Raw genomic sequence first — 42,267 nt, 5'->3', positions numbered from 1 at the left:
AAAGACCCGTTTGGGTTGTATGGTTAAGTGACTAAGCGTACACGGTGGATGCCTTGGCAGTTGGAGGCGATGAAGGACGTATTAACTTGCGATAAGCTTAGTCAAGCTAGTAAAAAGCGCTTGAGACTAAGATTTCCGAATGGGGAAACCCACCTGCTTGCAGGTATCGTTAACTGAATACATAGGTTAACGAGGCGAACGCGGAGAACTGAAACATCTAAGTACCCGTAGGAAAAGAAATCAACCGAGATTCCGAAAGTAGCGGCGAGCGAAATCGGAACAGCCCTTAAGCTTATTATGTGTTAATGGAAGGCTGCTGGAAAGCGCCACGATACAGGGTGATAGTCCCGTACATGAAAAGACATTTTAAGTGAAATCGAGTAGGTCGGAGCACGTGAAACTTTGACTGAATATAGGTGGACCATCATCTAAGGCTAAATACTCCCAACTGACCGATAGTGAACCAGTACCGTGAGGGAAAGGCGAAAAGAACCCCTGTGAGGGGAGTGAAATAGAACCTGAAACCGTGTACGTACAAGCAGTAGGAGCCCACTTGTTGGGTGACTGCGTACCTTTTGTATAATGGGTCAGCGACTTATATTTTGTAGCGAGGTTAACCGAATAGGGTAGCCGTAGGGAAACCGAGTCTTAACTGGGCGAATAGTTGCAAGGTATAGACCCGAAACCCGGTGATCTAGCCATGGGCAGGTTGAAGGTTGAGTAACATCAACTGGAGGACCGAACCCACTAACGTTGAAAAGTTAGGGGATGACCTGTGGCTAGGAGTGAAAGGCTAATCAAACCGGGAGATAGCTGGTTCTCCCCGAAATCTATTTAGGTAGAGCCTCGGACGAATACTTACGGGGGTAGAGCACTGTTAAGGCTAGGGGGTCATCCCGACTTACCAACCCTTTGCAAACTCCGAATACCGTAAAGTAATATCCGGGAGACACACGGCGGGTGCTAACGTCCGTCGTGAAGAGGGAAACAACCCAGACCGCCAGCTAAGGTCCCAAAGTCATAGTTAAGTGGGAAACGATGTGGAAAGGCCCAGACAGCCAGGAGGTTGGCTTAGAAGCAGCCATCCTTTAAAGAAAGCGTAATAGCTCACTGGTCGAGTCGGTCTGCGCGGAAGATGTAACGGGGCTAAACTATGCACCGAAGCTGCGGATTCAGAATTTATTCTGAGTGGTAGGGGAGCGTTCTGTAAGCCGTTGAAGGTGTACCGGGAGGTATGCTGGAGGTATCAGAAGTGCGAATGCTGACATGAGTAACGATAATGGGAGTGAAAAACTCCCACGCCGGAAGACCAAGGGTTCCTATCCCATGTTAATCAGGGTAGGGTAAGTCGACCCCTAAGGCGAGGCCGAAAGGCGTAGTCGATGGGAAACAGATTAATATTTCTGTACTCGATATAATTGCGATGGGGGGACGGAGCAGGCTAAGCAAGCATAGCGTTGGTAGTCTATGTGAAAGTGAGTAGGGCGTTTGTTTAGGTAAATCCGGACAAACACTAAACCTGAGACACGAGACGAGTCACTACGGTGATGAAGTTGCTGATGCCATACTTCCAGGAAAAGCCTCTAAGCTTCAGATTATATGGAATCGTACCCCAAACCGACACAGGTGGTCAGGTAGAGAATACTAAGGCGCTTGAGAGAACTCGGGTGAAGGAACTAGGCAAAATCGTACCGTAACTTCGGGAGAAGGTACGCTCCTATCTGTGATGAGACTTGCTCTCTAAGCGGACGGGAGCCGCAGTGACCAGGTGGCTGGGACTGTTTATTAAAAACACAGCACTGTGCAAAATCGCAAGATGACGTATACGGTGTGACACCTGCCCGGTGCCGGAAGGTTAATTGATGGGGTTATCCTTAGGGAGAAGCTCTTGATCGAAGCCCCGGTAAACGGCGGCCGTAACTATAACGGTCCTAAGGTAGCGAAATTCCTTGTCGGGTAAGTTCCGACCTGCACGAATGGTGTAACCATGGCCACGCTGTCTCCACCCGAGACTCAGTGAAATTGAAATCGCAGTGAAGATGCTGTGTACCCGCGGCTAGACGGAAAGACCCCGTGAACCTTTACTACAGCTTGGCACTGAACATTGAACCTACATGTGTAGGATAGGTGGGAGACTTTGAAGCAGCGACGCTAGTTGTTGTGGAGTCAACCTTGAAATACCACCCTTGTAGTTTTGATGTTCTAACGTTGGCCCCTGAATCGGGGTTACGGACAGTGCCTGGTGGGTAGTTTGACTGGGGCGGTCTCCTCCTAAAGAGTAACGGAGGAGCACGAAGGTTGGCTAAGTACGGTCGGACATCGTACGGTTAGTGTAATGGTAGAAGCCAGCTTAACTGCGAGACAGACACGTCGAGCAGGTACGAAAGTAGGTCATAGTGATCCGGTGGTTCTGAATGGAAGGGCCATCGCTCAACGGATAAAAGGTACTCCGGGGATAACAGGCTGATACCGCCCAAGAGTTCATATCGACGGCGGTGTTTGGCACCTCGATGTCGGCTCATCACATCCTGGGGCTGAAGTCGGTCCCAAGGGTATGGCTGTTCGCCATTTAAAGTGGTACGCGAGCTGGGTTTAGAACGTCGTGAGACAGTTCGGTCCCTATCTGCCGTGGGCGTTTGAGAATTGAGAGGGGTTGCTCCTAGTACGAGAGGACCGGAGTGAACGAACCGCTGGTGTTCGGGTTGTCATGCCAATGGCATTGCCCGGTAGCTACGTTCGGAACTGATAAGCGCTGAAAGCATCTAAGCGCGAAGCAGGCCTCGAGATGAGTTCTCACTAGACTTTTAAAGTCTCTGAAGGGCCGTTGAAGACTACAACGTTGATAGGCAAGATGTGGAAGTGGTGTGAGCCATTAAGCTAACTTGTACTAATTACCCGTGAGGCTTAACCATACAACGCCAAACGCGTTTTATGCGACAGTTTAGACAGAAGTTAATATAACTAAAGTAGATATTACTTGAAGAAAGACTTAAAAAATATTATCAGATATTTTCCAAATTCAGTTAGTGCGTAGCGATACGGATTAACGCCAAAATTTGCTTGGTGACAATAGCGTTTTGGACCCACCTGATCCCATGCCGAACTCAGTAGTGAAACGAAACAGCGCCGATGATAGTGTAGCATTTGCTATGTGAAAGTAGGACATTACCAGGCTTCAAATTGTAGAGACCCGTTACAGCAATGTGACGGGTTTTTTGCTGTCTGGGATTTGATAAATAGCCAAGAGCCCATGCCGAGCTCAGTAGTGAAACAAAACAGCTCGAGGGCGAGCCCCGGCCAACGATAGTGTAGCATTTGCTATGTGAAAGTAGGACATTACCAGGCTTCAAATTAAAGAAACCCGTTACAGCAATGTGACGGGTTTTTTGCTGTCTGGGATTTAGTAAATAGCCAAAAGCTCATGTCGAACTCAGTAGTGAAACCAAAGCTTCGACCGATGATAGTGTAGCATTTCACTGTGGCTCTCCATCGCTGTGGGCACTACGACATTACACAAGCTTCACATTGTAGAAAGCCCGAATCTAACGATTCGGGCTTTTTTACGTCTGCAGAAAAGTGAAATGTGCGCAATTAACACACTCACATCAACACATATCACGTAGGGCGGGCGAGCATAGCGACTCCCGACGCTAGAATCACAACAAAAACCCTCAATACCCCATTCGGCCAATAAAGTAGCATTTGCTACGTGACTTTCTACTGCTGTGGGCACTATGACATTACACAAGCTTCACATTGTAGAAAGCCCGGATCTAACGGTTCGGGCTTTTTTACGTCTGCAGAAAAGTGAAATGCGCACAATTAACACACACTACATCAACACATATCACGTAGGTCGGGCGAGCGCAGCGACTCCCGACGCTAAAATCATGAAAAATCTCCGCTCAGCAATGAGTGCGCAGCATTTTCACTATGACTCTCCACCGCTGTGGGCACTATGACATTACACAAGCTTCAAATTGTAGAGAGCCAGCATCTAAAAATTCGGGCTCTTTACGTCTGCAGAAAGTAAAATGTAAGCGAATAACGAATAATCTATACCATAACATCATCAAGTACTTACATTAAATACCTTCATGATCTAACTAAACCCGAAAGGTTCGCGTTTTGAAAAGTGTAGTAAAGTTAAACGTAAGTGAATAGCGTACTACTCACTCAACTATCTTATTCATATTTAATCTTTTTTACTTTCTATAAAAGCTAATTACTTTCATTTCCTTAGATAACAAATTTAATTTTGCTTTGTTACTGTCTTTGATTTAGGATCAAATCAGTTTAAAACCAAGAACTAACAGCCTGTGTATAGATTATTAATTAGCGCCATATCCATTTTATTTTGTTTTTCTGCGTCGGCAGTTGAAGTAACTGATCTATATCAAGATATTTTAAAAGTGGATGACAAAACACGAGACACTCGATTAGCTGCGAGTCGTAAAGCTTTGCTCAATGTTTTAGTGAAAGTAAGCGGTGATGAAACCGCGGATCAAAATAAATTAGCACAGCAACGCACTAAAGATATTTCTGATTATATGCTTAAGTTTGAATATGACGAGAGAGCAAATGGACAATTGAAACTTGTTGTTAAATTTGAAGCTCGAAAGATCAATGCGTTAATCAAAGAGTTAAACTTACCTTTATGGGGAGTACAACGCCCATTAGTCGCAATATGGTTAGGTATTGAAGACAATTGGCGCAGAGAATTAGTAACACAAGAAAGTTACCCGCAATTAGAGCAGTTAATTTATGACAAAGCAGGACGCCGTGGATTACCCGTGGTTGTACCTTTGCTTGATTTACAAGATAGACGCTTAGTAGGTATTCCTGAGGTATGGGGTAACTTTTCAGAACCAGTAGAAGAGGCCTCTAGACGATACAGTGCTGAGCGAAGTATTACAGCAAGAATGTATAAAGAAGCGGATAGCGAAAATTGGATTTTAGATTGGCGTTTTACTAATGATGATCAGTTTGATTCAAATAGATTAACGGGTGATAAGCAACAAATTGTTAGTCAAATGATTGATACTTTAGCGCAGGGTTTAGCTAGTGAGTATGCTATCGATCCTAATGCTTATTATGAGCAAGCGGCGGCTACCTTAACTTTAAAAGGCACGCAAAGTTTTGTTGATGTTGAATTAGCAAAACAAAGATTATTGAACTTAAGCGTTGTTACGCAAGTTAAAATTGTTCGTAAAACACCAGAATTTGTAGAATTTAAACTAAACCACACTGGTAATCTAAGTGATCTTAAAAAAGGGCTAGGGTTAGACTCCTCATTTAAAGATTATGAGGATCCACGCGCTTTTTATCATGTTGTTGATAAAAATAGCTTAGAGTATCAATGGATAACGCCATAATGCTAACTTCTGAGCCGATGCAAATGGCATTACCGGTTACCTTGCCGGATGACGAAACATTTGCATCGTACTTTGGTGGGGAAGATTCGTTAGAGGTTAACCATTTAAAAGATAGCTTTTCGAAGTTAGCTAAAAAGTTTCAGTATACTTATTTATGTGGGTTAGGTGATTCGGGTAAGTCTCACCTTTTGTATGCAACCTGCATTAAAGCACAAGAGCGTGGCCTATCTAATATGCTGCTGTCTATGCGCGAAGTAATTGACTTTGGACCTATGGTATTAGACGGTTTAGAAGCACTTGATGTTCTATGTATTGATGACGTGCATTTAGTTGCAGGCAATGATGCATGGGAAAAAGCACTATTTAACTTTTTTAACCGGTTTAACGAACCCGGAAAAATGTTAGTAGTAACTGCCGATTTACTTCCTAGCATGCTTAATATCTCGCTGCCTGACTTAGAGTCTCGCTTAACGTGGGGAACAACCTTTCAAATTCGTTCTATGAGTGATGATGATAAAGCACAAGCACTTGTTAAGCGCGCTCATATGCGCGGCCTTGAATTAAGTGATGAGTGTGCACGCTTTTTACTAACCCGTTTAAGCCGTGATATGCGTGCTTTATTAGATGTACTCGACAAATTAGATCATGCATCTATGGCAGCACAGCGAAAATTAACTATTCCTTTTATAAAATCAACGTTAAAGCTGTAGTAGGTCTAGAATCTAGACCCTTCTTTCAGTTATCATAAGCTATTATCAGAGCGTGTTTACCTTTCCTGATTGGAATTTGTTTAACTTAAGAGTGCTTTAATCGTGTCGTGAGGGCTTTAGCGTAGTATTTATATGCGAAACCCGAACAACAAAGAACGTAGCCTCCGAGATAAACACTTCAAACTGCATGTGTTTGGTCTTTATTTAGCGTTATTGCATCACTTATGTAGGAAACTACAGTCCAATGCTTAACCTTATTTAATAACCAACCACGCTGTTGTAAAGCAATCTTGAAAGGCCAACACGCTCTTAAGCAATCACCTTCTGTGAAAGATCAGGTATCGAATGAACTTAGAAAACATATTAGCGCAAGCACTTGAGGCGGTAGCCAGTGCCAGTGAAATAGCGCAGTTAGAAGATATCAGGGTTAATTACCTTGGTAAAAAAGGCGAAATCACTAGCTTACTTAAAACGTTAGGTAAAATAGCACCTGAAGAACGTAAAGAAGCAGGCCAAGTTATAAACCAAGCTAAACAAGATGTACAAGCTGCTATCAACGAAAAGCGTGAATTGCTAGCAAGTAAAGCACTTGAAGAAAAACTAGCTGCTGAAACTATAGATGTAACTCTACCAGGGCGTGTTATGCCTACTGGCGGTTTACACCCAGTTACGCGCACTATTGAGCGCATAGAAAGCTTTTTTGGTGAGTTAGGTTTTGAAGTTAAATCTGGTCCAGAAATCGAAGACGATTTTCATAACTTTGATGCGCTAAATATTCCAGAGCACCATCCAGCACGTGCTGATCATGATACCTTTTATTTCAATCCTAAATTAGTACTACGTACACAAACAAGTGGCGTGCAAATTCGTACTATGGAAACTGAGCAGCCACCACTGCGCATTATTTCACCTGGACGCGTATACCGTAACGATTACGACCAAACACATACACCTATGTTCCATCAGGTTGAAGGTTTAATGGTTGATACCGATGTTAGCTTTACTGAGCTAAAAGGTATTTTGCATGATTTTTTACGTAACTTTTTTGAAGAAGATATGGAAATTCGTTTCCGTCCTTCATTCTTCCCGTTTACAGAACCTTCGGCTGAAGTAGATGTTATGGGTAAAGACGGTAAGTGGTTAGAAGTACTAGGCTGTGGCATGGTACATCCAAATGTACTTAAGTCTGTGGGCATTGACCCAGAAAAATACACCGGCTTTGCTTTTGGTATGGGTGTAGAGCGTTTAACTATGCTGCGCTATGGCGTAAACGATTTGCGTGCATTTTTCGAAAATGACTTAAAATTCCTGAACCAGTTCCGTTAAGAGTGAAACAATAAAATGAAATTTAGTGAAAAGTGGTTAAGAGAGTGGGTTAATCCTGCTATTGATACGCAAGCTCTTTCGGAACAGCTTTCAATGGCTGGTCTAGAAGTTGATGGCGTTGAGCCTGCTGCTGCCAAATTTAATGGCGTAGTTGTAGGTGAAGTTGTTGAATGTGGGCAACACCCTGATGCAGATAAACTGCGTGTTACCAAAATTAACGTAGGTGGCGATGAGCTACTTGATATCGTGTGTGGTGCACCAAATTGTCGTTTAGGTATTAAAGTTGCTGTTGCAACTGTGGGCGCTGTACTGCCTGGTGACTTTAAAATTAAAAAAGCCAAACTACGCGGCCAACCTTCAAACGGAATGCTATGTGCTTTTGTTGAGCTAGGTATTAGCGAAGAAGGCGACGGCATTATGGAATTGCCAAGCGATGCACCAGTAGGCACTGATTTACGTGATTACCTAGGTCTTGATGATAATATTATAGATGTTGATTTAACACCAAACCGTGGTGACTGCTTAGGTATAAAAGGTCTAGCACGCGAAGTAGGTGTTTTAAATAGTATTGACGTAAACGTATTAGATATTCCAGCTGTTACTCCAACAATTGATGACAAAGTATCAATTGAGCTAGTTAATGAAGATGCATGTCCTCGTTACCTTGGTCGTGTAATAAAGGGCATTAACCTTGATGCAGAAACACCGCTTTGGATGGTTGAAAAGCTACGTCGCAGTGGCGTACGTTCAATCGATCCGGTTGTTGATGTGACTAACTATGTATTACTTGAACTTGGTCACCCAATGCACGCGTTTGATTTAAATGCGATTGAAGGTGGTATTAAAGTACGTGGTGCAAACGCAGGCGAAGAACTTGTTTTATTAGACGGTAACACCGCTAAATTAAACGACACAACACTTGTGATAGCCGATCATAACAAAGCACTTGCAATTGCAGGTGTTTTTGGTGGTGAGCAATCAGGTGTTACAGATAAAACATCTGATATATTACTTGAAAGCGCATTTTTTAATCCTGTAGCAATTGCAGGGCAAGCACGTAGCTACGGTTTACACACTGATGCTTCACACCGTTATGAACGCGGTGTTGATTTTGCTCTACAACATGATGCAATGGAACGTGCAACAGCACTTCTTCTTGAGATTGTAGGTGGTCAAGCAGGCCCTGTAGTTGAAGCTGTTGCGGCTGACAAACTACCAAAAGTGACTGAAGTACGTCTTCGTCGTGCACGTTTAGACCGTGTTATTGGTCATCATATTGAAGATGCTAAAGTAACAGATATTCTTACGCGTTTAGGTCTTGATGTTAAAGTAGAAAATGAAAGCTGGAGTGCGGACGTACCAAGCTACCGTTTTGATATTCGCATCGAAGAAGATTTAATTGAAGAAGTAGCACGTGTTTACGGTTACAACAGCATTCCAAATGTTGCACCAACTGCAAAACTTAAAATGACGACACATAACGAAGCAACTATTGCACTTAGCAAGTTCCGTAATACGTTAGTGACTCGTGGTTACCAAGAAGCAATTACATACAGCTTTGTAGACCCTAAAGCACAAGCTATTTTACACCCAGAGTGTAAAGCAATGGTATTACCGCACCCTATTTCAATTGAAATGTCAGCGATGCGTGTAAGTTTAATGCCGGGTTTATTAGCGTCTGTAGCGTATAACCAAAATCGCCAACAGCCTCGCATTCGTTTATTCGAACATGGTCTTAAATTTATAAGCGACGAAAGTGCAGAAAATGGTGTTTACCAAGTACCGGTTATTGGCGGCGTTATTACGGGTCTTGTAAATGGTGAACATTGGGTTGAAGAAAAACGTAACGTTGATTTTTACGACCTAAAAGGTGATGTTGAAGCCTTACTTGCAATTACTAATGACGTTACTCGCTTTGAAATTAAAGCCGAGCAGTCAGATGGACTTCACCCTGGTCAATCAGCTGTAATATATGTTGATGGCAAAAAGGTTGGTTTTTTTGGTGCTTTACATCCTCAAGCTCAAAAGTCGTTAGATATCAACAACGCAACTTTTGTTTTTGAAATTGAAATGTCAGCAATAGAAAAAAGAAATTTACCGCAAGCAGAAGGGGTGTCTAAATTCCCTTCAAATCGCCGCGACATCGCGATTTTAGTGGCAGACAGCGTTAAATCTGGCGACATTTTAAGCGTGATCGAAAAAGTTGGCGGAAATCAATTGGTTGACCTAAACTTATTCGATGTGTATAAGGGCAAAGGTATTGAGCCAAATTATAAGAGTTTGGCGATTGCTCTAACACTGCAAGCGGTTGATAGAACACTCGAAGAGAAAGATATCAATCTAGTAGTTGATAACGTGGTGGCCGAATTGGCCGAACAGTTTAATGCATCGTTGAGGGACTAGATATGGCGCTTACTAAAGCCGACATAGCTGAACACCTATTTGAAAAGCTCGGGATCAATAAAAAAGATGCCAAAGATTTAGTTGAAGCGTTTTTTGAAGAAATCCGCTCAGCGCTAGAAAAAGGCGAGCAGGTTAAGCTCTCTGGATTTGGTAACTTTGATCTTCGAGACAAAAAAGAAAGACCAGGCCGCAACCCGAAAACAGGCGAAGATATTCCTATTTCGGCACGTCGCGTGGTGACTTTTCGACCAGGTCAAAAGCTTAAAACCCGCGTAGAAGTGGGCACAAGCAAAGCAAAATAAAAAAAGGCAGCGTAAGCTGCCTTTTTATTTGCCTGAATAACCTAGTTATTAAATTATACCAACCTGCATAAATCTTTGATCAATTTAACGAATTAAATTGCACTATAACGTCGTTAAAAATGTTTTATTTAGAACAACTAGATACAAAAATTTTTGCCTAGTTCTAGCGTAATTTCCTTAACGTTAAATAGACCCCATATATAAGCAGATTGGTATTAGGTTATTTTTGCGATTATAAATTAAAACTCTCGAGGAGATACAAAATCACCTGCCATTATTTGCTGAAATGTTTGCTCTGCAAGTACATCTAGGCTGTCTAAGCTTTTACCACTCGTTATTAATTGCTGCTCAATTTCAAACACGTCAATATTTTCAATCCCCGACATTTGCGCTACTTTAGAAAATATATATGCATGCTTAAATTTATCATGTTTATAAAAAAGACTAATAAGTGATGTATACACTTCAGGATTCGGTACGTTGTCTTTTTTATTGAGCTCTAAAGTTTTATAAAGCAAATCAATGGTTTTTTCATCGTCGAACTTAATATAGTACGATGCTAAAAAAAATTGCATTTCGGCACTTTGCGTTACACTTTTGTCATTTTCTATCGCCAATAATTTAGTCAGTGCGTTTTGGTTATTATTTCGTGACCATTGGTAGTAGAGCAAACCTGGATGGTTCGTATTTTGGGTATCTTGATATAAGCGAGTCATTTCTTTAATGCTCGTTAATTGACCGTCAATACGTGACGTTTTTTTAGCTTTTAACTTAATATGTTCAATTTTGGCAGCCACAGTTATACATTGGTTATAGGATTCAAAGTCCTTGAGTAATTGGTATTTATTTTCATCAGTAGGGTCTTTGTATTCTATGTAACGTTTGATAATTACATCAGAACGTTCATCCTTGCAGTGGCTGTCTTTGTTTAAGTCGCTACAAAAGCCAGGTGTTTCTTTGCACACTTGTGCGAGTGTCAAGGGCTCTTCACACCCTGTCAACGTTAGCAAACCTAATAGTACACTTGCTTTTTTAAGCATCCCTTAACCCCAAATGAATATCTACCTTGTTATTCTAACGCAATCATTTAACGCCTAACAGTAGAGAATAACTTCAGATTAAATTAGAATAGCCCTGCCTGAAGTGCATTACTCTCAAAATATAGTGCATTTTTAAAGGCTATCCGTTCAAAATGATAAACTTAGGTAAATAAAATGACCTCATCTCACGAGTTAGAATACACAAATAGTTGGCAAGAGCGCCAAGATTACGCAGAAAGCATGCAACCAATCATTGGTAAACTTTACCGTAATCGTGGTATCGAAATCGCTGTATATGGCCGTCCTCTCGTAAATGCCAGTACTATCGATATTATCAAATCTCACAAAACCGTTGCTCAGTTTGAAGGCACTAAGTTACGTTTGCGTGAAAGCTTCCCATTTTTAGAAGCTATCAGCAAAATGGAATTAAACTCTGCACGTATTGATATTGGTAAGCTTGCATATAGTTATTTGTTCACTGAAGCTGCAAAAGGCCGCTCAGTAGAAGAATTTGTAAAAGATGAACTTGCAGAAATAGCTGACTTACCAGCGAAGGAACCACGCGATGTTGTATTGTATGGTTTTGGTCGTATTGGTCGTTTACTAGCGCGTTTATTAATTGAAAAATCAGGTCCATATTCAGATTTACGTTTGCGCGCTATTGTTGTGCGTGGCGGTAAAGAGGGTGATCTTGAAAAGCGTGCAAGCTTACTGCGTCGTGATTCAATTCACGGTCCGTTCAATGGCTCAATCACTATTGATAAAGAACGTAACGCAATTAAAGCCAACGGTAGCTACATTCAGGTTATTTACGCTAACTCTCCTAGCGAAATTGATTACACTCAATATGGTATCGACAATGCATTAATTGTTGATAACACCGGTATTTGGAAAGACGAAGCGGGCCTTGGCCAGCATCTAGAGTGTAAGGGCGCTGCAAAAGTATTATTAACAGCTCCTGCAAAAGGTAATATCAAAAACATCGTATATGGTGTTAATAACAAAGATATTTTACCTGAAGATAAAATTGTTTGTGCAGCAAGCTGTACAACCAATGCAATTACACCAACGCTTAAAGCACTAAACGATAAGTTTGGTATTAATAATGGCCATGTTGAAACTGTACACTCGTACACGAACGATCAAAACCTTATTGATAACTACCACAAAGCAGAGCGCCGTGGCCGTGCCGCAGCACTTAACATGGTAATTACTGAGACAGGGGCTGCAAAAGCGGTTTCAAAAGCATTACCAGAGCTTGAAGGCAAATTAACAGGTAACGCAATCCGCGTACCTACACCTAATGTGTCGCTAGCTATTTTGAACCTTAACTTAGCAACAAGCACATCAGTTGAAGAGCTAAACGCATTTTTACGCGATACTGCACTTCATTCAGACTTACGTGACCAAATTGATTACACAGCATCAACGGAAATTGTTTCTACCGATTTAGTAGGTAGCCGTTACGCAGGTGTTGTTGATTCACAAGCAACGATTGTTGAAGATAACCGTATTGTTTTATATGTATGGTACGACAATGAGTTTGGTTACAGCTGCCAAGTAGTTCGTTGTATGCGCGATATGGCCGAAGTGTCATTCCCAAGCTTACCTCGCTAATTTATTTGCAGTGACTTAAAAGCCAGCATGTTGCTGGCTTTTTTGGTCGTGTATTATTTTTAAAGCGTATGCCTTGTGATAGGCTTTAATTAAGAAAATGCACATTCGTTTTACTATTTACAAAATAATGTCAGTTCTGTGAATTAATAAGCAGATAAACTTATTCAACCTAAAGGTTTTTTCATGAAAATCAGCAGCAATTTCGACAGTGGTAATATCAAAGTTATTGAAGCCACCGATCCTTTAAATATTCAATTAGAAATTAATAAAGATCACCAGTCTGAATTTTATCAGTGGTTTCACTTTCGTCTTGAAACAACGCCTTACCAATTGCATAAGTTAAATATTAATGAGCTTGATAAATCAGCTTACCCAGATGGTTGGGAAGGGTATCAAGCCGTTGCATCATATGACCGCCAAACATGGTTTCGTGTACCATCAAGCTATGAAAATGGCACATTAAGCTTTGAAATTGAACCAGAGTGCGGCAGCGTGTATTTTGCTTACTTTGCGCCATACAGTTACGACCGCCATTTAGATTTATTGTCTTGGGCACAAAGCCAAGGCGCTTGCCAATTAATAACGCTTGGTGAAACACTTGATGGCCGCGATATGAGTGTGCTCAAAATTGGTGAGCCAAGTGAAGATAAGAAAAACATCTGGATCACAGCACGTCAACATCCAGGTGAAACAATGGCGCAGTGGTATGTTGAAGGTCTACTGCACAAACTTCTTGATGACGAAGACCCACATGCAGCTGCGCTTCTATCAAAAGCAGTGTTTTACGTTGTGCCAAATATGAATCCAGATGGCAGCGCACGCGGACATCTCCGTACTAATGCTAAAGGCGTTAACTTAAACCGTGAATGGCAGACACCAAGCATGGAAAATAGCCCTGAGGTTTACCTAGTACTAAATAAAATGCGCGAAGCTGGCTTAGATATGCACTTAGATATACACGGCGATGAAGCTATTCCGTATAACTTTGTGGCAGGCAGTGAAGGTATTCCAAGTTATGATGCTCGTCTTAAAGGCCTTGAAGATAGCTTTAAAGCTGCGCTTTTAACTATTACACCAGAGTTTCAAGATGAGCATGGCTATCCAAAAGATGAGCCCGGCAAAGCTAACCTTACGGTAGGTTCATCAGCTACTGCTGAAGAATTCAAAGCATTAACGTACACAATTGAAATGCCATTTAAAGACAACAACGATTTACCTGATCCAGACTATGGCTGGTCAGACCGTCGTTCGTATCAATTTGGTCAAGATACGTTAGCGGCAATTGTTAATGTTGTTGATAATTTAAGATAAAACATTTATTTGAAGGGTATCAATAGTTTTGATGCCCTTTTTGCTTTTAGTAAAACCCCTTTTACAAAAAATAATAATCATATAGCAACTTCATTCCAAAACGTTTTTAACGTTTCTTCGCCGCGTATCATCACCGTATCGGTACAAATCAATCTACTTTCCTTTAAATACTGCTGATGCAGTGCCTTGCAATAGCTACATAATTAGATATTTTGAAAATTAAGTGTTAACAAAGTTGGGGTACTTAAGTTAAGATTAATTAAATAATGAGTCGGGACGGGAGAGGTAAAACCTTATTTCGTGAAACTTATGTTGCGTAGTAGTTAAAGCAGAGTCTCGTAATTAAAAATAATAAATATAACTATAGAGGATATCCATGGAAGCTTTTGTAAGCGCTGTTAATGATGTTGTTTGGAGTAATGCACTCATCTATTTATGCCTAGGCGCAGGCTTGTTTTATTCAGTATTAACTCGATTTGCTCAAGTTAGACATTTTAAAGAAATGTGTAAGTTATTATTTAGTCCAAACACGTCTGATAAAGGTATCTCATCTTTTCAAGCCCTTGCAGTATCGTTGTCTGGACGAGTTGGCGTAGGTAATATTGCAGGTGTTGCAGCAGCTATCGGTTTTGGTGGACCAGGTGCTATTTTTTGGATGTGGGTTGTTGCTTTTCTAGGTGCAAGTACCGCATATGCAGAATCTACTTTAGGCCAAATTTATAAAACAGAAGAAAACGGGCAATATCGTGGCGGTCCAGCGTATTATTTTGACCGTTGTTTAGGGCAAAAATGGCTAGCTGTTTTATTTGCTGTTTCGGCAATTATTGCATGTGGTGTTTTTCTGCCAGGCGTACAAGCAAATGCGGTAGGTAATGCGTTTACTCAAGTGTTTGGCGATGGCAATATGGTTTCTACTAGCTTTGGTGACGTAGGCAGCTTTAAATTGGTCGCTTTGGCAATTATCCTTATTGTTTTGGCGTTTATTATTTTCGGCGGAATAAAGCGTATTGCGAACTTTACGCAAATAGTAGTGCCATTTATGGCGCTTGGTTACATAGTATTGGCACTAATCGTAGTATTTTTAAATTTAGATAAAGTGGGTGATATATTTTATTTAATTATTAGTGATGCGTTTACTGCGCAGGCCGGTTTTGGTGCTGCTATTGGTTGGGGCGTTAAACGCGGTATATATTCTAATGAAGCAGGCCAAGGTACTGGGCCTCATGCAGCAGCCGCTGCAGAAGTTGATCACCCTGCTCAACAGGGGTTAGTACAAGCTTTCTCTGTTTACGTTGATACCATCTTTGTGTGTACTGCAACAGCATTAATGATTTTAATAACGCAGCAATACAATATTGTGGGTGAGTTACCAGCAGGGCAATTTATTGTTCAAAATGTTGATGCAGCCACTGAAGTGGGTTCAGCAGCCTTTACGCAAATGGCTCTATTTAGTGTATTTGGTAGCTTTGGGCAGGCATTTGTTGGCATCGCATTGTTCTTCTTTGCTTTTACCACAATACTTGCTTATTACTTTATTGCAGAGACTAATATTGCTTACTTAAATCGTTATTTTAAAGGCAGTATTCCGCTTGTTATCGTGAAGTTTGTGATTATGTTTATGGTTGCATACGGCATGGTAAACAATTCAGGTTATATCTGGACTATTGGTGATATTGGCGTTGGCTTAATGGCCTGGATCAACATACTAGGTATTTTAGCTATTTTCTTCGTAGCTAAGCCTGCTTTGTTATGTTTGAGCGATTATGAAGAACAGAAGAAAAAAGGCGGAAAAATCATATTTGATCCAGTTAAATTAGGCATTAAAAACGCCACGTTCTGGGAAAAACGCTTAGAGAAGCAGTCAAAAGACGCAGAGTAATTAAACTTAGTGGGCAACTTGGAAAATTATCGCCCCAAAATTAGTTATTGGTTTGAATTCAAAAAAGACAACGAGAAATAAAACAAGTACAATAAAGGCGCCGAAAGGCGCTTTTTTTATGCGTAGTATGGAGAGAAGTATGGCGATTATTCGTTGCCCAAAATGTGCAAAATCAATTTCAGATAAACATAAGCAATGTCCGCATTGCGAAAGCAACATTGCAGAGCTAAACGACGAGCAAGTTTTGCAACTTCAGCGCGAACAGCGAATTAAAAAAAAGCAGATGTTTATAAATCACTCCTTTTTGGCGCTTATCTTATTTTTAGGTGGTTTTTTCTGTTTGTACTTTTTACAACCGCAAGAAAAAACGCTTCAGTGGTATGCTTATACTGCGGCTATTGGCGTAGGGTGTATTTGGTATCTTATAAACCGAATTGTTTTAGTGACTCTAAAAAAGAAAAAATGACATGAATATCGACAATCTTGTACAAAATATTACTCCCGAATTATTCGAACGCTTACAATACGGTGCATCAACTGGCAAATGGCCAGACGGTACCGTTTTATCAGACGAGCAAAAGCAACAAACAGTGCAGTTGGTTATGTTGTATCAAGCAAAAGTGGCTCAATCAAACGAGCAATTTACGATTGGTGCTAATGGTGAAATGATCCAAAAGACAAAAGCTCAACTACAAAAAGAATTTAAATCAGACAACGAAATAGCTAGGTTTAGTGAACATGATCTTTAAGCACCTTTTTACACCGAAATGGAAACACCCTAAGCAACAAGTACGTCTTGATGCTATCGAAAAATTAGACATTGAACGTGATGCAACCATATTAAACACGTTAGCACTTGAAGATAGTTCAGCTGAAATACGCCGCAAAGCACTACAAAAAGTAAACGAGTTACCACTTTGGTGGAAAGCGTATAAACAAGATCAAGCATTAAAAGATATAGCAGAGCTTCAAATATCTAATGCTGTTTTAAATAGCGAGAGTGCACTAACACCGCAAATTAAAAACGAATACATAGAGCGTTTTGCACCCGTTAAAACACTCGAAAAGTTAGCGTTTGCAGAAAAAGAACTGCAAGTACGCGTTAAATTATTAAAACGTTTAGCAAATCCAAAACTAGTAGAAAAAGCATTTAAAGAAGGTAGCGAAGAGCTACAAACTCAATTAGTTGAACTTGTTATTACTCATCAATTAATTAAGCCATTATTAAAGCATGCGAATGGTGGTGCAAAAGCAGCACTTGAAACGCATATTGAAAATGAGCGTTTAGCAATTGAAATGCCACTGCAGGTTGAAAGTGCAACACGTGTTATTTTAGCTAAGTTAAATGCCTTACGTGAAAAAACAGATTTTGGTGTTGTAAATCCACAAGCCGGTGAATTAATGGCCCAGTGGCAAGCACTTGAGCTCAAATGGCTAAGTGATGAGCGTGTTAAGCTTCTTGACGAAAAATATATTTCGATTACCACTAAGTTAGATGCACACATTGAACAGCTAAAAGCGGTACACGACAAAGAGCAGCAAAAATTAGCGCTACAACAGCGCCAATTGCTAGCGCTTGCAACTGTTGAAGCGTTAAGTGAAGAAATTGAAAACGCCTTACAGCTAGGCCTTGAAACACCAGAGCAAATTCAGCAAGATTGGCTTGATGCAAAAGTAGCGCAAGCTAAGCAAGCTATTAGCGAAACAGAACTTGCTAAGAATGCACAATCTAAACTGGCTGTAAGCAAGTTAGAAAAACTATTTACTCAAGTTGCTAAGTTACCTGAGCTAACAACGGCTATTAAAGAGTACAAACTCGCTTTTGCAGCATTATGCGAAATTAAGCCAGCAGAAGATTTAGCGCAATACGATGCAACTCTAACTGAATTTAATAATGGTTTTAAAGCAGCGCGTAGTCATTTAAATATTTTAGATGGTGCACTGCAAAGTACGTTTAAAACACAGTTAAATACGCATAAAAAGCAATTTTTAGCACCAATGAGTGAGCTAGTTAAGCCACTTGAAAAAAACCAAAGCCAAGCAAAACGCAAAGCTCGTGATGTTAAACGCCTAATTGAAGAAGGTCGTTTTAATGTTGCCTTTGGCGTGTTTAAAGGGTTTGAAGAGTTATTTAATACACTCACTGAGCAATATCAACAGCCGCTTGTAAATATAAAAGCGGAACTTGAAGCGCAACTTGCAGATGCTAAAGATTGGCAAAAATACGCTGCAGCACCAAAGCGTGAAGCTTTATTAGAAGAAGTAAGTGCATTAGTAAGTGAAGAGTGTACTGACCCACAACAACGCGCAGAGCAAGTAAAAGTACTACGTAAACGTTGGAATGAGTTAGGTCGTTTAGATACAGATGAAGAAAAGCAACAAGGCGTGCAGTTTGATGAAAAAATCGAGCTGTTATTTGCACCTTGTCGTAGTTACTTTGCAGAGCAAGAAGTACAACGCGAGGCCTCAAAAGCACAACGCGAAAGTATTATTAGCGACATGCACGCGCTTCATTTACAGCCTACGGCTGAGGATGACTTTGATTGGAAACAATATGAAAGCCAATACAATCGTTTAAACAAAGCGTGGCGCAGTGTAGGTAAAGTTGATCCTAAAACATACCGTACACTAAACGATCGTTATAAAAGCGAGCAACAACAAGTACTGGCTTTATTAAACGCATTTCATAAAAGTAATGCCTTACTTAAAAATGAATTAGTAGAAAAAGCGCAGCAATTATCACAAAGCGATGATTTAGCCGCTGCGTGCCAAGAGTTGAAGCAAATGCAGCAGCAATGGCAAACAATTGGTTTTGCAGGTTTAAAAGCTGAAAATGCGTTATGGCAAAAATTTCGTCAATTTAACGATGAAACATTTACTAAACGTAGTAGTGAATTTGAGCAGCAAAAACTTGATCAAAATGAGTCAGATAAACAAGCAGTTGCAGAACTTGCTGAGCTTGAAGCAGCACTTAGCGATGTAAATCAAAGAGCACAGTTGCACGACCTAGAAACAAAAGTGAAAGGGTACACGCAATTTAGATCGTTAGCGCCAAAAGTTACTAAGCTACTAGCAGCTATTGACGATAAACTTGCATTGCTTACAAGCAAATCAGAGCAAGCTAATCTAGATGCGTTAATTACAGCACTTGAAAACAATGAAGCGTTGCCAAGTCAGTATCAAGCACCACTTAAAACAGCATTAAATAGGGATCAACTTATTACGCGCATGGAAATATTAGCGAACGTAAGTTCAAGTGATAAGTCACTTAGAATGGCAGAACAAGTAGCCATGTTAGATGACAAACATCGTGGCGAACATGCTGATTTAAACTATTATTTAAAACAGTTATTAGCGCTCAGTGCTGGTTCAGTTGAACCTGACACACTAACGCGACTTAAAGCGACACTTGCAGCTTAATGCACTAAAACCAGCGTAATATATGCTGGTTACTATTTTAATAAGCCGCTTTAATAGCGGCTTTTTTATGTACCACTAATTTATAAACAAAAGGGTTCTCATGAGAATTTTAGTTATTATTGCAGCGTTATTTTTAACTGCCTGTAATACCACGCAAGGCATATCAGTATATTCATTTACTAACTCTGAGGTTGAGTCTGTACTGGGTAAGCAATTACCAAAGTTAAGTGAAAAAGTAAGCTTAATGGGTTTGCCGGTTCAGTTTGATGTAAACGACTTAAGTGTAAATATTGGACCTGATAACCGCGATGTTGTTGTGCTTGGTGCCGATTCAAGCGCTGAAATTAATGCATTCGCACTTAAATACCCAGTGCGTTTAAAGCTACAAATTGAAGGCAGCCCATTTTACGACAGTGAGAAAAAAGCGGTATTTTTACGTAATATTAAATTACTTGATTCGAGTGTTGATGCCGGTGGTTTCAAAGGTAATTTAGGTGCACTTGATAGCCAAGCAATGGATGTTATTAATGCTTTTTTAGCGGTTAACCCTGTTTATACATTAAATATGGACGACCCTAAAATGATGCTACTCAGTAAACTTCCACTTGATATGAAAGTGGTTGAAGGTGCAATTAAGCTAGTACCTCGTCTATAAGTAGATCTACCTACTTACAATATACGTATTAATTAGCCTGACTTTCAGGCTAATTAGGTTTTAATATTATGGCGGCTCCTCGTACTGTTCCCACTTCTCGGCTTTCTCGCTTTGCAAAATTAGGCTCACTCGCAACAGGTGTTGCTACCAACATGTTAGTTGATGGCGCTAAGAGCGCGCTAACCGGTAAAGGTTGGGACAATAAAAGCTTACTACTACAACCTAAAAACATTGAAAAACTAGCCACACAGCTATCACATTTACGTGGCGCTGCAATGAAGCTCGGGCAATTACTTTCAATGGATGCCGGTGATTTACTTAGTCCTGAATTGGCTCAGTTACTTGCTTTACTACGCTCAGACGCGAATCCAATGCCTCATAAGCAGCTTGTTGAAGTGTTAAAAGAGCAATGGGGGGATGAGTGGCTAGCGCGTTTTTCTCATATTGAGTTAAGACCTTTTGCAGCGGCTTCTATAGGGCAAGTTCATTTAGCTTATAAAGAAAATGGCGATCAGCTTGCTGTTAAAATTCAATACCCTGGTATTGCAAAAAGTGTAGTAAGTGATGTAGATAACGTTATTTCTTTATTAACGATTTCTCGATTATTGCCAAAAGATCTTAATATTAAACCACTTATTGGTGAGGCTAAGGCACAGTTATTAGCCGAGGCTGATTATAAACGTGAGGCTCAGTACTTAATACGTTATAAAAATGCATTAGCAACTAATCCCCACTTTAAAGTGCCTAACGTATATCCAGAGCACAGCACACAACAAGTGCTAACTATGGAGTATATAAAAGCAGAACCTATTGAGAGCATTACAGAGCTACCTGATAGTCAAAAAAGCTTTGTTGCAGAGCAACTGATTGATTTGTTTTTTAAAGAAATGTTTGAATTTAAATTAATTCAAACCGACCCTAATTTTGCCAATTTTCATTATCAGCTTGATACACAAAAAATTGTTTTATTTGATTTTGGCGCCACCCGAGAAATGTCAACCGAGCTTAGCCGCGCTTATTTAGCTTTATTTAAAGCGGGTAGTGAAAACAACAGAGAAGGTGTACTTAGAGCGGCTTCACACATTGGTTATTTTAAAAATGACTTAGTTGATGAGTATAAAAACAACGTCATTGATTTATTCTTAATGGCGTGCGAGCCACTGAGAGCAGAAGGGGAGTTTGATTTTAAAAATAGCGAACTAGCGCTCAAAATTAAAAATGCAGGGCTTGCTCTTAGTGGGCAATCTCAGCAATGGCATACACCGCCCGTTGATGCGCTATTTATTCACCGAAAACTTGCAGGACTTTACTTAATAGCCGCAAGGCTAGGTGCAAAAATAGATGTAAAAACGCTATTTCAGCACTATTTATAGCGTTTTAATTTACACGTAAGTGCATTTTAAGTAATGAGTGCACTTAATGTATAAAATTGCCATAATGCTCGCGATATTTCGCGAGGTACATTTATGATAAAACAATTTTTAAACGATCCTAAATTATTGCTAAACGCAGTAGGTGAGGGCATATACGGTTTTGACCTGTCGGGTAATGCGGTGTTTGTTAATCCTGCCGCTGAGCGCATGACAGGTTGGCGAGCAGACGAGTTATTAGGTAAAAAAATACACCAATATCATCACCATACTCATGCTGATGGCACACCTTATCCCGCTGATGAATGCCAAATATATTGCACCATGTTTGACGGAAAACGTCGTGAAGTTAAAAATGAAGTTTTTTGGCGTAAAGACGGTAGCTCATTTGCAGTGGAATACACCTCAACACCGGTTTATCAAAATGATGAGTTAATTGGTGCTGTAGCGGTATTTCGCGACATATCACTGCAACAGCAAACACAAAATGCACTGCAAGAGGCACTTGAGCAAGTAAAGCATTTAAGTGAGCAGCTAAAAGATGAAAACAACTACTTAATTGCAGAACTTAACGAAGATTGGCAAGACTCAGGGCTAGTTGGACAAAGTCATATATTTAAAACCATGTTAGATCAAATAAAACTGGTAAGCGAAACCGACAGCACAGTGCTTATACTTGGCGAAAATGGCACGGGTAAAGAATTAGTAGCTCGTAATTTGTATCGACTAAGCAAGCGTAGCGAACAAGCCTTTATAAAAGTAAATTGCGCCGCATTTACCCCAAGTTTGCTAGAGTCGGAATTGTTTGGCCATGAAAAAGGCGCGTTTACAGGTGCAAATGAACGCCGTAAAGGGCGTTTTGAACTTGCTGATAAAGGCACCTTGTTTTTAGATGAAATAGCAGAGCTTCCACTTGAGGCGCAAAGTAAATTACTGAGAGTCCTGCAAGAACAAGAGTTTGAACGTGTGGGTGGCAGCAATACGCTAAAAGTAAATATTAGAGTGATTGCAGCGACTAACCGCGACCTGTGGGAAATGGTACAAAAAGGCACGTTTAGAATTGATTTGTATTATCGGCTTAATGTATTTCCTATAAAAGTACCCGCCCTTAAAGATCGAAAAGAGGATATTCCTTATTTATGCGCTAATTTAATTGCGCAGATAAATAAACGACTGGGTAAACACTTAAAAGGGCTAAGTAAAAAAGCAATTACGCAGCTGCAAGCCTACAATTGGCCAGGCAATATTAGAGAGCTGCAAAATGTACTTGAACGCGAAGCTATTTTATCTAATCAGGCTGTACTACAGCTAAGTCAGCCTTTGCAAGCGGGTGGTGAAGTAGTTATTAACCCTTCACTTACGCTTGATGAGGCCCAAAAGCAGCATATAACCTCTGTTCTCGCGTTATCGCACTGGCAAATATCGGGTGATAAAGGGGCAGCAGTTAAGTTGGGCTTACCTGAGAGTACACTACGCTCAAAAATGCGAAAGTTAGGAATCACTAAAAAATCGTGATATATCGCGAATCGCGTTTAATGTCGCGAATTTTATTTTATTGCGTTGAAATAAACTGTTTAATATCAATGATGTAAATAAAGTTTCAGCTTGGTCTGAAAGTTGCAAATACTTGCTTAATACCCGTCATTATGAAGCAAGTACTATGAAGTTTGATATCAAAGAAGAAGACATGATCATTAAGCCCTATAACACCGAAGGGCCAATTTATATCCGCGAGCAAAAAGGCTTTTTTCAGCGCATACGCCGTAATTTAGGTTGGCTGTTAATGCTAACTTTTATTGCAATACCGTGGATCCAATATAACGGACAACAAGCTGTGCTGCTTGATGTGGCAACGCAAACCTTTACTATTTTTGGTCTAACACTCCTTCCTCAAGATTTTATGATTTTAGCTCTGCTATTTATGGTGGGGGCTTTTGCATTATTTTTTGTAACTAACTGGCTTGGTCGGGTTTGGTGTGGTTATACGTGCCCGCAAACTATATGGATGCTCATGTTTTCGTGGGTAGAGCAACGCATAGAAGGCACTCGAAATCAGCGAATGAAATTAGATAAATCACAGTGGACGCTAAGCACTTGGCGCAAAAAAATAACTAAGCACAGTGCGTGGATTATTATTTCAGTTTTAACTGCGACCTCGTTTATGGCATATTTTATTCCGGCAAAAAGTTTGTATATGGAAATGCTTACGTTTGAATGGTCAGGTATAACGAGCTTTTGGGTGTTTTTATTCGCTTTTTGTACTTATGGCAATGCAGGGTTTTTACGCGAAAAAATGTGCACAATTGCTTGCCCTTATTCTCGTTTTCAGGCTGTTATGTTTGATAAAGATACGTTGCTTGTTACATATGATAACGAGCGAGGTGAAAGCCGAGGGCCACGTAAACGCAAAGCTGATCCAAAAGAGCTTAACTTAGGTGACTGTGTAGACTGTAACTTGTGTGTAGAGGTATGCCCTGCAGGAATAGACATTCGAAATGGATTGCAATATGAATGTATAAACTGTGGCTTATGTATTGATGCCTGCGACGATACCATGGAGAAATTTGGTTACGAAAAAGGCTTAATTAAATACGCGAGTGAAAAACAAATGGAAGGTAAAAAAACCAATCCATTTAGGTTAAAACTAGTAGGGTACGGCGCATTAACGGCTTTGTTAATCATTTCTATGTTTGCATGGATGCTGCAACGTACACCAATAGAAGCCTCAGTACTACGCGATAGGAATGCGCTTTATAGAGTGAACTACGAGGGCCTTGTAGAAAACCCTTATACACTTACTATTATTAATAAAACGCAGCAAGCACTGCATTACAGTATTGCCATAGAGGGTTTACCAGGAGCAACGCTCTCAAGTCCGAGAGCTACGCTTGTAAAGCCTGGGACGATGAAAAGAGTCCCCGTTACTGTAACAGCCGATGGTTACGATATTGAGCGTAAAGTGAGTAAGTTACAATTTATTGTAACAGCGCAAGAAAACGCCAGCATTACGATAACCAAAGATAGTCAGTTTTACAAAAACTAAGATTGATAAAGCAAGGTCAATTATTTTATATCAGTTGGCCTTGCTTACTTTTTAAGTTGTGAGAGATAAACTGTTTAGCGCTATCTAAATCGGTAAATATGCACTCACTAAAATTAACGTTTCTTTTTGCACACTCTAAAATGCGCTTCATTTGATTTATAGCGATAGCTGATGTGAGTACAAACGCGCTACTTAGGCAGTTGTTTGCTTTCATTAAATGGCTAATATCTATCATTTCTTTTTCTGCCTCAGGCGTTGCAGCCAAAACATCAAAAGAATCACTAATATAGGCCCAAGGCTGATTTTTGAGTGACTTTATTTTTTCGCATAGTTCAATTTTAAACGCACGAAGAAGCCCTGAGGTGATGTATCCCGTAAAGTGAGCGATAACAACGTTATTTTCAGTGTAAAGGCTTACCTGTCCATATTTATTTTTAAACCCCAATGTATACTCCTTGAATTTGAGGGAAGGCTAACCTTATACCTTTAAATTCAATAAAACCAGTTTTTTTGGGTTATTTTTTGTTGTTAAGTTGTTAAGTTGTTACTTGTGCATAGTTGTTTTAACGGGTATCGAATTTAATGAATACCCGTATTTGAAGGGGTGATTAATCTTATATAGAGGTTTTAATGTAATTTAGCGCGCTCGTTATAACGGCTACTTGTGCCAAAATACATTCTTCATCGGTGGCAGTTGGGCTATCTGGGTACACTTCGGTAGTGGTTACATAGGGTGCATCAGTAAAGCCCATACATAAACCTAAATCGCGTGCTGCATAGTTAATCACGCCAAATTGCTCTTGAGGTACGCCTATTAGCTGGTTATTTTCATCGCTCGGTGCAATATGAGTTACCTTTGCAACGCTTTCTATAATGACTTTTTGAAACTCCGGCTCAGGCTTTTTGGTATCTGCAACTAAATAAAACCCGTCAGGTATGTTCCAGTTAGTATTTGTAGTGCCTTCACGCGCAGCGAGTGCGGGTCTAAATTCACTGTTATCACTATCTGTTGTTTCGTGTAAATCAATATGAGCGATTAAGTCAGTACCTAATGATTTTACAAACGCCATAATAGCGGCTGATTCTTGAGCTGGGCTTCCCTCGTAAAATGAGCGATTAGGATCAATAGCATCTGGGTTCCAGCGGTTTATAGTCTCATATCCCCAAGGGCTAATGCAGGGTGCAATTATAATATTAAACTGTTCGCAATATTGCATAGCCGATGTCTTAGCAAACCTAAGTGCGCCATGTACGCCACTGGTTTCGTAGCCATGTACACCACCGGTGATTAAAACAGTTGGTTTATTAGCATTAAAGTTAGGCGTTTTTAATATATATAATGGGTAAGTGCCAGCGGTGTAATTAAGCTCGCCGTATTGCTCTATATCTAAGGTGCTCTTAAGGTCATTAATTAGCGTTACGACTTCGTTTTGGTAACTGCGTTTAATGTTTTGGCGTGCTAACCACTGGGCTTTATCGCTGTTATTCCATTTTTGTCCAGGTGTGCCAATAGGGTATGTGCTGTTAGTCATAATAAACCTTTATATCAATTGTTATTAGCTCTCCTATAAATAAGGAGGGCAATTACAATTGGTAGAGTTACTTAATAAAGGCGTAGCTTAACGCTCAGTAAATTAGCGTGCAAATTAAAACGTTAAAGTCATATTTTTTATAGCGCGCGATTGCTGGGATTTAATATAGCTTTGGTTTGCGTATTCACCCGAAATACTACCGAATCGATCGCGTTTAACACTAATTGTTAAATCACACGTTTTACCTTGATCTACTTGCGAGCTGCTAAACATATCTAAACTTTGCAGATCTATTTCAAGGCGCGAAGTGTTAAGCGCAAAAAGCGTTGATTGTAAAAGTGTTTCATTATTATTGTTAGTGCAGCTACTGCTAAGTTCTACTTGGCTAGTACTATTAGGATCAGTGCCATCTAGCTGAACTGTAAGGGGACTATTAATATCAAAATTTTGATTGTTACTCGGGGTTAAAATAATAAAATTTAAAGGCAACTCCACGCTCGAATTAGCATTTATGCCATCATCCCGTTTAAATTTTATATCAAACTGTTGGTTATCGTCAGTGGCATTTATATATGCTTGGTAATCAACGTCTAAAAAGTCGGTATCTTTTGTAAGTACAATAGCAGTGGTATTAACAACAGCTTGTAATGAGTCGCTATCGCTTAAAACAATGTTAGAGCCATTAGCATCGCCTGCATTTAGTTCTGCGTTAACACGCGTGCGGTTACCGTCAGAAACTAGTTCAAAACCTGCCCAGATACCTTGTGTTTTTACTAAATCCGACTCTGTTTCTGACGTGCAAGCGCATAATGCTAAAATTAAAGCCGTTGTGGTAATGCATTTTTTAAGCATGTTAGCTCCTTTAAACCACTTAATTAGGCTGTAAATAATTGTTTAATTGGGAATATACCTAACAATTATATGAAGTGTAAGTTTGTATATGTGCATTGTTACACAACAAGCTATCTATAAATGTTTAAATTTGTTAGTGGTTGTAAATAAAGTATTAACCACTAGGTTTAAAAACTAACTTACCAATTAAATTGTTTACTAAGTAAGCATCGATTTAGCGCTAAATGTATTACAAAAGAGTATGTTACAATTAAGGTAAAGCATATCTTCATATTGAGTATTATGGCGCAGTATATTGCTACTCCAAGTTGGCTAGGCCGTTTTTTTACCCGTATTAAACACGTAGCTATTGAACAAGAGCGCCTTGTTGTGCATTTTAGAGGTGCTCCCGCACGGACATTTTTAATTAAAGACTTTTATAATTACTCAATACTTAAAAACCGTTTATTTAGCGCCAAAATTAATTTGTGCGACAGTAGCAATACATCAATTAGCTTTTTAAACAAATCACAAGCGAACGCTTTAAATACGGCCCTTAACACGCGGTTTTCAACCCTGCTTGAGCAAAAGGTAAATAACGCAAAGATTTCGCTTAAGCGCTATGCTTTAGATGAGTTTTTACGTGATAGTTCCATAAAAACACTTAATAATGATGTGTTTTTGCTTACCAAGCAGTACGCTAAAAGTACAAGTGTGTGGCAACAACACTTATCGCCAAGTAGTATTAAATTTTTAAATATACTAAGCACCACACCCAATACTCACGATGCAATTGCACAGTTGCGCCATAAATATGAAAAAAAACAACTAACTCTTAAAAATGACTTTTTTAATCAAGTAGAGTCAAATCCATTAACAACAGAGCAGCGCTTAGCGGTAATACGCGATAACGATAAAAATTTAGTATTAGCGGCAGCAGGCACAGGTAAAACATCTGTGATGGTAGCAAAGTCTTTAGATTTAATAGCATGCAATATTGCCAAGCCTGAGCAAATTTTGGTGCTGGCCTATAATAAAACAGCAGCAAATGAGATTAAAGAGCGCTTTATTAAACGCGCCACGCATGCAAAATTGCATACCAAAGCACCCACTATTTTAACGTTTCATGCGCTTGGGCTTAAATTACTACAAAGTGCTAAAAAGCCAATCGAATTATCAAAATTTGCAACTGACCCAGTTCAATTAAATAGTTGGTTAACTGGGTGGGTAAGTAAAAAAATACAAACCGAACCACAGTTTTTAAAAGCATTTTTAGATTTACTCCATGAGCCGATTGATATATTTAGCTTTAAAGATAATGCACAGTACGAGCGGTACGTACGCGATAACGAATACCGTAGCCTTGCGGGTCATAAAGTAAAAAGTTATCAGGAAGTGCTTATTTCAAACTGGCTACATTTGAATTGCGTACCGCACAGTTATGAGGTGAATTATCACTTTAGCCAAGGCGCAGAGCTAAGTGGGCAATACCAACCAGACTTTTATATACCTCAATATGATATTTACCTAGAGCACTTTGGCATTGATAGGCAAGGGAATACACGTGCCGATATAGATAAAAAACATTATAACGAGCAAGTTGCATTTAAGCGCAAACTGCATAAACAAAATGGCACCACCTTACTCGAGACCTTTCATTACAACTGGGTAGAAGGAAAGCTAGAGCAAACCCTCGCAAAGCAATTAAAGAAGCATAATGTTGAATTAACACCTTTAAGTAACGACGAAATATTTCATACTTTAAATAACTCAGGGCAGTTACAGCAAGGGATTGATAAGTACATAAAATGTTTACAAGCTATTCGAGTGGAGCAACTAAGTAATAAGCAAATAGAACAGCGCATTAAGCAAAGTGGTATTAAAAATTACCAGCAATATGCAAACTTGTTAGTGCAAATTCATGATGCTTATATAAATGAACTAAACGCGCAAAGTACCATTGATTTTGACGACATGATTATTCAAGCAACAAAGGCGATAGTAAGCGGAGATTTTAATATTCCATGGAGCCACATTTTAGTTGATGAGTTTCAAGATATATCAAGCGCGCGCATGGCTTTCATAAATGCCATATTAAAACATGGTAACGGAATACGCTTTACTGCTGTTGGTGATGACTGGCAAGCAATTTATCGGTTCTCGGGTGGTAATTTAGCGCTTACTACACGCTTTAATGAATTAGTGGGCAGCCACTCTCTTACTATGCTGCAAAAAACATTTAGATATAACAATAGTATTAGTGATGTAGCAGGGCGTTTTGTAATGCAAAACCCTGAGCAATATAAAAAGCAGATCAGCACACATACACAAGTAACCACACCACAAGTTATTTTATTAGACGATTTATACCAAGGTACTAAATCGATAGAAATGAAAGTACAACAGAGCATAAGCACTATTCAAAAAAATGATGCATCAGCGAGCATTGCCATACTTAGTAGATATAGATACATGTTAAATAGCGTGCAGCAACATTTAAAAGATAAAAAGCATACAAACTCTCTTTATTTTTGGACATTGCATAGCGCTAAGGGGCTTGAAGCCGATTACTGTATTATTATTGGTTTTGAACAAGGTAAATTAGGGTTTCCTAGCGATAATCAAAATAATGTGCTGGTGGAGTCGTTATTACCAGAGCAAGATGAATTCACTCACTCAGAGGAAAGGCGTTTGCTTTATGTAGGTATTACGCGTGCTAAACATAAAGCGTATTTAATTGCAGACCCTTATGCATGCTCAGCGTTTGTAAAAGAATTAGTAAATGACAATTATCCCATTCAAATCGCTTCAACGTTGTTTAATAAGTCGCAACTAAAGCAAAGACAGTGTAGTACGTGCAGCGACGGTTTAATTGTGCCAAAAACGGGTCAATATGGTGATTATTATAGTTGTACTAATACGCAAATTTGCGAAACTAAATTACGAGTGTGTAAAAGCTGTAGTGGCCCATCGATTGATAAAAACACGTACTCACAATGTGTGAATACAGAGTGTAAAACGCAGCACCCAATTTGTGAAAAGTGTGGTCGCGAAATGCGTAAACGCAAATCTAAGCACGGTGAGTTTTTAGGGTGCAGTGGTTTCGCTCTTAAAGATGATAACTGTAAAAACACTCGAAAAATGATTGTTTAACGGCTAACAGGTAGGTTTACACCTGTCTATTTTATAGAACTATGTAAATAGAAATTATATTCATTTTATTGATTTTAACAAGTTATCAATGTCTAATAGAAGAATGAGCTTTAACTGTTGTTTATTATGCATTTTTTCAATAGGTTCTTTTTATTAAATGACCATTATTCAGCCCCTGGTCAGGTTGCCAATTGGCGAATAAGTGCACTGCGCATTATTCTATCATTAGTAATGGTGTTATGCTTTGCTGTGGCGTGCCACACGTACACAAGCGCTATTGAATTTAACTTAATTTATATTGTTGTATTAACAAGCAGCTTTCTTGCTACTGCATGTGGTTTACTTATAGCAAGTAAGCGTTTTTATCACTTTAGCGCTCATGCACTTTTAATAGCCATTGTAGCTGCTAGCGTGTCAATGAACTTATTTTTAACAGATCTAGAACTTGCTAAAGTGGGTTCTATGTATATGTATTCCTGCCCGATAATAGCACTTATGCTACTTGGTTATAGAACAGCCCTTGCTTATGGCGTATTAAATATTGCGCCGTTTTATATGATCATCAATAACGTTGATGTCTCGGGTTTAACGGGCATAGCTCAACAACTTCCCGACGCTGACTTATACATTACAGGGCTTATATTTTTATTTTTTAACATTTGTATTCCCCTTGCTGTGGCGCGCACAATTGTGGCTGCTAAGCGTTTAAACAAAACAATGATAAGCGCTAATACACACCTTAAAGATAAAAATGAGCTTTATCGAAGCCTGTTCACCGAATCAAATAAAGCCAAAATTATTGTTGACGAAAATCTTGTCATTACTGATTTTAATCAACATGCTATTGATATGTTTGGTATAAAAAAAGAATTAAAAGAAGGAAGCGTTAATCTTTCTCATTTATTTCCTGCCTTAGTCTTTGACGACTCTAATGCTCAAAATAAAACTGTGAAGTACAAAAAAAGTTATTTTAAAGCCAGTTATCAGCAAATAACAATGAGTACAAACTACCGTGTATACGACTTTTACGATTGCACGCAAGAGCAGCTCATTAAACAAAATTTATCGATGATGGAACAAGAAAATAAACGTTTACGCTTTAGAGACTCGCAAACCAAACTACCTAATAGAGAATGGTTTGAGCTGCAATGCGACAGATTAACAAGCAAATACCAAAAAGGTTTTTATATCGTTGTTGCGCAAAGTGCAAATAGTGAATACTTAAATTTGAAGCTCACTAAAGCCGACTCTCAAGCATTACTTATTAACGCGTACAAGCGTTTAAAAGCGATGCCAGATGGGCCCCTTTTGTGTGCTCATATAGGAGTAGGAAAGCTTGCTTTTATAATTGGGACAAACTCGCAAAGCGAGCTTGAAGATAAGCTATTAATGCAAATAAAAAATACATTAGATAGAACATATAATGTATTTGGCACTAAGTGTCAGCAATCGTTTTTATTTGGTTTTGCAAAGTATCCTGATCATGGAAAAAACAGCACAACAGTACTTAGCAATGCATGCGAAGCACTTAAACTAGCAAATTGTAATATGCCTCTAAGTGGTTATAACGAAAAACAATCACACGCTTTTATCGAAAAATACGAAATTTCAATGTTATTAGATGAAGCGCTTCAACAAGGCGATTTGTCGGTGCACTATCAACCTAAAGTAGATGCAACGGGTCAATGTATAGGGCTTGAAGCCTTAGCGCGTTGGAACAGTCCAATACTGGGTAATGTGTCGCCAGTGGTATTTATTCCTATTGCCGAAGAATACAGAATGGTTAGTCGGCTAACCGACCTGATTATTCAAAAGGTGTGCGCTCAAATTGCCGATTGGACCAAGGCGGGTTTACCGAGTGTGCCGGTGGCAATAAATATATCTCTAATTGATTTTAGCCAAACCGATTTTATGTCAAAACTGGTTAAATACCTTGCCGACTTTAACGTAAAGCCACCTCAAATAGAGTTAGAACTGACTGAAACCTCTCTTGAGGCAAACCAAGCGCATTCGCTAAAGCTTATGCAAACGCTGCAATCGTGGGGTTTTACTATTTCGGTCGATGATTTTGGGGTGGGTTATTCTAATATTGCACGCCTTGCCGATTACCCTATTAACAAGCTCAAGTTAGATCGCTCATTAATAAGCCAAGTAACGAGCTCTACGCGTCAAAAAAGTTTAGTTAAAGCGGTGCACGTTATGTGTGAAGAGCTTGATATTAAGTGTGTAGCCGAAGGAGTAGAAACCCAAGAGCAAGTAGCAATAATGACGCAAATGGGGTGTAAAGAATTTCAGGGCTTTTACTTTGCTAAACCAATGCCAGCCGAAAATTTTGCAGAACATGTTAGTCGCCATGGCTTAGTGTTTAACCCTAAAGAGATGACGGCTCAACTTTAAATGTATTTAGTGGGCACTATATAGAACATATACACCTAAGGTATGTATGTTCTATAAAACTAGCTGGGTTTTATTACCTAATTACAGAGCTGTTGGGCGTTTATGGTTATTTCGCACTGATGAATAGCCTCAGCTCCCCAATGCTGTATATCTGATTGAGCAGTACAGCCTGCATCTTCAATTAAAGCAGTATTGGCATCACATAAGAGTAGCACTGCGTTATCATCTTGTATGTTCACGATAAGCGTGTATTCCCCAAAGGGTGCAAGTTTGCTTAAATCGTTATTAACAGCAGCTTTTAATAACTCATCAGTTGTTGAATAGGGTGTTTCACTAAATTTTAATGTGCCATCAACGGCTGTAGCAATATCTTTTAATTGCGAGGCTAAGTCGGCCATCACTTCTGGATTGTTATTTTTTGAAGTGTAGCAACCGCTAAGTAATACTATGAGGCTTATACAAAGTAAGTGTTTCATTTTATTTGCTCCATACCGTCATCGTGTTGTGTTCATCGTAGCCTGTATCTAGGTTCCAATTTTTAATTGCACTGTAATCAGTATCTAAAAATACGGCATTGGCAATAATGGTTATGTAGTGCTGAATGTTACTAACGGCAAAGTCAAAAATATCGTTGTAGTGCATAGGCTCGTGCGGCGTTTTTAGTTGTTCAATAAAAGTGGGGTCTACTTCGTTTGGGCGAGGATAAAACAAGCCTAAATCAGCAGCAACATGGCGTGCACAGGCAAATAATCGATAGCTTTCTTCAACATTATTTACTACAAGCTGAAAACCGTTATGCCATGAATTAAAGTTAGGAGCGTGTTGTGCAGCGTAGCTTGGGTGAACCGTTAATAAAGCATGTTGCCAAATTTTTGCAATATCGGTATCAAAATTATCGTCTTTGTTAGTACAAGATCCAATATTTTGTTGCACGCGGTCAGCATAACCTAACTCACCTAAATTTAAACGCTGCCAAATAAATGCATCTTGGTTCATTTCGCAGGCACGGTGCGCCGTTTGATTTTGCTCATACGGGCCTACTTTTAATTCAACAACCGGATGCACCGTTATATCCGCAGCAACATGGGCCATATAACCGCATAACCAAGCAAAGCACTTTTCAAATGCTTCACTTTCAAGTGTTTTGCAGTATTCAATCATGGCTTTAAGTAAATCGCCTGTGTGCTCATAGTGCATTAGGTCGGCCCACGCATTTTGGCTAGGCTGCGCTACAGCTAAGTAAGGATAATCGGGGGCTACACAGCCTAGTTCAAGGTATGCTTGGCGTTGGCTTAAAATAAGCTTTGCTTTTTTAGGCATATCCATTTTAGCGAGTGACTTGGTTTGCGTTGCAATATTAACGGCAGTGATGTGCGCAAAAGCACCTGGCATTGTCATATCCTTATGATTTATTAATAAGGGTACAGATTAACATTGAGAGGGGGTTAAATAAAGCCAACTAAATGCAAGTATAGCGGGGTAAACACCTATTAAATTAGCTGCTCAACTAATTGGCCATTCTCGTATAATTTAGCATGTTGACGTTTATGTTCTTCAAATAGGTAAGCTCTTAGTTGCTCTTGACCGCTATGGATTTGCGTTATTTTAGCGGCTATACCTTGTGTGCTTTGCCTTACGGGTTCTATTTCCATCGAAATACTTTGTTTGTTAGGCAAAATAAATTCCATGTGCTGCGATTTATTTAAATGGTTACCTTTTCGGAGGGGTTTTAAAAACATCCCCGTGTTTGATATTGATTCAATTTTAAACCCTTGGCTTTTAATATTTAGCTCACTCCAGCGCCAACTGCGCAGTGTGCCTTGTGTGTCTATTACTTCGGGGGCGTTTAAAATAGGTTTGATTATACCGGCGCTATCAATTTTTAAGTCCAACGGAAACCATAACTGATAGTGTGCAACTTCTGCGAGCAGGGTTAAATTAGCGCTACTAAGTAAGTGAGCAATATTGGCTGGTACTGAACTTTGTAACGTTAAAACGTGACTGTTGTGAGCATGTGACTTTTTATTAGGCTTAAATAACTCAGCAAAAAAATTTATCTCTTCATTAGAAAAGTCCATATTTCACCCCAGTTACATAAAATAATTCACCACCGTAATTTAAACAATGAAATTGGTCAATAAATGCTCCGTTTAAATTTGTTTAGATGATATTTACAAAGACAGAGGGGTAAACTAAACAATGTATTTAAATGCAGTGCTTAACCCTATCGTTTTTCAGAGACTTGAATTATTTAACATTTATAAAAATATATTTAGGCGCAAGTGGCTAGCTGTTAAACTACAGCACATTAGTTTTATTATTTATATTAGAGTTTACATTATGATATGTGCATTTTTACGTGATCAACAGCCGAAGTTACTGGGTATGGTAGTGGCATTGTTCGGTGCCGGTTTTTCGATAAATGCAGTGGCTCAAGAGCAAAGCCAAACTTTAATTTTAGTGGGGTCAGAGCTTACTACCTGTACTAGCGCCAAGCTTAATAATTGCCAAAAAGAGACTGCTATTGATGGTAAGTCACATAATTTATATACACTTAGCAGCTCTCAAATAAAAAACATCGCGCAGCATTGGCCTAATAATAATGTTGAGGCAAAAACGGCTGTATTAAAAACACTTAAAACCATACAAAGTAAATCGTCAAATAGCGTATCAAAAACAGATTTACTCTGGCAGTGGCGCGATATAAATAACCAGCAATTAGAAAGCCTGACTCAGCAAGAGTACAACTTTGTATTTGATATGCTAGAAGTACCGCTACTTAATAAAAACGGTGAGCGTTTAAAAGAGCAAGTAAATACCGATTTTAATAATGAGGTTGCGACTAATAATATTTTACAATTTGTGTCGGGCAGTTTAAAAGTTAATAACGCAAAACCAACCATGCTTGCTATTACGGCTTCGAGCCGCGACCCTTATGAGTCGGCAGATGTAGCGCAGAGTCTTTTAGCACAATCAAATATAAACACTCAATGGTTAGCACTAACGCCAGCACTTGCTAAAGCGATTACGAGTAACTCGTGCGATGAATTACCCGTTCTCAGAAATACATTAATGAATGTGTATAACCGGGAAGCAATTTATCCAGAGTACACAAAGTCCGAATACGCTTTATGCAAAAGTGGCACTAATGCACTTGTATCACTTATTAAAAATAGTACCGGTGTGATGTTTAATAGCGGTAATGCAGCATTAACTCACAAGGTATTATTTGATCAAAACAATAATCCATACCCGTGGACGCAAGCATTGCAAACTCGCCCAGTAATTGTAGGTGAAGGCGCGGGCGCAGCAATCCAAAGTAAAGTGACGGGCATGCTTACAAATACGACAAGCCTTGAGGCACTTCGCAAAAATGAAAATAACACTAATGCTGGTGGACTTGGCAGCTTTAATTTTGGTGTACTAGATACTCAGTTTAGCGAACAAAACCGTACATTTAGGCTCGCAGCGGCGTTAAATAAAAATGAAGTAAAAAAGACTAAAACAGAGATTCAACATGGTTTTGGTATTGACGAAAATACGGCTTTGGTTGTTATTAAATCGCCAGAAGGTAGTTTAATAACCGTAATAGGCAAAAGTGGTGTAGTGCATTTAGCTAACCAAGGTAAAGCACAACCTGAGAGTAAGAGCTATAGCTACTCGTATTGGCCTACAAGCAGTGTAATTGAAATTACCAATAACACGTTTACCTTAAGCGCACGCACAATAGATGAAGCGTTACCCGCTATAAAAATACCTCCACTGCCAGTGCAGCGTTTTGGCTCAATTTTAACAAATTCAAAACTGCGATCACTTACTCAAGCGATGTGCCTAAGCCAAGAGCAAAGTGCGGTAGCTCAACAAGATGAGTTTATAATTAGCCTTACAGCAACGAGTGACACACAGTATCATCGCGTTAATGCAAAAGAGTTTGGTTGTGCGCTAAGCAATTTAGAGTTAGCTATAAAGTCTATTTAGTTACTAACCTGAGCCAAGGGTTTAAGTTTTTGGCTCTTCTCTATAAAATAGCCACCATAATGATCAAGGCCTTACTAAAAGAGTTTTAAAATGAATAATGAAAATGACGTAATTGATACTTTAGCCGAACTAGAAAGCTTTTTAATAGATGTCGAAAACGGTGGTTTTGGACTTAAAGGTGTTGCCGGTGTTGGTATGGCTACTAATAACAAAGATGGCAGCCGTTTTGTTGCTGTGTTTGACGACCAACAAAAGCTACTTTTAGCGCGCGGTATTACAGAAGACGTATTCCAAACAGGGCAAGACATGGTACGTAATGGTGTAGGGCGCAAGCACTAGTACTCTAGTAAAGAAAAGCGCTTAGTGCGCTTTTTTATTTTAATTTCAATAAATTGAAATCAAATGCCTTCATACAGATTCCACAAAGGCCACTTCAAGTTAATAACAATTAAATACAAACCCCTCAAAAACCACAAAACTTGCCAGCTAAACTCTGTTTTATTAAGTGCGCTTAGATAAATAAGATAGTGCTACAGATAAATTGTAGAATCAAAACAGATGAGTTTTGGCTATATTTTGAAGAGAAGTTTAATTTATTGATATAGAGGTAATTAATTGGTCGGTATGGAGAGATTCGAACTCTCGACCCCTGCCACCCCATGATGTGACGCTATATTGAGTTAAGTTATTGTAATTTATAAACTATAAATGAAATTAACTGATTTTATGTACAGTTAATTTTGTAATTTTTATCATTTTTACAATTCAATAAAATCAAGTGGTTAGGGCGCTTGTTACAAATCGAGTATTTAAATTATCAGTAAAACTCAATATAAACAACTCATTAGAAAATCTTAATCAAAAGCCTCACTTTCCTAAGCAGACACTTTATCATTTCAAAATGAATCGATCTAATTTGCACTGTATAAATAGACAGCATTTTATTTTGGTGTGTGTATGTTCGTTATTCCTATTTATATCGAGGCGGGTATTACTGGATTTGAATCGCCGGCTGCTCAGTATAAAGAGCTGGGTTTGACTCTAGATGAGTTACTTATAAAACACCCAGATGCTACATTTATTGAGGTTGCATCTGGGGCGTCTATGCAGGGAGTGGGTATATTTGATGGTGATCTATTAATTGTCGATCGCGCAATTAATGTAAGTACGGGCGACATTGTGGTAGCTACTTACAATGGAAGCTTCGTCTGTAAAATAATCCATAAAGAAAAACGTTTATTGATGTCGGCCTCAGACGAACACTTGCCTGTTTATGTATCATCTCAAGATGATTTTTGTTTAGAAGGAGTGGTAACAAGGAGCATTAGATTACATAAACCGTGTGCTGAGTTTGCATATACCAACTAAAAATTCGGTCAGTGTTACAATATAAATGGTAATACATTGGATACAGTTGTTTATTATAACAGCTCGTATCTGATTTTATGTTTATATGTTTATATGTTTAATAGGTGACCGTTTAAAGTTGTGGTTTCAACTGATGAATACAACGATAAGAAGATATAGAAGAAATATAACCTCTAATGTAGTGGTCAAACTGATGATTTCTCACGCATCAAGAAAAATGAGCGAAGCGAATATACTGGTCTTTTTAGCTTTGCTTTGAGATAAAAGAAGGTTTACTGGTAGTAATATATTAGGTGACATGTTAAAACTATATGAAGTACAAAAGTGAGTGTGGTATCAGCATAACCATGTGAGATTACTGCGCTATAAAACCGGATGGAACCTATGGAAACATTACAACTCGTATTACAATTGCTAGCTTTAATAGGAATATTATTTCTTTATTTTTTCAAGAAAAATTATTTCCCCAAGTACCTCGAAGAAAAAGCGAAAAATACAGCAACCAAAGAAGATATTAAAGAAATAACTTATAAGGTTGAGGAGATCAAGTCTGAAATAGAGACCAGCAAGTATATCAGCACGATGAAATATGAGCTGAAATACTCCGCATGCCTCCGCGCATTAAAACTCTTGGACGCTCACCTTAGTCATCTCATCGAATCCCAAGATGATAAAGGAGAAACAGTTTCACCAGAGAAACAGTACTCGACTATCAGTGAGGCTAGACAGTGTCACAATGAATTATGCTTAACCTGTGAAAGTGCGGAGCTAATTAATTTGTTTATTCTTCTCATGTGCGGCCCAAATAAAGACGAGAAAGAAATAAATAACCTAATTGAGTTAAACAAGCTTCGCAATCTTATTCGCCGGGAGCTAGGTTTTGGTGATGAGATATCGTATGACGTTGACCGAATTTGGTTTTTTAAAATCAACTGCGAGGCTCCATGTTAACAAAATCATGCATGCAATAATCGAGTGAGTACAGCGTTATTAATTTCAGAACTACAAAAAGCCCATTAAATTTGCCAAGTTATGACATGTTAAATAACAAATTAAATTAGTATCCATCTAAACAAAACCCGCTAATTTAGCGGGTTTTTATATGCCGAAATTCTTCTAACACTACATTTAATTTTCTCTAGCTTGTCAGATAATACCCATAGCATGCCTGCTAGGGTGTCTTTATCCATCGCTTCAAAGTGATCTTCAATACATAGCGCGTTAATTGCGGCTTCTGCTTGGTAGATGTTTTTATCTAGTTCGTTTTTAAGTTGTAGCGCTTTGTTGTTTTGCATTTGGTATTTCCTGCTGTTTTCGTTGAGGAAAAGATACAAGCAATTTTGTTCATTAAAAAGTGAAAAGATGTACGTCCTATGGTACAAATTACGTCGTGAAGTTCGTATTTGATTATTGCATATTAAAAAGGACGTAGTAAATGGAGAGAATTACTCCCGAAAACTTAAGAGAATTACGTAAAAAATTAGGTTTATCGAGTCAACAAGCGGCAGGTAGTGTTTATAAGAACCTGCGATTATGGCAAAGGTATGAAGCGCCGGTGACCGCTGGTAGCAGCTTAAACATACCGCCAGCAACACTTGAGTTGTTTTGTTTGAAGCATGGATTACCTTACCCGCCAAATAAGCAAGGTAAATTAGGAAAACTTGTTAGTTTTTATGGTGGCCAAGGAGGTGCTGGGCATACATTGCTTACTATTGATATTAGCACCGCGCTTATGGCAGATGGGTATGAGGTACTTGTTATCTCTGACCATAATGGTTGCGCCATGTTTGGTGAAATGTCTATTAAACATAACTACCCATTCCCCAGAACGATAGAAGTTGAAAGCTCAGATAAAATGAGTTTTACGAATGACTTGGTAAATATACCTTACTCTACTTCTCCTAATGGCTTAAAGCCGATAATAGATAACTATGATTTCGTATTTATCGATATTGGTTTCATGATGGCTGAAAAATATTTTGATGTTTTAGAGCCTGATTTGATAATAGGGCCTGCGAAAATCAATGAAATTAAAGATCGCAACGTAAGAGCTTTTTATAACTTAAGTCATTTAGCTAAAAGCTTTTCAGAGAAAAAAAATGAAAAAACTAAACTCGCGTTATTGATGGTTGCAGTATCAACCCATTATGCATTCAGTCCTGGTTACTACGGTTTGTTTGATGAAAGTGCAGATGATTATGAAGAAGAGAGAGATATTTATTTTAAACAGCAAGAAAAAAACGAATTAGACCAAGAGGAGCTATTGAAATTATTTAATAGTTTATCGGGTAAGCCTAATATGTACTTGATGAATAGCTATACCTCAGATGCTTATGATAGCTATAGAGAAAGATATGCTAAAGGGTATAGTATATTTAACAAAGCGCCTAATTCGTTACCAGCTCATGAACTACGAAGTGTTAAAAATGAAATTTTAAGATTGCTTGGTGTTCCAGAAAGAGCTTATTGATATATAACTACAATTTAAAAGGGATATTTATGTCTAACTCTAATAGTGAAACGCCACCAAAATGGCTCTTGATTGTACTTATAGCTCTTGCTTTTATATGTATCGGTGGCGTTTATTTTTTATGGTTTAAAGGCGTTGGAGTGGGTTTTGGTGGAACTACTGAAACATGGTCTCATTTTGGTGCTTTCTTTGGTGGTGTATTAGGCCCTATTCTCTCGTTCTTCTCATTTTTAGGTATTATTTATACTGTTTATTTACAGTCAAAAAGTAATAAAGAACAAGCAAAAGCAAATGAGCATACGACTGAGGCTATTAAGTCATCTGAGATATTGAGTAAAGAAAATTTAGAAGAACAACGTAAGCAATTTAAAGAACAAATTGAGTATGACAAACAGCAAAGACTTTTAGATTTTTTGACAAAAATATTGGACGAGTTAGAAAGTACAGGAGGAGATGTGTACTCCGATTTTGTTCCAAAAGAAACTAACGCAGCTAGAAAGCTTGGTCCTCATTTCAATTTATATTCTTGGAAACTTCGAAAAACCTGCCCTGTAGTGAAGAGGCTCAGGGATAAATTGAACATAGATAGTGCTAAATTAGTTAATTTACAGCTAGAGGCTGTGATTGCGCAAATTGATGGCTTTATTACTGAGATTGGACGTAGTGGACATCACTTTATTAACCCACATGATATTCCAGAATGTCTATATGTTTTACGAAATACAAAAGCTGCCTTTAATAGAACCTATGAATACTTGAACACAAAGTACAAACTATAAGATAAAATAATAAATAACCTGAAATCTTAAACCCGCTAATTAGCGGGTTTTTGCATTCATCGCTTAAATTTTATGTATCTTTCGGCTTAGTAGCTCACTTGCTATTTAGCTTAGGTTCACAGTCAAATTGGGCACTTGCACCCATTCTATTTGCTTGCCGAATTCGGTGTAGACTTTGGTTGATTTACTATCAGAGTGGCCCATGCGGGTTTGTGGATCCCAGCCTTGGGCTTTTATTAGTCGTGCTGATAGGCCGCGTATCTCGTGGTACGTTGGGCGTTCTTCTGGTTTTAGGTTGCTGTATAGGCCCAGTTGGTCGCGTACGTTTGAAAATTCGCGGCTGATGTTTTTGCTTACTATTTGGGTGATGTGGTTTACCAATGCACTGGTTGGGTTTGAGTTCTTTTTAGGGAGCTTGTGCACGACGTAGGGCGATACGGTGTTGTCGCGGCTGTTGTCGATAATGGCTTTTATTGTGTCGTTGATGGGTATGATCACGTGCGACGCTTCACTTTTATAGGTTTTTTGGCGGTGTATAGCCAGTTCGCCATATATTTTGCCGTATTGATCTGTGAGTGGTTCTTTATACCAAATGCAACCACAGCGCCCTGGCTCTGCTTTTTTTAGTTTGTATTCTATGCGCGATACTTCAAGCACTGCGTGGGTGGTTTGCATGGTTAAGTCCATGGCTGTTTTTAGCCAGAGTGGAGCGGCTGCGCGTATTTTTTCAAATGCGTTTACGTCCAGGGCTTTACGTTTTTTGGCTTCTTTTGGTTTTTTAATTTTAAGCGCTGCAGGGTTGGTCGTCATATGGCCTGTGTCTTTGGCGTAATCGAATACCAGTTCAAGAAAACTTAATTTGCGGTTGTATACGTTGTTACTGGCGCTTTGGTGAAAGTGATCCATGTAGTCGGTTACGTCGCTTAGGGTTATTTCTTCGCCTGGCATTGTGAAGTATGATTTAACGCGCTCGGCGTCGTTTAACCAAGTAGATACAACACTGCTGCCGGGCTTTTTATCGGCGGTCATGCGCTCAATTATTTTATCTACCAAGCTGCTAAAACTGGTTTTTGAGGCGGTGTCGTTGATCAGGTCATCTAGTAATGAGCCGCCGCGTTTTATACGGTTGTACTCGTTGGCAATGATTATTGCTTCGGTACGGTTTTGGCTGATTATTTTACGCTTGCCGTTTACCAGTTTGAGTTGATAGCCGGCGTTTTTATCAAAGTATAAAAACGGCGGCAGGTCTCGGTTTTTGTTAAGTCGTTTTCTTGGTGCCATGTTAGCTATTCGCTGCTAGTTGCAATG

At 39.1% G+C, this 42,267-nt stretch carries 33 protein-coding genes and 2 rRNA genes (1 of these 35 running past the window's edge); 25 read left to right on the top strand and 10 right to left on the bottom strand.

The features are described 5' to 3' along the window. Positions 1-21: 21 nt before the first annotated feature. The 7 genes from L659_RS0110735 to ihfA all read left to right on the top strand — a co-directional run bounded on the left by L659_RS0110735 (position 22) and on the right by ihfA (position 10,116). Positions 22-2,912: ribosomal RNA gene (locus tag L659_RS0110735) — 23S ribosomal RNA — on the top strand. Positions 2,913-3,059: 147 nt separating this feature from the next. Then, positions 3,060-3,174, top strand: a 5S ribosomal RNA gene (rrf, locus tag L659_RS0110730). 1,145 nt (positions 3,175-4,319) lie between these two features. Next, positions 4,320-5,375, top strand: coding sequence for a DUF2066 domain-containing protein (locus L659_RS0110725; protein WP_024590548.1), 1,056 nt, complete (start codon positions 4,320-4,322; stop codon positions 5,373-5,375). Next, complete coding sequence (gene hda / locus L659_RS0110720; protein WP_007580342.1) at positions 5,375-6,085, top strand: DnaA regulatory inactivator Hda; 711 nt, start codon at positions 5,375-5,377, stop codon at positions 6,083-6,085. The genes L659_RS0110725 and hda overlap by 1 nt, the downstream gene beginning before the upstream one ends. A gap of 345 nt (positions 6,086-6,430) precedes the next feature. Further along, entirely contained in the window at positions 6,431-7,411 is a 981-nt protein-coding gene (gene pheS / locus L659_RS0110715; protein WP_002960692.1) for a phenylalanine--tRNA ligase subunit alpha, read from the top strand. Positions 7,412-7,426: 15 nt separating this feature from the next. Beyond that, positions 7,427-9,814, top strand: a complete 2,388-nt coding sequence (gene pheT / locus L659_RS0110710) for a phenylalanine--tRNA ligase subunit beta (RefSeq protein ID WP_024590546.1) — start codon at positions 7,427-7,429, stop codon at positions 9,812-9,814. A gap of 2 nt (positions 9,815-9,816) precedes the next feature. Further along, complete coding sequence (gene ihfA / locus L659_RS0110705; protein ID WP_002960690.1) at positions 9,817-10,116, top strand: integration host factor subunit alpha; 300 nt, start codon at positions 9,817-9,819, stop codon at positions 10,114-10,116. A gap of 239 nt (positions 10,117-10,355) precedes the next feature. Here ihfA and L659_RS0110700 read toward each other — a convergent pair whose 3' ends face one another. Continuing rightward, complete coding sequence (locus tag L659_RS0110700) at positions 10,356-11,156, bottom strand: DUF2989 domain-containing protein (protein ID WP_024590545.1); 801 nt, start codon at positions 11,154-11,156, stop codon at positions 10,356-10,358. A 174-nt stretch (positions 11,157-11,330) separates the two neighbouring features. On the opposite strand from L659_RS0110700, the gene L659_RS0110695 reads away from it, so the two are divergent. The 10 genes from L659_RS0110695 (at position 11,331) to ccoG (ending at position 24,451) form a co-directional block, all read left to right on the top strand. Further along, the gene (locus tag L659_RS0110695) at positions 11,331-12,773 is read left to right on the top strand and encodes a glyceraldehyde-3-phosphate dehydrogenase (protein WP_010554014.1); all 1,443 of its coding nucleotides are present in this window, start codon (positions 11,331-11,333) and stop codon (positions 12,771-12,773) included. Positions 12,774-12,956: 183 nt separating this feature from the next. Further along, the gene (locus L659_RS0110690) at positions 12,957-14,084 is read left to right on the top strand and encodes a M14 family metallopeptidase (RefSeq protein ID WP_024590544.1); all 1,128 of its coding nucleotides are present in this window, start codon (positions 12,957-12,959) and stop codon (positions 14,082-14,084) included. A 376-nt stretch (positions 14,085-14,460) separates the two neighbouring features. After that, positions 14,461-15,963 carry an alanine/glycine:cation symporter family protein gene (locus tag L659_RS0110685; RefSeq protein ID WP_010554016.1) on the top strand — a complete coding sequence of 501 codons (1,503 nt, stop codon included), beginning with the start codon at positions 14,461-14,463 and terminating at the stop codon, positions 15,961-15,963. A 139-nt stretch (positions 15,964-16,102) separates the two neighbouring features. After that, positions 16,103-16,429 carry a hypothetical protein gene (locus L659_RS0110680; protein ID WP_007580349.1) on the top strand — a complete coding sequence of 109 codons (327 nt, stop codon included), beginning with the start codon at positions 16,103-16,105 and terminating at the stop codon, positions 16,427-16,429. A 1-nt stretch (position 16,430) separates the two neighbouring features. After that, positions 16,431-16,712, top strand: a complete 282-nt coding sequence (locus L659_RS0110675; RefSeq protein ID WP_007378333.1) for a YeaC family protein — start codon at positions 16,431-16,433, stop codon at positions 16,710-16,712. Beyond that, a complete protein-coding gene (locus L659_RS0110670; RefSeq protein WP_024590543.1) occupies positions 16,702-19,383 on the top strand; it encodes a DUF349 domain-containing protein in 2,682 nt (893 codons plus the stop codon). The genes L659_RS0110675 and L659_RS0110670 overlap by 11 nt, the downstream gene beginning before the upstream one ends. Before the next feature lie 100 nt (positions 19,384-19,483). Further along, the gene (locus tag L659_RS0110665; RefSeq protein WP_002960677.1) at positions 19,484-20,038 is read left to right on the top strand and encodes a DUF1439 domain-containing protein; all 555 of its coding nucleotides are present in this window, start codon (positions 19,484-19,486) and stop codon (positions 20,036-20,038) included. Between the two features lie 68 nt (positions 20,039-20,106). Next, positions 20,107-21,411: an ABC1 kinase family protein gene (locus L659_RS0110660; RefSeq protein WP_024590542.1), complete on the top strand. Its 1,305-nt coding sequence runs from the start codon at positions 20,107-20,109 to the stop codon at positions 21,409-21,411. Positions 21,412-21,504: 93 nt separating this feature from the next. Then, positions 21,505-22,923, top strand: a complete 1,419-nt coding sequence (locus L659_RS0110655) for a sigma-54 interaction domain-containing protein (RefSeq protein WP_024590541.1) — start codon at positions 21,505-21,507, stop codon at positions 22,921-22,923. A gap of 145 nt (positions 22,924-23,068) precedes the next feature. Then, the gene (gene ccoG / locus L659_RS0110650) at positions 23,069-24,451 is read left to right on the top strand and encodes a cytochrome c oxidase accessory protein CcoG (protein WP_024590540.1); all 1,383 of its coding nucleotides are present in this window, start codon (positions 23,069-23,071) and stop codon (positions 24,449-24,451) included. 25 nt (positions 24,452-24,476) lie between these two features. On the opposite strand, the gene L659_RS0110645 is transcribed toward ccoG, so the two are convergent. The 3 genes from L659_RS0110645 to L659_RS0110635 all read right to left on the bottom strand — a co-directional run bounded on the left by L659_RS0110645 (position 24,477) and on the right by L659_RS0110635 (position 26,835). Continuing rightward, positions 24,477-24,896, bottom strand: coding sequence for a hypothetical protein (locus tag L659_RS0110645; RefSeq protein WP_024590539.1), 420 nt, complete (start codon positions 24,894-24,896; stop codon positions 24,477-24,479). 169 nt (positions 24,897-25,065) lie between these two features. After that, positions 25,066-25,983 carry a M14 family metallopeptidase gene (locus tag L659_RS0110640; RefSeq protein WP_024590538.1) on the bottom strand — a complete coding sequence of 306 codons (918 nt, stop codon included), beginning with the start codon at positions 25,981-25,983 and terminating at the stop codon, positions 25,066-25,068. A 114-nt stretch (positions 25,984-26,097) separates the two neighbouring features. Beyond that, entirely contained in the window at positions 26,098-26,835 is a 738-nt protein-coding gene (locus L659_RS0110635) for a hypothetical protein (RefSeq protein ID WP_024590537.1), read from the bottom strand. Positions 26,836-27,117: 282 nt separating this feature from the next. Between L659_RS0110635 and L659_RS0110630 the strand changes: the two genes are divergently transcribed. Beyond that, the gene (locus L659_RS0110630; RefSeq protein ID WP_024590536.1) at positions 27,118-29,967 is read left to right on the top strand and encodes a UvrD-helicase domain-containing protein; all 2,850 of its coding nucleotides are present in this window, start codon (positions 27,118-27,120) and stop codon (positions 29,965-29,967) included. A 126-nt stretch (positions 29,968-30,093) separates the two neighbouring features. Next, a complete protein-coding gene (locus tag L659_RS1000000123415; RefSeq protein WP_024590535.1) occupies positions 30,094-32,364 on the top strand; it encodes a putative bifunctional diguanylate cyclase/phosphodiesterase in 2,271 nt (756 codons plus the stop codon). A 77-nt stretch (positions 32,365-32,441) separates the two neighbouring features. On the opposite strand, the gene L659_RS0110620 is transcribed toward L659_RS1000000123415, so the two are convergent. From L659_RS0110620 to L659_RS0110610, 3 genes are all read right to left on the bottom strand, one after another. Continuing rightward, positions 32,442-32,840 carry a hypothetical protein gene (locus tag L659_RS0110620; RefSeq protein ID WP_024590534.1) on the bottom strand — a complete coding sequence of 133 codons (399 nt, stop codon included), beginning with the start codon at positions 32,838-32,840 and terminating at the stop codon, positions 32,442-32,444. Between the two features lies 1 nt (position 32,841). Continuing rightward, on the bottom strand, positions 32,842-33,756 hold the full coding sequence (locus tag L659_RS0110615) for a zinc dependent phospholipase C family protein (protein ID WP_024590533.1): 915 nt from the start codon (positions 33,754-33,756) through the stop codon (positions 32,842-32,844). A 98-nt stretch (positions 33,757-33,854) separates the two neighbouring features. Further along, on the bottom strand, positions 33,855-34,442 hold the full coding sequence (locus tag L659_RS0110610) for a hypothetical protein (protein ID WP_024590532.1): 588 nt from the start codon (positions 34,440-34,442) through the stop codon (positions 33,855-33,857). A 262-nt stretch (positions 34,443-34,704) separates the two neighbouring features. Between L659_RS0110610 and L659_RS0110605 the strand changes: the two genes are divergently transcribed. From L659_RS0110605 to L659_RS0110590, 4 genes are all read left to right on the top strand, one after another. Then, positions 34,705-36,342 carry a cyanophycinase gene (locus L659_RS0110605; protein ID WP_024590531.1) on the top strand — a complete coding sequence of 546 codons (1,638 nt, stop codon included), beginning with the start codon at positions 34,705-34,707 and terminating at the stop codon, positions 36,340-36,342. A 90-nt stretch (positions 36,343-36,432) separates the two neighbouring features. Further along, on the top strand, positions 36,433-36,681 hold the full coding sequence (locus L659_RS0110600) for a hypothetical protein (RefSeq protein WP_024590530.1): 249 nt from the start codon (positions 36,433-36,435) through the stop codon (positions 36,679-36,681). Between the two features lie 618 nt (positions 36,682-37,299). Beyond that, entirely contained in the window at positions 37,300-37,710 is a 411-nt protein-coding gene (locus L659_RS0110595; RefSeq protein ID WP_024590529.1) for a LexA family protein, read from the top strand. A gap of 384 nt (positions 37,711-38,094) precedes the next feature. Beyond that, positions 38,095-38,661, top strand: coding sequence for a hypothetical protein (locus L659_RS0110590; RefSeq protein ID WP_024590528.1), 567 nt, complete (start codon positions 38,095-38,097; stop codon positions 38,659-38,661). A 131-nt stretch (positions 38,662-38,792) separates the two neighbouring features. Here L659_RS0110590 and L659_RS0110585 read toward each other — a convergent pair whose 3' ends face one another. Beyond that, entirely contained in the window at positions 38,793-39,005 is a 213-nt protein-coding gene (locus L659_RS0110585) for a hypothetical protein (RefSeq protein WP_024590527.1), read from the bottom strand. A gap of 140 nt (positions 39,006-39,145) precedes the next feature. Here L659_RS0110585 and L659_RS0110580 point away from each other — a divergent pair, with 140 nt between their 5' ends. Continuing rightward, complete coding sequence (locus L659_RS0110580; protein WP_024590526.1) at positions 39,146-40,180, top strand: hypothetical protein; 1,035 nt, start codon at positions 39,146-39,148, stop codon at positions 40,178-40,180. 29 nt (positions 40,181-40,209) lie between these two features. Beyond that, complete coding sequence (locus L659_RS0110575) at positions 40,210-40,959, top strand: hypothetical protein (protein ID WP_024590525.1); 750 nt, start codon at positions 40,210-40,212, stop codon at positions 40,957-40,959. A 105-nt stretch (positions 40,960-41,064) separates the two neighbouring features. Here L659_RS0110575 and L659_RS0110570 read toward each other — a convergent pair whose 3' ends face one another. Next, positions 41,065-42,240 (bottom strand): tyrosine-type recombinase/integrase, encoded by a 1,176-nt coding sequence (locus L659_RS0110570; RefSeq protein ID WP_024590524.1) that lies wholly within the window; start codon positions 42,238-42,240, stop codon positions 41,065-41,067. Between the two features lies 1 nt (position 42,241). Continuing rightward, on the bottom strand, positions 42,242-42,267 hold the 3' portion of the coding sequence (locus L659_RS0110565) for a hypothetical protein (RefSeq protein WP_024590523.1). The gene runs 196 nt beyond the window's last position; 26 of the gene's 222 nt are visible here — the last part of the coding sequence; its start codon lies beyond the right edge, outside the window; its stop codon occupies positions 42,242-42,244.

This window comes from Pseudoalteromonas sp. S8-8 (genome assembly GCF_000497875.1).
Lineage (GTDB): Bacteria > Pseudomonadota > Gammaproteobacteria > Enterobacterales > Alteromonadaceae > Pseudoalteromonas > Pseudoalteromonas arctica.
This window is presented reverse-complemented; position numbering and strand designations above follow the sequence as displayed.

Bases quoted from the DNA above. Each gene is read 5' to 3' on its own strand.
- hda (WP_007580342.1), top strand. From the start codon at position 5,375: ATGCTAACTTCTGAGCCGATGCAAATGGCATTACCGGTTACCTTGCCG.
- pheS (WP_002960692.1), top strand. From the start codon at position 6,431: ATGAACTTAGAAAACATATTAGCGCAAGCACTTGAGGCGGTAGCCAGT.
- pheT (WP_024590546.1), top strand. From the start codon at position 7,427: ATGAAATTTAGTGAAAAGTGGTTAAGAGAGTGGGTTAATCCTGCTATT.
- ihfA (WP_002960690.1), top strand. From the start codon at position 9,817: ATGGCGCTTACTAAAGCCGACATAGCTGAACACCTATTTGAAAAGCTC.
- L659_RS0110700 (WP_024590545.1), bottom strand. From the start codon at position 11,156: ATGCTTAAAAAAGCAAGTGTACTATTAGGTTTGCTAACGTTGACAGGG.
- L659_RS0110695 (WP_010554014.1), top strand. From the start codon at position 11,331: ATGACCTCATCTCACGAGTTAGAATACACAAATAGTTGGCAAGAGCGC.
- L659_RS0110690 (WP_024590544.1), top strand. From the start codon at position 12,957: ATGAAAATCAGCAGCAATTTCGACAGTGGTAATATCAAAGTTATTGAA.
- L659_RS0110685 (WP_010554016.1), top strand. From the start codon at position 14,461: ATGGAAGCTTTTGTAAGCGCTGTTAATGATGTTGTTTGGAGTAATGCA.
- L659_RS0110680 (WP_007580349.1), top strand. From the start codon at position 16,103: ATGGCGATTATTCGTTGCCCAAAATGTGCAAAATCAATTTCAGATAAA.
- L659_RS0110675 (WP_007378333.1), top strand. From the start codon at position 16,431: ATGAATATCGACAATCTTGTACAAAATATTACTCCCGAATTATTCGAA.
- L659_RS0110670 (WP_024590543.1), top strand. From the start codon at position 16,702: ATGATCTTTAAGCACCTTTTTACACCGAAATGGAAACACCCTAAGCAA.
- L659_RS0110665 (WP_002960677.1), top strand. From the start codon at position 19,484: ATGAGAATTTTAGTTATTATTGCAGCGTTATTTTTAACTGCCTGTAAT.
- L659_RS0110660 (WP_024590542.1), top strand. From the start codon at position 20,107: ATGGCGGCTCCTCGTACTGTTCCCACTTCTCGGCTTTCTCGCTTTGCA.
- L659_RS0110655 (WP_024590541.1), top strand. From the start codon at position 21,505: ATGATAAAACAATTTTTAAACGATCCTAAATTATTGCTAAACGCAGTA.
- ccoG (WP_024590540.1), top strand. From the start codon at position 23,069: ATGAAGTTTGATATCAAAGAAGAAGACATGATCATTAAGCCCTATAAC.
- L659_RS0110640 (WP_024590538.1), bottom strand. From the start codon at position 25,983: ATGACTAACAGCACATACCCTATTGGCACACCTGGACAAAAATGGAAT.
- L659_RS0110635 (WP_024590537.1), bottom strand. From the start codon at position 26,835: ATGCTTAAAAAATGCATTACCACAACGGCTTTAATTTTAGCATTATGC.
- L659_RS0110630 (WP_024590536.1), top strand. From the start codon at position 27,118: ATGGCGCAGTATATTGCTACTCCAAGTTGGCTAGGCCGTTTTTTTACC.
- L659_RS1000000123415 (WP_024590535.1), top strand. From the start codon at position 30,094: ATGCATTTTTTCAATAGGTTCTTTTTATTAAATGACCATTATTCAGCC.
- L659_RS0110620 (WP_024590534.1), bottom strand. From the start codon at position 32,840: ATGAAACACTTACTTTGTATAAGCCTCATAGTATTACTTAGCGGTTGC.
- L659_RS0110615 (WP_024590533.1), bottom strand. From the start codon at position 33,756: ATGCCAGGTGCTTTTGCGCACATCACTGCCGTTAATATTGCAACGCAA.
- L659_RS0110610 (WP_024590532.1), bottom strand. From the start codon at position 34,442: ATGGACTTTTCTAATGAAGAGATAAATTTTTTTGCTGAGTTATTTAAG.
- L659_RS0110605 (WP_024590531.1), top strand. From the start codon at position 34,705: ATGATATGTGCATTTTTACGTGATCAACAGCCGAAGTTACTGGGTATG.
- L659_RS0110600 (WP_024590530.1), top strand. From the start codon at position 36,433: ATGAATAATGAAAATGACGTAATTGATACTTTAGCCGAACTAGAAAGC.
- L659_RS0110595 (WP_024590529.1), top strand. From the start codon at position 37,300: ATGTTCGTTATTCCTATTTATATCGAGGCGGGTATTACTGGATTTGAA.
- L659_RS0110590 (WP_024590528.1), top strand. From the start codon at position 38,095: ATGGAAACATTACAACTCGTATTACAATTGCTAGCTTTAATAGGAATA.
- L659_RS0110585 (WP_024590527.1), bottom strand. From the start codon at position 39,005: ATGCAAAACAACAAAGCGCTACAACTTAAAAACGAACTAGATAAAAAC.
- L659_RS0110580 (WP_024590526.1), top strand. From the start codon at position 39,146: ATGGAGAGAATTACTCCCGAAAACTTAAGAGAATTACGTAAAAAATTA.
- L659_RS0110575 (WP_024590525.1), top strand. From the start codon at position 40,210: ATGTCTAACTCTAATAGTGAAACGCCACCAAAATGGCTCTTGATTGTA.
- L659_RS0110570 (WP_024590524.1), bottom strand. From the start codon at position 42,240: ATGGCACCAAGAAAACGACTTAACAAAAACCGAGACCTGCCGCCGTTT.